Below are 57,671 nucleotides of genomic sequence, written 5' to 3' on the forward strand. Positions count from 1 at the left end.
GAACGGCGTTTCGCGCTTGGCCCGCTCCGGATCGCAGTGGATGAACTGGTGGTCGTCGGTGGCGTCGGCGAACTGGTCGATCATGCGTTGCGTGACCACCCGCCAGGGCGAAACGCCGACCTCCTTGCCGACACTGGCCAGAAGCACATCGAGACTGATTGGTTCCACGCTCATGTCCTCCAGTTCACCTCCGGCTTCTGCGGCCGGAAAATGTCATTCCTTGAACAAGGTCAACCCATGCTGCACCGACTGCCCGCCGTCGATCGGAAGGATGGCGCCGGTGACATAGCTGCCTGCACGGCTGCACAAATAGAGCGTTGCGCCGGCAATGTCATCCGGTGTGCCGATGCGGCCGATCGGGACATGGCCGCCGACATGCCTGGCCTGCTCGTCCGTGCCGGTGGCAAATGCGGTCATACGGCTCTGGAAGGGACCGGGGGCAAAGGCGTTGACGGTGATGCGGCGGCCGGCGAATTCGAGCGCCAGCGTGCGTGTCAGGTGATGAACGGCCGCCTTGGAGGCGGTGTAGGAATAGGCGTCGTCGGCCAGCGGCTGCGTTCCCATCACCGAGCCCAGATTGATTACGCGGGCAGGATCTTCGTCGCTGGCGGCTGCATCGAGCAGCGGCAGCAATTCGCGCGTCAGATGGAAAACCGCGGTGACATTGACGCCGAACACCTTGGCCCATGCCGAATAAGGGAAGCTCTCCAGCGGCGCGCCCCAGGACACGCCGGCATTGTTGATGAGGATATCGAGTTTGCCGGTGCGCGCCTTGACCTCGCCGACCAAGGCGGCAATGCCGGCCTCGCTGGAGACGTCGCCGGCAAAGCCTTCCGCTTGGCCCGGAGCGCCAAGCCCGTTCAACTCACTGGCCACCTTGATGCAGTCCTCGCCCTTGCGCGAGGCGATCATTACGCTGGCGCCGGCCTTGATCAGCGCGGTCGCCGCCATGCGGCCGATGCCGGTCGCGGCTCCCGTCACCAGCGCGGTCTTGCCGGTGACCGAAAACAGCTCGTCCAGATAGCTCATGACAATCCTCCGCACGGCCTGCGGGCAAACAGTTCGCGTTGACAAGGCTATCCGAAGTACGGTCATCCTTGCCACTGACAAAATGCCCGGCCTGCATGAAGGGTTAGCGACCGATGACGGAGATGAATCTCGGCATGACCGAACGGTTGAAGCCGATCCACGCCCGCGTCGCGGCCATGGTGCGCGACGAGATCATGCCGCTCGACAAGGAATTCCTGAGCGAGGTCGGCAAGGCCGGCGACCGTTGGGTCTACAGCAAGCGCCAGGGGGAGATCCTTGAGGGGCTGAAGAAGACCGCACGGGAGCGCGGCCTGTGGAACTTCTGGCTGACCGGCTCGGAGCGCGGCTACGGCCTGTCCACCGTCGAATACGCCTATTTGGCCGAGGAGATGGGCAAGGCGCATCTGGGCGCCGAAACCTTCAACTGCTCGGCACCCGACACCGGCAACATGGAGGTTCTGGAACGCTACGGCTCGGCCGAGCACAAGCGGGAATGGCTCGAGCCGCTGCTGGACGGAAAGATCCGCTCGGCCTATCTCATGACGGAGCCGGACGTCGCCTCCTCCGACGCCACCAACATTTCCATGCGCTGCGAGCGACAGGGCGGCGACTATCTGCTCAACGGCGAGAAATGGTGGGCGTCGGGTGCCGGTGACCCGCGCTGCGCCATTTACATCGTCATGGTGCGGACCGCCGGCGATGAAGAGCCACAGCACCGCCGCCATTCGATGATCCTGGTTCCCTCGGGCGCGAAGGGTGTGACCAAGGTCCGGGCGATGCAGGTCTATGGCGACGATGACGCGCCGCATGGCCACATGCATCTTCGCTTCGACAATGTGCGGATATCGACGTCGAACCTGATCCTCGGCGAGGGCAGGGGCTTCGAAATCGCGCAAGGCCGGCTCGGCCCCGGCCGCATCCATCACTGCATGCGCGCCATCGGCCAGGCCGAGATGGCGCTGGAGATGCTGTGCCAGCGTTCCCTACGCCGCGAGGCCTTCGGCCAGAAGCTGGCGAAACTCGGCGCCAATCTCGACATCATCGCCGAATGCCGCATGGAGATCGAGATGGCCCGGCTGCTCTGCCTCAAGGCGGCATGGATGATCGATCAGGGCGACGCGCGGGCCGCGGCCCCCTGGATCAGCCAGATCAAGGTCATCGCGCCGCGTGTGGCGCTCAAGGTCACCGACGAGGCGGTGCAGATGTTCGGTGCGCAAGGCATCAGCCAGGATACGCCTCTCGCACGCTCGTGGACGCATCTCAGGACGCTGCGCCTCGCCGACGGGCCCGATGCAGTGCATCGGCGGCAGGTGGCACGCATGGAGCTGAAGAAATACACGCATGAAAAGACCTGAGCGCTGCCCGGCAGCGTTGCCGCTGACAAACAAGGAATACCGTCAATGACGATCCCCTCCGAAATGAAGGCGCTGCTCTTGGTCGGTGACGGCTATACGAGGACGCCGAGCGGCAGTGCGCTCGAGGCGATGGAGCCGTATCTCGAGCTGGGCAGCATCGCCGTGCCTGCGCCGGGACCGGGTCAAGTGCTGATCAAGGTCAGCCTCGCTTCGATCAATCCATCGGATGTCGCCTTCATCAAGGGCCAGTACGGCCAGCCGCGCGCCAAGGGCCGTCCGGCCGGCTTCGAGGGTGTCGGCACGGTCGTCGCGATCGGCGAGGCGCCCCATCCCAAGAGCCTTGTCGGCAAGCGCGTCGCTTTCGCCACCGGTCTGAGCAATTGGGGGTCGTGGGCTGAATATGCCGTCGCCGAGGCGGCGGCCTGCATACCGCTTCTCGATACGGTTCGAGACGAGGATGGCGCCGCGATGATCGTCAATCCGCTGACCGCGATCGCCATGTTCGACATCGTCAAACAGGAAGGCGAAAAGGCCTTCGTCATGACCGCCGGTGCGAGCCAGCTGTGCAAGCTGATCATCGGGCTGGCGAGGGAGGAAGGGTTTCGGCCTGTTGTCACGGTGCGCCGTGACGAGCAGATCGCGTTGCTGAAAGAGCTTGGCGCGGCGCATGTCCTCAACGAGAAGGCGCCGGATTTCGAGGCCACGCTGCGCGAGGTGATGAAGGCCGAACAGCCGCGCATCTTCCTCGATGCCGTCACCGGGCCGCTGGCGTCAGCCATCTTCAACGCGATGCCAAAAGGGGCGCGCTGGATCATCTACGGCCGGCTCGATCCCGAGGCAACGATCATCCGCGAGCCTGGCCAGCTGATCTTCCAGCACAAGCACATCGAAGGCTTCTGGCTGAGCGAGTGGATGCGGCAATCCAGGGATCGGCGAGGTCCGGCGGTCCTCGAGGCACAGAAGCGTTTTTCCGACGGACGCTGGTCGACCGACGTGACGGCGATCATTCCGCTGGCCGAGGCAATGGCGCGAATGCCGGCGGAACTGGCCAAGCCCAACGGCAAGGTGTTCATCCGGCCCTGATGCCGTCTTATGCGGCGCCGGAAGGGCGATCGCAGGCTTTCTGGACGCTTTTTCCAGTTCGGTCGACCATCCTTGACAATCCCCGAAATTGATCGCCGCGTCTTTCGGCCCCTATGCCTCGTCGCTTTGTCCGTGATATGTCGCCGCCATCGAATGCCGGGAGGGCGCCAAGGCTGAGGCGTCTTCCCCCATGGCGTGCGGGGTGAATTGATGACGATTTCCAAGCCGGTTTTCGATCGTTTGGGGCTGGGCATGTGGATCGGGGCATTCCTGATCGTTCTCGGCCTGGTGCTATGGTCGCCCGGCACGCGCACGGTGACGCAAGCCTACGGATATGGCAGCGAAGCGTTCCTGAGCGGGCGGCCGCTGTACAACCTTCAATCCGAGATGGGGTACCTGTATGCGCCAGCCTTCGCCGCGCTCTACCTGCCGGTGCTGAAGCTCGGACCCTATCTGGGCGGCGTGGTGTGGCATGTGGTGGGCTTCGCAGCGCTCACCTTCGCGGCGATGCGGCAAGTGCGCAAAATCGGCGGTGAGGAATTGCCATGGCTGCTTTCCTTCGGCCTCTTCCTTGCCCTGCCGATGGCGCTGGGTGCCATCCGCAACGGCCAGGCGACGATCCTTTTGACCGCGGCCTGCTGGCTCCTGACCCTGTCGGCGCTCGAAGGGCGGCGCGCCGAAACCTTCTTCTGGGCTTCGGTCGCCATCATCGCCAAACCGACCGCGATCATCATGCTTTTGCTGGTGGGAGCCCTGCGCCTGCGGCTGGTACCCGTGCTCGTGCTGGCAGTGCTGTTGGTACTGGCCATACCGTACGCGTTCGCGCCTGCCGGCTACCTCAACCAGCAGTACGGTGATTTCGCCCGCATGTTGACCTCCATGGCCGTCGACAAGTCCGGCCACTTTGTCCCTACCGACTTCACGGCGCCTTTCACCTCGGCCGGGCTTCCCATGCCTGAGTTCGCCGCCACGATCGTGCGCATCGTCGGGGCATTGCTTACGCTGTCGACCGTCCTCTGGTTCGACCGCAAGCTCCAGCCTGGAATTGCCGGACTGGCGATCTTCCTGGCGGCAGCCTTCTACATGTGCGTCTTCAATCCGCGTGTCGAGCCAAATACCTATGCCATGATCGCCGTGCCCGCCGGCCTCGCTATCGCCACACTGTGGCGGGAGGAGCGTGGCGGCGTCCTGGCCACGGTGCTGTCGACGGTATTGTTCCTCACAGGTTTGACCAGCGTCGAGCGCCACATGCATGATTTCTTCTACCCTTGGTTCCGGCCGATCGCGGTCACCTTCATCGCCTGTTCGCTGATCTGGTGGTTCTGGGCCAAGGCGCGCGAAAAGATCGTGAGCGTCGGACCCGTTGCACATGGCTGATCCGCGTCAAAAACTCGACATCGTGGCGCCCTTCTTCAACGAGGCGCAATCGGCGCCGGCCTTTGCCGCCCTGCTCGACAGGCTCGAGGAAGCGGTATCAAGCCGTTTCGGCATGGTCGTCCACAAGATCCTGGTCGACGACGGCAGCCTCGACGATGGCGCCAGGCGATTTTCGCAAGCCCTGTCGGGATCGTGGGAGATCGTTCGCCTCAGCCGCAATTTCGGCAAGGAGGTCGCGGTGCTCGCCGGCCTCGACCAGTCGCGTGGCGACATGGTGCTGATCATGGATTCGGATCTGCAGCATTCCATGGATATCAGCTTGAAGATGATCGCCGAGCTGGTGGAAAGCCCCGATATCGACGTCGTGTACGCGCAGAACGACCGCCGCGAGGCGAGCTGGCGGCGCAGCCAGCTGGCGCGACTTTTCTACAGCCTGATCAACAGCAGCCAGCGTTTCGACATTCCGGAGAACGCCGGTGATTTTCGCGTCATGCGCGGTCCCGTGGTGCGTGCGCTGACCAGCCTGCGCGACAAGCGGCGCTTCAACAAGGGCCTGTTCGCCTGGGCCGGTTTCCGTCAGAAAGCCATACCCTATTCGCCGGAAAACCGCCCCATCGGCACGTCGAAATGGAGCCGGCTCAACCTGATCGCCTTTTCACTGGAAGGATTTACATCGTTTTCCGTCATCCCGCTGCGCATCATCAGCTTGAGCGGGATGCTGGCGGCGCTGGCGGGCGTCGTTTACGGCGCCAAAGTGTTCTTCGAGGTGATGTTCTACGGCGTTGCCGTGCCTGGTTACCCCAGCCTGATGGTCGCCGTCGTGCTGCTCGGCGGCCTCAACCTCACCTTGCTCGGCCTGATCGGCGAATATGTCTGGGTCACGCTGTCCGAGAGCAAGGACCGGCCGGTCTATCTGGTGCGCGATGTGGTGCTCAGCGAGACCGCCCCCGACAAGCCGCCGGGCGCGTCCCGCGGATGACGCGGCGCATTCGCCTGATCGCCGACGACTACGGGCTGGCACCAGGGGTTTGCGCCGGCATTCTCGACCTGCTCGACCGCGGACGCCTGACCGGCACCAGCTGCATGACCGGTTTTCCGGAATGGGCCGAGGCGGCGGCGCGCATAAAGCCGCTGCGCGGCCGCGCGGCGATCGGGCTGCACCTGACCCTTACGGACCAGCCAGCGGTCACAGGCAAATCGAGCCTAGCGCCCGAGGGTCGGTTGCCGCCGCTTCGTTCGCTGGCCCTGCCGGTCCTGCGCGGGCGGGTCGACGAGCGCGACGTCCATGCCGAACTCGACGCGCAATATAGCCGTTTCGTCGAGGCGCTGGGCCGCAAGCCCGACTTCATCGACGGTCATCAGCACGTGCATTTCCTGCCTGTCGTGCGCGGCTGGCTGCGGACACGTTTTCCCGACACTGCCGGCAGGCCGGTGCTGCGAGGCGCTCCGGCGCTGAGCGATGCCGCCGCCGCACCGAAAATCGCGGCAATCGCTGCCGTGGCCGCCGGCTTCAACCAATCGATGCAGCGTGCCGGCTTTGCCGTTTTGAAGCCGCTCGCCGGCATCTATGACTGGCGGCAACCCGAAAAGTTCGCCCCCTTGCTGGAGGCTGCCGTCGAAGCGCTGTCGGACCGTGGGCTGTTCATGTGCCACCCCGGCCATGTCGACCAAACGCTGTGCGCGCGTGACCCGATGCAAGGCGTGCGCGAAGTGGAATTCGGCGTTCTGGCTTCGGATGCGTTCGGCGCGAGCCTGGCCCGAGCCGGTGTCGAGATCTTGGACGGCCGGGAATGAATGGCGTTCAGCCACGGCGTTCGACCGGCAGCAAGATCGTCCGTTTTGCGCTGGTCGGACTGGCAAATACGGCCATCGACCTTGCCGGTTTTTTCCTGCTGCTCAAGCTGCACGCCCCGCCGCTGTCCGCCAATGTCATCTCTTGGTCGATTGCCGTCGTCTTCTCTTTCGTGGCGAATGGCTTCTGGTCGTTCGAACGCAATCACGCCATTCGGCTGCATGACGCCTTCCTGCGCTTCGTCTCGGCTGGGGCGTTGATTTCGCTCGGCGTGTCCAGCCTGTCGATCGCACTCTTCGCCGGCATCGGCGGTGTGTGGCCGGCAAAGATCGGCGGGGTCATCGTGGCGGCCGTGCTGAACTTCCTTGCCGCGCGTTGGTCGATCGAGGGCCGGCTGCTGAAATAGGTATCTCTATTCCGCCGGTTCCACATTGGTGTAGGCGGCTTCCTCGAGTTCGCGCTTCAGCCGTGCTTCCTCATGGGTCTTCGGCGTGACGAAGCGGCCAAGCAGGAGATAAGCGACCGGGGTCAGGAACAGTGTCGAGATGGTGGCCAGGCCAAGCCCGCCGACAATGACCCAGCCGAGCGCCACGCGTGCCTCGGCGCCAGCGCCGGCGGCCAGCACGAGCGGCACACCGCCAAGTATGGTGCAGATCATCGTCATCATCACCGGCCGCAGGCGGATGGTGGAAGCCTGCTCGATCGCTTCGCGCACGCCCAGGCCCCGATCTCGCAGCTGGTTGGCGAATTCGACGATCAGGATGCCGTTCTTGGCCATGACGCCGACCAGAAGCACCAGGCCGATCTGGCTGTAGGCGTTGAGGCTGGTGCCTGAAAGCAGCAGCGCGAAAATGGCGCAGGCAAGGCCGAGCGGCACCGTCGCCATGATGATGACGGCGCTGACGAAACTCTCGAACTGGGCGGCCAGCACCAGGAGGATGATGACCAGGGCGAAGCCGAAGATGGTGACCATGGCGCTGTTGGTTTCACCCAAAGTCGCTGCCTCGGCCAGGGGCAGGATGCGGCTTCCAGGCGGCAGGAGCGGCGTGGCGATCTGCTCGGCGCGTGTCAGCGCATCGCCAAGCGCGAAATTGCCTGAGAGGTTGGAGGTGATCGCCACCGATGGCTGCTGCTGTTCGCGCGACAGCGACGGCGGCACGGCGCGCTCGGTCAGCGTGGCGATGGTCGACATCGGCACGAAGCGGCCATCCGCGGTCTTGAGGAAGACATTTTCCAGGTCGGTCGGGTCGTTGATCGGATTGGTCGTCGAGACCAGCTTCACGCCGTAGCTGCGGTCGGCGATGTAGACATCGACGACGTCGTTGCCGTCGAGCATGGCTTGCATGGTGTTGGCGAGCCCCGTGATGTCGATGCCGAGATCGGAGGCGCGCTCACGATCTATAGCTACGGCCAGTTGCGGCTGCGTCGGGTCGATCGACAGGCGCGGCGTCTGAAAGCGCCCATCCTTCTGCATCTCGGCGATGATCTTGACCGCTGCATCGCCAAGCGCCTTGCGGTCGTTGCCAACCAGAGCGAATTGCAGGCCGTTGCCGGCGCCGCGGATACCGAGACTGTTGGGTTGGACCGGGAAGATCCGCACGCTGGGCACCTGCCTGGTCAACTGACTGATCTCGGCCATGATCTCCTGCTGGCTGCGGCTGCGCTCGTCCCACGGCGCCAGCGTCATCACCATGAAGCCAGAATTGTAGGAGCCGTTCTGGCCGGCGTTTTCGAAAGTCGAGCGGATCTCGCCGGAATCGCGCATCGGCTGGATCAGCCGCTCGATCTTCTGCATCTGCTGCGTCGTGTAGTCGAGGCTGACGCCTTGCGGGGCGTTGATGCGCAACAGCACGGCGGCGCGGTCCTCGGTCGGCGTCAGTTCCTGGCGGATGGTGCCGAACAGCGCGAAGGCGACGCCGGCAAACAGCACCGCGACCAGAACCACGATCCAGGGCGCATCGAGGCAAGCGTGCAGCGCGCGCTTGTAGCCGGCATTCAAGACGCCGCCGATGCGAGCGCCGACGCCTTGGCCGCCTTCGTGGTGAAGCGGCGCGCTGGTCAGCATGCGCGAGGCAAGCATCGGGCAAAGCGTCAGCGCGACCACGCAGGACAGAAGCACCGACATCGCAAGCACGAAGCCGAATTCGCGGAACAGGCCGCCGGTCTGGCCGGGCAGGAACGAGATCGGCACGAAGACGGCGACAAGCGTCAGTGTCGTGGCGACGACGGCGAAGAACACTTCCTGCGCGCCGAGCACGGCCGCCGCACGCGGCCCCATGCCTTCGTTGCGGCGTCGCACGATGTTTTCCAAGACGACGATGGCGTCGTCGACGACAAGGCCGGTGGCCAGCACCAAAGCGAGCAGCGTCAGGATGTTGACGGAGAAGCCGGCCAGATAGATGGCGGCGATGGTGCCGATCATGGCGACCGGCATCGACAGGCCGGGGATGAGCGTGGCGCGCCAGTCGAGCAGGAAGATGTAGATGACGATCAGCACCATGGTAACCGACAGCCCAAGCGCGATCTCGACCTCGTGCACCGCACCCTTGACGAAGACAGCGTCGTCGCTGGTGATCTTGATCGACATGCCCTTGGGCAGATTCTCCTGCAGCTTGGCGACGGCGGCCTGGACACCCGTCGAAATGTCCAGCGTGTTCGATTCCGCCTGGCGGATAATGCCGAGGCCGATTCCGGTCTTGCCGTCCGAACGCAGCGTCGTCTGGCCAACATCGGGGCCGAGCGTGACGGTCGCGACATCGCGGATGCGCGTCGTGCCGCCGATGATGATGTTTTCGAATTCCGCGGGCGTCGTCACGTCGGCCGTGGTGCGGACGATCAGGTCTTGGTTGGTCGTTGTGATCGATCCGGCCGGGGAATCGAAGGCGACGGAGGCAAGCGCCGCCCGGAGGTCGGCGACCGTGAAGCCGAGGCTGGCGAGCTTGTTTTGGTCGACATCGATGCGAAAGATCTTGTCGCGGTCGCCATAAACCTGAACGTCGGCGACGCCGGGCACGGCGGCCAGTTCGTCCTCGATCTGGTCCTGGACCACCACCGTCATGTCCTGGATCGACATGGTGTCCGAAGTCACCGCCAGCCGCATCACCGCGTCGGAATTGGCATCGGCCTTGACGATGCGCGGCGGATCGGCGGTATCGGGCATCTGGTTGGCGACCCGGCCGACGGCATCACGCACATCCGAGGCGGCGACGTTAAGGTCGACACCGTCGTTGAACTCGATGGTGACGCGGCTCGAGCCGAAGGAGGAGGAAGATGAGATCGACTTGACGCCGGAGACGCGGGCGACGGCGCCCTCGATCGTGTCGGTCAGTTCGCGGTCGACGGTTTCGGCGGCCGCGCCTTCGAAGGTCGTGGAGACCGTGACGACGGCGCGGTCGACGTCGGGCAATTCGCGGATCTCGACACCGTAGAAGGCAGCGAGGCCGGCAACGGCTATAAGGGTGTTCAGCACGAACGCCATGACCGGCCTGCGGATGAACAGTGCGGCGAAGCCGGTATCGCTGGCGGCGTTGACGGAGCCGGTCATGAGCCTTCCGCGGCGGTGGCGGCGCGCTGCTCCTGGCCCGCGATGCGAACCTCGCCGCCTTCGCTGACACTTTGGGTGCCTTCGGTGACCACCATGTCGCCGCTGTCGATCTCCGCGCCGATCAATACGGTCTCGGTGTTGCGCTGGATGATGCGCACCGGCACGCGCCTGGCCTTGCCGTCCTCGACTTGCCAGACATAGGCGCCGTCCGAACCCCAGAGGATCGCCAGCGGGCTGACGGCCGGATAGGTCTCGCCGGGGAATTTCATGGTGATGGAGAACGACATGCCGGCGCGCAGCGAATCGGCCGGATTGGCGATGGTGGCCTTGACCAGAAGTGTGCGGCTCTTTTCGTCGATATGATTGTCGATCGCCGAAACCGTGCCGGTGTATGCGTTGCTCGGATTGGCGATCGGCGTCGCCGTCAATTGCGCGCCGACCTTGACGGCGGCGGCGAAGCGCTCGGGTACCTGGAAATCGACCAGGATAGAGGACCGGTCGTCAAGCGTGGCGATCGCCGACTGGTTGGTGACGTAATTGCCGGCCGAGATCGGCAGGATGCCGACCGTGCCGGTGATCGGCGCCAAGATCGAGCGGCGCTGCAGTGCAAGCTCGGCATCCTGAAGCGCCAGCTTGGCGCCGGCCAGAACCACTTCGGCATCGGCGACCGCGACCGGTGTCGCCGCGTTGGAGGCACGCAGCGACTTGACGCGGTCGAGCTTGGACTGAGCATCCTGCAAGGCAAGCTTGGCGCGGTCCTGTGCGATGATCTCCGTCTCGGAATCGAGCGTTGCGATGATCTGTCCCTTGTCGACATGAGTGCCGGATTCGACCAGCAACTCGGCAAGACGGCCGGAACTGTAGGGATTGACGGTCACCGAGGCGTTGGCACGGCCGGTGCCGATCGCCTGCAGGCGGTCGTTTATGGTGGCCGTACCGGCAGGCAAGGCGACGACGTTGACCTGCCGGACTCCATTGCGATTGCCAGCCTGTTTCGCGCCGTCCGCACCGCTTCTGGCGGGAGGCGTTGCCGCGTACGCCCAATCCATCCCCCAGCGCGCCAGCACTTCCGGCGCGCCTGGATAGAAGCGTGCCCAGGCGGCCGCGGCGGCGACCACGATCACAAGCGCAACGACAATTTGCTTCCAGGTCCGCATCGACACTCCGGTTTCAGAAATCGTCGGCCATTCCCGAAGGAACGGCACAGTGACGATGCGGGCGGGCGGCAAAAATCCGGCCACGCCACACCCCGATATCAGCGGTTTATGGCAATTATCACGCAATCGTGCACATTAAATCTCGGTAACGTGAAACCGAGACGGCCGCGAAGCCGATGCAATGATCCGGAGGATTCTGCCTATCGCAGGCCTTCCATCTCGCGGATGCGCCGGGCGCCGTCGGCCTCGAGTTGCCTGGTGACGGCGCCGATCAACGTTTCGGCGACGACGAAAAGTGCCGCTGAGGAATCCCATGCGGAAGGCACGGCGGTTCGTCCGGCGATGACATGGCGAGCAAAGCGGGCGATCGGCGACAGCCACTGGTCGGTGAACAGTACGATCTGAACGCCGCGCTGATGCGCCTTCTCGGCGAAGCGGACGAGGCTGTCCTGGTAGCGCCTGATGTCGAAGATCACCAGCACGTCGCGCTTGCCCATGTCAATCAGCCGGTCACGCCACATGCTCTCCTGGCCGGCGAGGTGAAAGACATCGGGCTGGATGACGGCGAGATGGGCGGCCATGTAGCGCGCCAGCGGGTCGGTAAAGCGGCCGCCGATCAGGAATGTCTTGCCACGCCGCTCGGCCAGCCTGGTGGCAATGTCGGCAAGCTGCTTGTCGGACAGGTGCCTGAAGGTCTCGCGCATATTGTCGAGCGTTGCTTCCAGCATGGGCGACACCGTGCCGCCACTAGGCGAGGGCGGGTTGAGCGTTCGTATCGCCGGCGATTGCAATTGCGCCGCCAGTTCATCCTGCAGGCTCGACTGGAACTCGGGGTAATTCTGGAAGCCCAGCCGGGCGACGAAACGCAGGATCGTCGGCGAGGAGACGCCGGCCGCGGATGAGAATTCGGCGACTGTCTTGAGGCCGATCATCGGATAGCTCGCGATCAGCGTCTGCGCTGCGCGCCGTTCGCCGGCGGGCATCGCGCCGATACGGTCGGCAATCAATTCGGCAATGTTGGAAATCATCTTTTCCCCACCCTTGGCCCGCCGACCGTCTTTTCCCCAGATCGCATTTGACAAAGCCAAACAAACTGTATGAAATCATCCACCGGGACGCAATGAAACAAAATACGTAACATACGATACAGCGCTCCCAGGGGACGGCAGGACTATGGAGACAGCGCGGCCCGCCAGCCTTGCATCGTCTGATACCGTGAGGGTGACGAACCCCGGCGGATCGAGCCCCTTCGTGCTGACCTGCGATCACGCTTCCAATTTCCTTCCGGCTGAATTCGGCACGCTCGGCCTTGCCGTCGACGACCTGTCCCGCCATATCGCTTGGGATCCCGGTGCTTTGCCGGTTGCGCTGCGGATGGCGCAGGCGCTCGATGCGACGCTGGTCGAAGCCCGCATTTCGCGTCTCGTCATCGACTGCAACCGGCCGCTCGATGCGCCGGACCTGGTGCCGCCGGTCAGCGAAACCACTGCCATACCGGGCAATACCGGCCTGTCGGAAAAACAGCGCGCGGCGCGGGTCGCCCTGTCATGGCAACCGTTCCATGGCGCCATCGAGCGCATCGTCGAGGACCGGTTGGCGCGCGGCCAGGAGACCCGCCTGGTTTCCGTTCATTCCTTCACGCCGGTCTACAAGGGCCGCAATCGGCCCTGGCATATCGGCATCATCCATGACGAAGATCGCCGGCTGGCGTCGCCGCTGATATCGGCGCTGCAACGGCTCTCAGGCATCACCGTCGGCATCAACGAACCCTATTCGCCGGCCGACCGCGTCTATTTCACGCTGGAACGGCATGCGCGCTCGCGCGGGCTACCCTGCGCGATGATCGAAATCCGCAACGATGAAATCTCCGGCGAAACCGGGCAGCGGAAATGGGCGGATATGCTCACGGGCATTTTTTCGGATCTGGAGCCAGAGGAGGCCAAGGGCTCTCGACGAAGCGCAGTCGGAAAGTCAGTTCAATCGGCCAGCTAAGAACCAACAGGGGAACTCTGACATGACAACACCTGATCACTCTGACAAGTCGGAGGACACAAAAATCCTCCACAGTATGGGCTACGCCCAGGAACTAGCGCGCCGCATGAGCGGCTTCTCCAACTTCGCCATTTCCTTCTCGATCATCTGCATTCTGGCGGGCGGCATTACGTCTTTCCCGCTGGCCATGGCCACCGGCAGCGGTTTCGAGGCGACCATCGGCTGGGTCATCGGCGGCGTCTTTGCGCTCGTGGTCGCGGCTTCTCTCGGCCAGATTGGATCGGCCTATCCGACAGCCGGCGGCCTCTATCACTGGTCCTCGATCCTAGGCGGACGCGGCTGGGGCTGGGCCACGGCCTGGATCAACTTGCTCGGCCTGATCTTCGTCGTCGCTTCGGTGAATGTCGGCGTCTACCTGCTGTTTCAGGGGCTCGTTGCTGGCCCGATCTTCGGCTGGGACACATCGGCCTGGGGCTTTTGGCAACAGACGGCGGCAGTCGTCTTGATTACAGTTACCCAAGGTCTGTTCAATCATCTCGGCATCAAGACGACGACGATGTTGACCGATTTTTCCGGCTACCTCATCCTCGTTGTCGCGGTCGTGCTGACGCTGACCTTCCTGATCTGGGGCGCGCATGGCTTCGACCTCGCGCGGCTGACGACTTTCGTCAACACGACCGGCGATCTCGGTGGTGGCTATGTTCCGACGGCCCGCACCGCACTCGTGGCCTTCCTGATTGGCCTTCTCTACCCGCTTTACACGATCACCGGCTTTGACGCCTCCGCGCATACCGCCGAGGAAACGCACAATGCCCGCGTCGCTGTGCCCAGAGGCATGATCCACGCGGTCCTCTGGTCTCTCGTCTTCGGTTTCGTCATGGCGGTCTCCTTTGTCCTTGCCAGCCCCGATCTCGTGGCGACCGCCAAGGACGGCGGCAATGCCTGGTTCAACCTGTTCAACAATCTGCCGGCGCCAACCTGGCTCAAGGCTCTGCTCGGCATCGCCATCGTGCTGTCGAACTATCTGTGCGCGCTAGCAGGGCTCACTTCGACCTCGCGCATGATCTTTGCCTTTTCGCGTGACGGAGGTCTGCCGGGGTCTTCTTTATGGAAGCAGGTTTCGCCGACCTGGCGCACGCCCGTCCCAGCCATCTGGCTCGGCGTCGTTCTGTCGATCGCCGCCACGCTCTATTCGCCGGCTTTCGCGGCGCTGGCAGCCGGCTGCGCACTCTTCCTCTACGTCTCCTACGCCATGCCGATCGCGGCCGGACTTCTTGCGGAAGGAAAGAGCTGGACCGAGTTCGGGCCATTCCGGCTCGGCATCTGGTCAAAGCCGTTCGCCGTCATCACCGTGCTTGGTGTTCTGGTGTTGATGTATGCCGGCATCCAACCGCCCTTCGACATCTTGATCAACTATGCGATCGGATTGATCGTTCTGCTTGTCGTTTTGTGGTTTGCCGTCGAGAACCGCCGCTTCCAGGGGCCGCCCATCGGCGAGACGGCAATCGCCAAGCGCAGGGCGATCATCGCAGCGGCCGAAAAGGCCGTCGGCGAATCCGCCTAAACAACCAATCAAGCCGTGGCGGGTTCGCTCGCCACGGTTTTTTGTTCTCGTTCAATATGACAAGCCCGAAACGCCAAGCACTGGAGTGCCAAAGGAATGGCCGGAAGTTTCTCGTTCGATCAGTTGAAGAAAGCGGTCTCCAGCGGCGAGATCGACACGGTGCTGGCATGCATTGTCGACATGCAGGGCCGGTTGGCGGGAAAGCGGTTCCTGGCGCAATACTTCGTCGATTCCGCGCATGACGAGACGCATGGCTGCAATTACCTGCTGGCGGCCGACATCGATATGGAGCCGGTGCCGGGCTACAAGGCGGCAAGCTGGTCGAAGGGCTATGGCGACTTCGTCATGAAGCCGGACCTGGCGACGCTGCGGCGCATTCCCTGGCTGGAAAAGACGGCGCTCGTCATTTGCGACGTGCTCGACCACCACACCCATGACGACCTGCCGCATTCGCCGCGCGCCATCCTGAAGAAGCAGGTCAAGCGGCTGAGCGAGCGCGGCTATATCGGCTATTTCGCTTCCGAGCTCGAATTCTATCTGTTTAACGAAACCTACGATTCCGCCCGCAAGAAGCATTGGCAGGGGCTCGATACAGCCTCGCCCTATATTGGCGACTACCAGATCGGCATCACCACCAAGGAAGAAGGCGTCATGCGCCGGCTTCGCAACGAGATGGAAGCCGCCGGTATTCCGATCGAGAATTCCAAGGGCGAGTGGGGTCCGGGCCAGGAAGAGATCAATGTGCGCTACGCCGAGGCGCTCGACATGGCCGACCGCCACGTCATCCTGAAGAACGGCGCCAAGGAGATTGCCGAGTCCGAAGGCAAGGCGATTTCCTTCATGTCCAAGTATAATTACGGTCTCGCCGGCAATTCGAGCCACATCCACAATTCGCTGTGGAGCGCGGACGGCAAGACGCCGCTGTTCTTCGACAGACAAGCCGACTGGACCTTGTCGACGCTCGGCCAGCAATGGGCGGCCGGGCAGCTGAAATACGCCAAGGAATTCACCTGGTTCCTGGCGCCCTACATCAATTCCTACAAGCGCTTCCAGGCCGGCACTTTCGCGCCGACCAAGATCATGTGGAGCGAAGACAACCGCACCGCCGGCTTCCGCCTGTGCGGCGAGGGCACCAAGGGCATCCGCATGGAATGCCGCATCGGCGGCGCCGACCTCAATCCCTATCTCGCCTTCGCGGCGCTGATCGCGGCCGGCCTCGCCGGTATCGACGAGAAGCTGGAATTGCAGAAGCCTTTCGTCGGCGACGCCTATCAGGCTTCTCGTTTGCCGGAAATTCCAAAGACGCTGCGCGACGCGACCGAGACGCTGGCGAAATCGAAGATGCTGAAACAGGCGCTCGGCGAGGATGTGCTCGAGCACTATGTCCACACAGCGAAGTGGGAGCAGTTCGAATACGATCGGCGTATCACGGATTGGGAACTGCACAGAGGGTTCGAGCGATATTAAAGCTTTATGCAGCTTTATTGTTGACAATGTAGTTAATGTAGCTCATATGAAGGCTGCAAGCTGCAATTGTTGGGGAGTTCGCAATGTCCAAATATGCGCCGCTGAAGGAATTTCTGGTCGCCCAGAATGCCGACCGTGTGCCTATGTCGTTCGATGAGATCGAGAGCGTGCTTAGTCTGCCGTTGCCGGCATCGAAGCGATACCCCGCGTGGTGGAGCAACAATCCGAGCAACAATCCCATGACCAGGGAGTGGCTCGAGGCCGGATTCGAGACCGAATCCGTCAACGTAGGCACTGGCAAGCTTGTCTTTCGCCGCGTTCGCAAGATGCCGACCGGTGACGCCGCACCCGCTGTGCGTACGCACCGTCACCCTGGATTTGGTTTCATGAAGGGCTTGATAGCTATCGAGGCCGGGTTTGATGTCACCAAACCGTTCGATGATGAGCCTTGGGATCGGGGTTATCTGGGCGGTGAAACTCAGGCGCAGCATGGCAAACACATGATGCGCAAATGAGTGAAGAGCCGAGCCTGCTGCTGGACACGTGCGCGATGATCTTCATTGCAAACGACAGCAAAATCGACCCTCAGGCAAGCCAGGAGATTTCCGACGCGGCCTATGATGGCCGCCTCTATCTCTCGCCGATGTCAGCATGGGAGATCGGCATCGGTGTGGCCAAGGGCCGGCTCAACTTGCCCATAGCGCCGCTCGATTTCGTAGAGCGATTCATTGAGCGCATGTCCGCGAAACTCAGCGCGATTTCGCCGGCTATTCTGATCGCGTCCTCCAACTTGCCGGGTTCGCCCCATGGCGATCCCATGGATCGAATACTGATTGCCACTGCAAGGGCCTTGGACATGGTTCTTGTGACGCGAGACGAGCCCATCCTTCGCTACAGCCGCAACGGCCATCTGCGTACATTAGCCTGCTAAATGGAGCACCTTTTGGAAACCGTAGAACTCAAATCCCCCATCGACGGCTCGATCTATGCGGAGCGGCCGATCGCTACCGACCAGGCGATCAACGCCGCGGTCGAGCGTGCCAAGGCGGCGCAGGAGAAGTGGGCGCAGACGCCGATCGTCGAGCGCGGCAAGTACATGCTGGCGATGCTGGAAGCACTGGTCGCGATGACCGACGAGATCGTGCCGGAGATCGCCTGGCAGATGGGGCGTCCCGTTCGTTATGGCGGCGAGTTCGGCGGCGTCAAGGAGCGTACCAACTATATGGTCGAGATCGCGGAAGCGGCGCTCAAGTCCGTGCCGGCCGCCAACCCGAAGGACGGCTTCCGGCGCTATGTGAAGAAGGATCCGCTTGGGGTGGTCATGGTGATCGCGCCATGGAACTATCCCTATCTGACAGCGGTCAACACCATCGTGCCGGCGCTGATGGCCGGCAACGCCGTCATCCTGAAACATGCCGCGCAGACGTTGCTGGTCGGCGAGCGCTTTCAACAGGCTTTCGACAAGGCCGGCCTGCCAAAGGGCGTGTTCCAGAATGTCGTGCTCAACCATGCACAGACGGAAAAACTGCTGGGTTCCGGCAAGATCGACCATGTCAATTTCACCGGCTCGGTCGCTGGCGGCCGTGCCATCGAAAAGGCGGCGGCAGGCACCTTCATGACGCTTGGGCTCGAACTCGGTGGCAAGGATCCGGCCTATGTGCTGCCCGACGCCAAGATGGACCATGCCGTGGCCAATCTGGTCGACGGCGCCTTCTTCAATTCCGGCCAGTGCTGCTGCGGCATCGAACGCGTCTATGTGCACGAAAAAGTCTATGACGAGTTCGTCGAAGGCTTCATCGCCGAGACCAGGAATTATGTCGTCGGCAATCCGCTGGAGCAGGCGACGACGATGGGACCGATGGCGCAGGCGCGCTTTGCCGACCTGATCCGCGAGCAGAAGGCCGAAGCGCTGCGCAAGGGTGCCAAGGCGCACATCGACATGAAGGTGGCTAACGACAAGGCCGGCTCGCCTTACCTGGCGCCGGAGGTGTTGACGCAAGTCGACCATCAGATGAGCGTCATGCGTGAGGAAAGCTTTGGCCCGATCGTCGGCATCATGAAGGTGCGCAACGATGAGGAGGCGATAGCTTTGATGAACGACAGCCCCTACGGGCTGACGGCCTCGATCTGGACGCGCGACACCGAGCATGCGGTGGCGATCGGCGACCGCGTCGAGACCGGCACGGTGTTCATGAACCGCTGCGACTATCTCGATCCCGCGCTGGTCTGGACCGGCGTCAAGGACACCGGCAAGGGCGTTGCCCTGTCGGCGCTGGGCTATGACAATCTGACCCGGCCGAAATCCTTCCATCTGCGTGAAGCCATCTAATTTTCGAAAGACAAAAATGTCCAAGCTCATCTCCAAATGGAACTACCCCACCACCGTTCGGTTCGGTGCCGGGCGCATCAAGGAACTGCCGGAGGTGCTCGCGGCCACCGGCATCAAGCGGCCGCTTTTCGTCACCGATCCGGGATTGGCGAAACTGCCGGTCGTCGCCTCGACGCTCAGGATTCTCGACGAGGCCAAGGTGCCCTATGGCGTGTTCTCCGAGGTGAAGCCGAACCCGGTCGAGTCCAACCTCACCGCTGGCATCGCGGTGTTCAAGAAGGGCAAGCATGACGGCGTCATCGCCTTCGGGGGCGGCTCGGCGCTCGACCTGGGCAAGCTGATCGCCTTCCAGGCCGGCCAAGTCAGGCCGGTCTGGGACTTCGAGGATGTCGGCGACTGGTGGACGCGCGCCAACTCCGACGCCATCGCGCCGATCATCGCGGTGCCGACCACCGCCGGCACCGGCTCGGAGGTCGGCCGCGCCGGCGTCATCACCAACGAGGAGACGCATACCAAGAAGGTCATTTTCCATCCGAAGTTGTTGCCGGCGATCGTCATCGCCGATCCGGAGCTTTCGGCCGGCATGCCTTCCTTTATCACCGCCGGCACTGGCATGGACGCGCTTGCCCATTGCCTCGAAGCCTATTGCGCACCGGGCTACCATCCGATGGCCGACGGCATTGCCGTCGAAGGCATACGCCTGGTGTTCGAGAACCTGCCGAAGGCTTATGCCAATGGCAAAGATCTCGTCGCCCGCGCCCACATGATGAGCGCGGCCGCCATGGGCGCCGCGGCCTTCCAGAAGGGGCTGGGTGCCATCCACTCGCTGTCGCATCCGATCGGCGCGCTCTATGACACCCATCATGGCATGACGAATGCCGTGTTCATGCCATATGTGCTGGCCTTCAATCGCGACTCCATCGAGGAGCGTATCGCCCGGCTCGCCGCCTATTGCGGCATCAAGGGCGGTTTCGACGGCTTCGCCAAGGCTGTTATCAAGCTGCGCAAGGAGTTGAAGGTGCCGCACGCGCTGCCGGGCCTGATCAAGGGGCTCGACATGGACAAGAAGCGCAAGGGCCTGATCGCCGACATGGCGGTGGTCGATCCGACGGCCGGCGGCAACCCGGTCAAGCTGACCAAGAAGGCGGCGCTGACACTGCTCGAAAACGCCATCGCCGGGACGGTCTGAGGCCGGTTCCTGGATGCGGAAGTTGATCGGAAACGAGGGGAAAGGAGAGGGGAAGGGGCGATATAGGGGCGGATTAATGATTAGCCGGAAAATTAAGTGATGGCTAATTGCTACAGTCCGTTAAAAAGAGTTAACTTTTCACGCTGCGAGGCGCCGGTTTCACAAAGCTTTCATCTGGCTGTCACACGAAAACGATACCGCATCGCAGACGTCCAACGGCGTCAGTTCAATGGAGAGAACACATGTTCAAATTCACGGGGAAAGTGCTTTCCCTTTCGGCCGCGACCCTGATGGTGTCGTCGGTGATTTCGTCCGCCGCTTCGATGGACGATCTCATCAAGGCCGCCAAGGCCGAAGGCCAGCTCACCACGATCGCCTTGCCGCATGACTGGTGCGGTTACGGCGACGTCATCGCCGGCTTTAAGGCGAAGTATCCGGAAATCACCGTCAACGAACTCAACCCCGACGCCGGCTCCGGCGACGAAGTCGAGGCGATCAAGGCCAACAAGGACAACAAGGGCCCGCAGGCTCCTGATGTCATCGACGTCGGCCTGTCCTTCGGCCCGACCGCCAAGGCCGATGGCCTGTTGATGCCATACAAGGTGTCGACCTGGGACTCGATCCCGGACAGCGCCAAGGATGCCGATGGCGCCTGGTACGGAGACTATTATGGCGTTCTCTCGTTCATGGTGAACAAGGACCTGATCAAGGAGTCGCCGAAGGACTGGGCCGATCTCCTCAAGCCCGAATTCGCCAACGCGGTCGCCGTTGCCGGCGATCCGCGCGCTTCGAACCAGGCCATCCAGGCCGTCTACGCCGCGGGCCTTTCCGGTGGCGCGGCTGCTGGTGAAGCCGCTGGCACCGCCGGCCTCGACTTCTTCAAGAAGCTCAACGCCGCCGGCAATTTCGTGCCGGTCGTCGGCAAGCCGGCAACGCTTGCCCAGGGCCAGACCCCGATCCTGATCAACTGGGACTACAACGCGCTCGCCGGTCGCGACACGCTGAAGGGCAACCCGCCCGTCGACGTCATCGTGCCGAAGACCGGCGTTGTCGCTGGCGTTTACGTGCAGGCGATCAGCGCGTTCGCGCCGCATCCGAATGCAGCCAAGCTGTGGATGGAATATCTCTATTCCGACGAAGGCCAGATCGGCTGGTTGAAGGGCTATTGCCACCCGATCCGCTTCAACGATCTTGCCAAGAACGGCAAGATCCCCGCGGACGTTCTGGCCAAGCTGCCGCCGGCGGAATCCTACGCCTCGGCTGCCTTCCCGACGCTCGACGAGCAGGGCAAGGCGAAGGAGACCATCAGCAAGAACTGGGACGCCGTTGTCGGCGCCAACGTCAAGTAAGGCTTGAAATCCACCGGGCGGCCGCGAGGCCGCCCGGTTTCCCCTCGAAGACGGTAGCCGGCGCATGACCGATCTTACGCTTTCAAATCAGTCCGTCACCACCAAGCCCGCGCCGCCGAACGAGGCGACCACTTTCCGCTTTCCGATGCAGTGGATTGGCGTGGCGCCTTTCTTCATCTTTGTCCTGATGTTCCTGATCCTGCCGACGATCTATCTCGTCCTGGGCGCTTTCCAGAATGGCGACGGTCAGCTGACGCTTGATAATATACTGCAGCTGGTCAGCGATCCCTCGATCAGCGCTTCCTACTGGGTTTCGATCAAGATCAGTTTCTGGTCGGCGGTCATCGGTGCCTTTGCCGGGCTCGCGATTGCCATCGCCATCGTGCGCGGCGGGCTTCCTAACTGGACCCGCTCGGCGACCTTGACTTTTTCGGGCGTCGCCTCGAATTTCGCCGGCTTGCCACTGGCCTTCGCCTTCCTGGCGACCCTCGGCCGCGTCGGCATCGTCACGACGCTTCTGCGTGACGTTCTCAATGTCAACATCTACGCGATGGGTTTCAATTTCCTCACGACATCGGGTCTGATCGCGGTCTATCTGTTCTTCCAGATTCCGCTGATGGTGGTCATCATCGTGCCGGCCATCGACGGCTTGAAGAAGGAATGGGGCGAGGCCGCCGCCACACTCGGGGCCACCCAGTCGCAGTATTGGCGCATGGTGGTCATCCCGGTCTTGTGGCCGAGCTTCCTCGGCACCGTTATCCTGTTGTTCGCCAATTCCTTCGGCGCCATCGCCACGGCTTATGCGTTTGCCGGCCCGGCACTCAACATCGTTCCTATCAAGCTCTATTCGCAGATCAACGGCGACGTGCTGCACAACCCGCAGCTCGGCTATGCCATCGCCTTCGGCATGATCGTCATCACGGGCTTGGCTAACGTCTTCTACATCTGGTTCCGGACCCGGTCCGAAAGGTGGCTCAAATGAAGTCGGGCAAATTCTGGGCCTGGGTCGTCTTCATTGTCGGCGCGGCCTATTTCTTCATTCCGCTGATGGCGACTGTCGAGTTCTCGTTGCGCATGCGCCGCGGCGTCCATTCCTTCGATGCCTACCAGATCGTGCTGGGCGACGCTCGCTTCCAGTCGACCTTCCTGTATTCGGTGGTAGCGGCCGTCTTCACCATCATCCTCGGCGTGCTGATCGTGGTGCCGGCGGCATACTGGATCCGGCTGCGCCTGCCGCAGCTCAGGCCGATCGTCGAATTCATCACGCTGTTGCCGCTGGTCATTCCGGCCATCGTCATCGTGTTCGGCTATATCAGGATGTACGGCTCGAATTCCCCGCTGCCGTTCCTGGGCAGCAATATGGGCGCCAATGCGCTGCTGGTGATCGGCTATGCGACGCTGGCTCTGCCCTACATGTATCGCGCCGTCGATACGGGGCTGCGCACCATCGATGTGCGGACATTGACCGAAGCAGCGCAGATCCTGGGCGCCGGCTGGGGCACGATCATTGGCCGGGTGATCCTGCCCAATGTCCTGATCGCCGTGCTGTCGGGCGCCTTCCTGACCTTCGCCATCGTCATCGGCGAGTTCACCATGGCGAGCCTTCTCAACCGTCCGGCCTTTGGCCCGTATCTGCAAAACGTCGGCGCCAACCGCGCCTATGAACCGGCAGCCCTTGCCATCATCGCCTTCGCCATTACCTGGGGCTGCATGTCGCTCATCCAGATCCTGTCTCGCTTCGCGCCGAAATCGGCGAACCGCCCGAATTGATCGAAAAGCACTGACCTGAGAGAAAAAGCCATGGCCGAGCCATTCCTGTCCATCCAGCATGTGCGAAAGTCCTACGGGTCCAACACCGTGGTGCAGGATTTCAGCCTCGACGTCGAGCCGGGCGAGTTCGTCTCGTTCCTGGGGCCATCCGGATGCGGCAAGACGACGGTGCTGCGCATGGTCGCCGGCTTCGAGGAGCCGTCGGCCGGCAAGATCGTCGTCGCCGGCAAGGACATCACGCGGCTGAAGCCCAACCAGCGCAACGTCGGCATGGTGTTCCAGGCCTATGCGCTATTCCCGAACCTGACGGTGGCGCAGAACATCGCTTTCGGGTTGAAGGTTGCCGGCATGCCGAAGGCCGACGCGGACAAGCGCGTCGCCGAGATGCTCGACATGATCAGGCTGCCGCAGATGGCGGACCGCTATCCCTACCAGCTCTCCGGAGGCCAGCAGCAGCGCATCGCGCTGGCGCGTGCTATCGCGCCGAAACCAAAGCTCCTGCTGCTCGACGAGCCGCTGTCGGCGCTGGACGCCAAGGTGCGCGTGTCGCTGCGCGAAGAAATCCGCTCGATCCAGAAGAAGCTCGGCATCACCACCATCTTCGTGACCCATGACCAGGAAGAGGCGCTGTCGATCTCCGACCGCATCGCCGTCATGTATGGCGGCAAGGCCGAGCAGGTCGCGACGCCGTTCGAGATCTACAACCGGCCAGCGACCAAGTTCGTCGCCAATTTCGTCGGCACGCTGAACGTGCTCGAAGGCAAGGTCACCGACGCCGCCTCCGGCAAGGTGCAGGTCAACACGCAGGAAGTCTCGCTCAAGGGCAAGCTCAACGGCTCGAAGTCCGGCGACACGCTGTCTCTGGCGCTGCGACCCGAGGCGATTTCGCTCGGCCGCCAGCCCGGCCGCGACTCCAGCCTGACCGGAGAGATTTCCGAAGTGCACTTCCTCGGCTCGGTTATCCGGGTCCGTGTCGGCATCGGCGGCAACACGGTCTCGCTCGACACGTTCAACAACTCCGCCACCCCGCCGCCCGCAGTCGGGGAGAAGGCCGAGATTTCGTTCTCGTCGAGCGATATGCTGGTGCTGCACTAGGTAGTCCGCTGTCGGAAGGCGCTCCCAAACGGGCGCTCCAGCCGTCGGGATTTCTCATGCTGTCGGCGGACGACACGGCCCGTGCCAGAGGTGTCCCTGTTGTTTCACGACCATGACTTTGGCACTGCCAATCGCCTCGTTCGGCGGCTACGATAGAGCATGGCTCTTTTCGAACTGACGCTTATCCTTCTGTTGATTGCAGTCGCGCTGACGGCGCTGTCGCGGCGGCTGCAAGTTCCTTATCCGTCGCTGCTGGCGCTGGCGGGCGCGGGCATCGCCTTCCTGCCCGGCATGCCCACCATCGAAATCGACCCGGAACTGGCGCTGGCCCTGTTCATCGCGCCGGTGCTGCTCGACGCCGCCTATGACACCTCGTTGCGCGATCTCAATCGCAACCGGCTGCCGCTCGCCCTGCTGGCCTTGGGGGCGGTCGTTTTCACCACCGCAGTGGTTGCGCTGCTCGGCTGGAAGATGGCAGGCCTGCCGATCGCCGCGGCCGTCGCCCTTGGCGCCATCGTAGCGCCGCCCGATGCCGTCGCGGCGTCGGCCGTGCTCGGACAATTCAAGGTGCCGCACCGCATCACCACCATCCTGCAAGGCGAGAGCCTGCTCAACGATGCAACCGCGCTGCTGATCTACCGTATCGCTGTCGCCGCCGCACTCGGTCCGTTCCTGTTGAGCAGCGCCGCGCCCATGGTCGTCTTGTCGACCGTTGGTAGCCTGGTGGCCGGCTATGTACTCGGTCGGCTGTCGCTTGCCACGCTGAGCCGCATCGAGGACGCGGCCAGCGGTACCGTGGTGCAGTTCGCCGGCACGTTCGGTGTCTGGATCCTGGCGGACAGGTTGGGTCTCTCGGCGATCATCACCATCGTCGTCTACGCCATGACCATCGCGCGGACCGCGCCACGCCGAATGTCGGCGAGAAAGCGTGTCAGTTCCTATTCGGTCTGGGAGACGGCGGTGTTCGTGCTCAACGTGCTGGCCTTCGTGCTGATGGGTCTGCAGGCGCGGTCGATCGTCGGACGGCTCGCCGGTACGGGAGAGCTCGACGCATTCGTCTTTGCCGCGGCTGTGCTGGCGGTCGTCATCGTTTCGCGCCTGATCTGGGTGCTGGGCTGCGGTGCAGTCATCAGGTGGTTTGCCCGCTTTGGCGGCGCCGAGCATCAGCCGGATACGCCGTCCTTTCGCGGCGGCGTGCTCATCGGCTGGTGCGGCATGCGGGGACTGGTAACCCTTGCCGCGGCATTCGCCTTGCCGGTCGAATTTCCTGCTCGCGACCCGATCGTGCTCGCCGCCTTCACGGTCGTGCTCGGCACCCTGGTGCTGCAAGGAATGAGCCTGAAGCCGCTGCTGCGCGTCCTGAAGCTGGATCCCGACGAAACGGTCGACCGGGAGGTAGCGAAGGCGCGCGTCGTGGTCATGCAGGCCGCGCTTGATGTATTGAGCGGCAAGACCTCGAGCGCCGCAGCCGCGGTGCGCGAGCAATATGCCGCCCAGCGCAAGATCGCCAAAAATCCCGAGGATGCCCAGGCCGCGACCGAATATGACAGGCTGCGTCTCTATGCCATCAAAAGCCAGCGCGATGCCCTGGAGGAGCTGCGCCGCAACGGCACCATCGGTGACGAAGCCTATCACCGTCTGGAGGAAGAGATCGACTGGACGGAACTTGCGGCATCGCCGGCAGGCCGGTTCCAGCCGCTGACCACCGACTAGCAGATACCGCGTCTCGGCCGCTGCCCTGCTGGCCCAAGCCCCGTCCGTCCTCCTGCACATTGCAAGCGATCGGCCGAACCGTTACTGCCAACGTCGAAAAGTGAGCCGGATAAGCAATGAAGCTGGTCAGCTACAACATCCAGTACGGATTCGGCAGCGACGGGCGCTACGATCTTTCGCGTGCGGCACGCCTTGTCGCCGGCGCCGACATCATCGCCTTGCAGGAGGTCGAGCGGCACTGGCAACGCAGCGATTTCGACGACCAGCCGGAGCGGCTTTCGCAATTGCTGCCTGGGTATCACTGGGTCTACGGCCCAGCCTTCGACATGGATGCCAGCGAGCTGCGCGACGGCCGTCTGGTCAATCGCCGCCGGCAGTTCGGCACCATGGTTATGTCGAAGCTGCCGATCGTCTGGTCGCGACTGCACGCGCTGCCGATGCGCCGCACGCTGCGGCCGCTCAACACCCGCAACGCCGCCCTCGAATGCATGATCCGCACGCCGGCCGGGCCGGTCAGGGTGCTGTCGCTGCATCTCGCGCACATCGCGGCGGAAGAGCGGCTGGAGCAGATCGATTATCTCATGGCCGAGCACCGCCGGGTACCATCGGAAGGCGGACCGTGGAGCGGCGCGGACGACGAACCTTCGCGTAACTGGACACATGGGGAAGTCGAGCCGGAAAATCCGCTGGCGACGATCTGGATGGGCGATTTCAACATGGAACCCGGCAGCGCCGAATATCGCCGCATTGTCGGCAGCACGCCCTATCATCGGGGCGCTGCCTATCTCGACGGCTTCGTCGATGCCGCTTCTGTCGCCAGCGAGCCGGTAGCGGATTTCCATACGCATGAGAAGATCATCGACGGCAGACTGGCAAAGCGCCGGCTTGACCATTGCTTCGTCGGCGGCATGTTAGCCGGGCGTGTGCGTTCGGTTGGATCAGACATGGGCGAGGTGGCTTCCGACCACTTCCCGGTCCGGGTCGACATCGATCTCGAGACGCCCTTCGGCTTGGGAGGTCGATGAGCTCCCCATGACGCTTTTCGTCTTCTTCGCGGTGCTTGCCGCGGCCGCCATGCACGCGATCTGGAACGCACTGGTCAAGGTGCATCTCGACCGTTTTCTGTCGATCACGCTGATGACGCTCGGCATGGGCACTGCTGCCATCGTCGTGCTGCCATTCGTCGAGATGCCGAAGGCGGAGGTCTGGCCCTACATCATCGCTTCGGTGATCTTCCACATGGGCTATCGCACCTTCCTGATCGGCGCCTACCAGGCCGGCGATTTCGCCCAGACCTACCCGCTGGCGCGTGGCACGGCACCCCTGCTGGCCGCGATTGGCGGCATGTTCGTCGTCGCCGAAGTGCCGGCGCCGCTTGCCATCCTTGGCATCCTGCTGTTGTCGGCCGGCACGCTGGTGATGTCGTTTCGCGGTGGCGCGCATCTGGAGAAGCTGAATCTGCGCGCGGTCGGCTATGCGCTGGGCACGTCGATCTTCATCGCCAGCTACACGCTGTCCGACGGCAGCGGCGCGCGGCTGGCGGCAACGGCGCAGAGCTATGCCGCCTGGCTGTTCATCTGCGATGCATTTGGGGCGCTGGTGCTGTGCCTCGTTTTCCGAGGGCCCAAGGCGCTGCCCGTTCTGGCGCGCGACTGGAAAACGGGACTGTTCACCGGTGTGCTTTCCGGCGCCGCCTACTGGATCGTCATGTGGGCGATGACCAAGGCGCCGATCGCCTCGGTGGCGTCGCTGCGCGAGACCTCGATCCTGTTTGCCATGATGATCTCGGTCTACGCCCTCGGCGAGAAGATGACAGGCTGGCGCGGCGCTGCCGCGCTCAGCATTGTTGCGGGCGTCATCGCGTTGAGGATGGGTTGACCTCTCAGCCGAGCACCGTCATTACCTGGCCGCGCCGCTCCGGACTGAAGCGGATGACGACGATGATGCAGACGGCGACCACACCGGCAAAAAGCGCCAGCGCATAGCCATAGCTGCCGCCGGGGGCTTCGGCGATCCCGGCCTGATATGGACCGCCATAGGAAGCGGCGAGATTGCCGGCCTGGTAGATGAAGCCGGGCAAGGTGGCGCGCACCGCACCCGGCGAAAGCTCGTTGAGGTGGACCGGGATGACGCCCCAGGCGCCCTGGACCGCGACCTGCATGACGAAGGCGCCGATGGCCAGCATGAACGGCGTTGAACTGTAGGCCCATAGCGGGATCGCCGGCAAGGCGATGATGCAGGCGAGTGTAATGGCGTTGACGCGGCCGATCTTCTCCGACAGCGCACCGAATGCCAGGCCGCCGACGATGGCGCCGATGTTGGCAACGATGGTGATCCAACTCACCGTATGTGGATCGAAGCCGTGCTGCTTCTTCAGGAAGGTCGGATAGAGATCCTGCGTGCCATGGCTGAAGAAGTTGAAGAACATCATCAGCACGACGGCATAGAGCGCGACGCCCCAGTGCTTCTGCAAAGTCTCCAGCATCCCCGGTCGAGCGGTTTTCTGTGCCTCGACGAAGGCAGGAGATTCCGGCACATGCGAGCGGATGAACAGGACGACCAGCGCCGGGACGAAGGAGAGCAGGAACATGGCGCGCCAGCCGATCGTGTAGCCGCCGATCGTCTGCTGGTAGAGCAGGCCATAGACCACCGCCGCCAGCAGGTAGCCGGCCGGATAGCCGCATTGCAGGATGCCCGAGACGATGCCGCGGGCGCTCGGCGGGACGGATTCCATGGCGAGTGAACTGCCGAGGCCCCATTCGCCGCCCATGGCGATGCCGAACAGCGCGCGCAGCGCCAGGAAGATGCCGAGATTGGGCGAGAAGGCGGCGAGCGCCCCGATCACCGAATAGCTGACGATATTGAGCATGAGAATGGGCTTGCGCCCGTATTTGTCGGCTAGCATGCCAAAGAAGAACGCGCCGATGAAGCGCGTGGCCAAGGTCAGGAACAGTGCCTTTGAGACTGCCGGGACATCCGTCTGGAATTCAGTCGCAATATCGGTGAGCAGGAATGTCAGAAGGAAGAAATCGAAAGCATCGAGCGTCCAGCCCAGGAATGAGGCCAGGACGGTTTTCTTCTGCTCGGTAGTGAGGTTCAAGGCGTCCTCCTTTTGCATCCCCAAAGGAACGATATGTCGCCCTGTCGGCAAAAGAGAACAGCGATCAGCCGGCTTTCGAAAGGCGGGCGGTCACTTTTTCGTAAGATCGAGATCGAAGACCATCAATCCGTCCGTGCCGCCTTCGAGAGCCGCGACCAGGCGAGCGCCGGCACGCTGATGCGCCTCATGCACGAGATAGGCGTCGCGCGCCGCGGCATCGCGGAAATCGATGGTGAAGCCATGGGTGAACCCGCGCGCGAAAGGCTCTGGGCTGACATTGGTGCTGAACTGGACGGTGTCCATGCCTTCGACCACCTGTCGCAACGCCTCGAGGCCGGCGTGGATGGCCGTGCGCTCGGTCGACGACACATCGCTACGAAATCTGGCGAAAACGCAGTGCCTGATCATTTTACCACTCCCTAAGCAGCACGATTGCCGGAAAACACCGCCGGCGGCAGCGGCTCGCGGCCGAGGATCAGGTCGGCACCCTTTTCGCCGACCATGATCGTCGGCGCATTGGTGTTGGAGGAAGGCACGCGCGGCATCACAGACGCATCGCAGACGCGCAGCCCCTCGATGCCGCGCAGTCTCAGGTCCGGCGTCACCACCGCCATCTCATCATGGCCCATGCGGCAGGTGCCGACAGGATGGTGATCGGTCTTGGAGGTGCGGCAGGCATAGTCGATCAGCTCATCGTCGCTGGCGAGCGACGGGCCGGGCAGCACCTCGCGCAGCACGTAAGGGGCAAGCGCCTTCTGCCGCATGATCTCGCGCGCCAGCCGCAGCCCTCTCAGCGACATGTCGCGGTCATAAGGATCGGACCAGTAGTTGGGGTCGATCAGCGGGTGGTCGGCGGGATCAGCGCTTTTCAGCCGCACCGTGCCGCGTGAGCGCGGGCGCAGGAAGGCCGAGTTCAAGGTGACGCCTGGGTTTTTCAGCTTCTCGACGCCAGCCTCGATGCCGGAGCCAAGACCCAGATGGAACTGGATATCGGGCGAGGCGGCGGTCGGGTCGGCGTACCAGAAGCCGCCGGTCTCGAACAGGCTGGACGCCACCGGCCCCTTCTTCAACAGCAGATATTGCAGGCCAGCCCAGGCCGTGCGGTGCAGCTTGGCATAATTGTCATAGGTGTGGTCGCCGGTGCATTCGGCGATGACGAACAGGTCGAGATGGTCCTGCATGTTGGAGCCGACGCCGGGCAGGTCATGCACCGGCGTGACGCCGACCGATTTCAGATGGTCGGCCGGGCCGATGCCCGACTGCATCAAAAGCTTAGGCGAACCGATGGCGCCGGACGAGACGATCACCTCGCGGTCGGAGCGCAGGATTTTTGTTTCGCCGCCCGGCCTGTCGACCACCTCGACGCCGATGGCGCGACCGTTCTCGACGACGATGCGGGTGACCAGTACGTCGGTCCTGACGGTGAGGTTCTTGCGAGCGCGGATCGGCCTGAGATAGGCGACCGAGGCGGAGGAGCGCCGGGCATCCTTCTGGGTCAGCTGGTAATAGCCGACGCCTTCTTGGGCAGCGCCGTTGAAATCCGGATTGAAGGGAATGCCCATCTCCTGGCCGGCGCGGAAATAGGCTTCGCAGATCGGCAGCGGCGCAATCGGGTTCGAGACGCCGAGCGGGCCCTGGTCGCCGTGGAAATCGTTGGCGTAGCGCTGGTTGTTTTCGGCCCGTTTGAAATAGGGCAGCACGTCGCGGTAGCCCCAGCCGGCCAGCCCTTCCTCCTTCTCCCAGGCGTCGTAGTCGCGCGCATTACCGCGCGTGTAGATCTGGGCGTTGATTGAGGAGCCGCCGCCGACCACCTTGGCCTGCGTGTACCAGAAGACGCGGTCGTTCATGTTTCTCTGCGGCACCGTCGACCAGCCCCAGGACGCAATGCCCTTGGTCATCTTGGCAAAGCCCGCCGGCATGTGGATATAGGGATGCCAATCCTTGCCACCGGCTTCGAGCAGCAGCACGGAATTGGAGGGATCCTCGCTCAGCCGGTTGGCCAGCACGCAGCCGGCAGGGCCGGCGCCCACGATGATGTAGTCGGTCATTGTCTCATCCGTTCATAGCCGAGGCACGGAAAGCGCGCCGTCGACATTGATGATCGAGCCGGTCGAAAAGCCCAGTCTCCCGGCAGCGAGCGCGGCCACCATGGCGCCGATGTCGGACGCTTCGCCCCAGCGTTTCGCCGGCACCAGGCCGCTGTCTATCAAAGCGTCGTATTTGGCGGTCACGCCCGCCGTCATGTCGGTGCGGATAATGCCCGGCCGCAGCTCGAACACGCCGATTTTTTCCGGGGCGAGCCTGAGCGCCAGATTCTTCACCCACATCGAAAGCCCTGCCTTCGACATGCAATATTCGGAGCGTTCCGGCGAGGCCATCTCGGCGCTGACCGATGTGATGGTGATGATCGATTTCGCATCATCGCTGGGCTGGCGGAGCATCGCCTTGGCGACCGCCTGGCTGAGGAAGACGGTGCCCCGCAGGTTGACGCCGAGCGCGCGGTCGAAATTGTCGGGTTTGAGGTCCAGCAGGTCGCCCCGCACCACGGCGCCGACGCCGGCATTGTTGACCAGGCAATCGATGCGGCCGAACGCGCGCATGGCAGAGTCGACGAGGGCGGCGTGGGCGGAAAGATCGGCGATGTCGCAGCCGAAATAGCCGAACTTCGCGCCGCGCGCGGTTATGTCAGCGGCGAGCTCGCCTGCGGCTGTTTGGGCAAGGTCAGCGACGAGAATGTCGAAGCCGGCGTCGGCCAGCGCTTCGGCGCAGGCAAGGCCGATGCCGCGCGCGCCGCCTGTGACGATGGCCGCCGGGCGGGTCATGCGGCGAGGTCCGTCTTGCGGATGTGTTCGGCGACACGCAGCGCCTGAGCGGCGATCGACAGCGCCGGGTTCACGGCGGCCGAGTTCGGCAGAAAACCGGCGTCGACGACGAACAGGTTCCGGTGATCGAAGGCACGGCACAACGGATCGAGCGGCGACGTCGCCGGATCTTCTCCGATTTTCACCGTGCCGCACTGGTGCGAGGGCGTGCGTTTGTCGAAAGGGCGCGACAGCACCAGGGGATAGCCGCAGGCGCGAAAATTCTCGCGCATCACCTTGGTCAGCCCGTCGAGCGACTGCATGTTGGAGCGCCGCCATTGCATGACGATGTCCTTGCCGTCGGCCATGATGCGGCTTTCGGGATCTGGCAGGTCCTCGCACATCAGGTACCAGTCGACCGCATGGCCGGCCATGAAATCGAGCGCGAATTTCGGCACTCGTTTCACATTGGCCTTGAGCATGTTGCCGTCGATCTTGCCGAGAAGCTGGACATTGCCGAGCGGTTTGCCGCCCTTGCCGTCGGAGAGGTAATAATCGTTGAGCATCAGCGTCTTCTGGTAGACGGCATCGTTCCGGCGGCGCGGATCGATCGCCAGCATGGCGCTCGAATTGTGGTTCATGAAGTTGCGGCCGACCTGGTCGGAGCGGTTGGCCAGGCCCTTGCCGCCCCCCTTGCCATTGCTGGGTGAGGGCGAGCGCAGCAGGATGACCGCTGAATTGACCGCGCCTGCCGACAGGATGACCAGTTTTGGCGACAGCTTTTTCAGCTCGCCGCTCTGGCGGTAATGAACCGCTGATATGGTTTTTCCGTCCGGAGCAGTCTCGAGATATTCGACATGGGCGCCGGTTTCGAGCTTGATGTTCGGATCGTTCAGTGCCGCCGCCAGCGGTGCGGTCTGGGCGTCCATCTTTCCCTGGCCAGTGTTCGGAAAAGCGTCCCAGCCGGTCCTGCCTTCCCTGAGCCAGGTGTCGATATCGACGCCGAGCGGCAGCGAGGCCGGATGCAGGCCCAGCCCCTTGAGCTCGGCGCGGGCACGGGCGATCGGCGCCTCGTCCGGCACAGGCTTATAGGCATAGGGGATCGAGTGGAACGGCTCGGTCGGGTCCTCGCCAAGCGTGCCGCGCACGCGGAACAGCTGCTCTGCCCTGGAATACCAAGGCTCGAATTCGTCATAGGAAAACGGCCAGGCCGGCGAGACGCCGCCGAAGTGCTCCATGGCGGAGAAATCCTCTTTGCGGTAGCGGATCAGCACCGCGCCGAAGAATTTCGAATTGCCGCCGACATAGTAGTAATTGCCCGGGTTGAATGCGGCGCCACCGGCCTCACGCCACATCTCCTTCGGCCGGTAGTGGCCATCAACGAAAATCGAGCGCGTGTCGCGTGCATGCGGCGTTGCCGGCAGCGGCTCGCCGCGTTCCAGTATCAGGATCGAGGCGCCGCTGCCGGCCAGGCCGGAGGCGATCGTGGCGCCGCCGATGCCGGAGCCGATGATGACGATATCCGGGTTTGTCATGGCCTAAAGCGCGCCGCTTTTGAATGGACACATGCGACGCGCTTTAGGTCTATTGTCTTGATGCATGTCGTTGCCCCAAAACCGAACCCACTTTTGGGCGACGCGCATTAGCGAATACGGCTCTCGGTCGCCGGATCGAAGAACACCGCCTTGGTCAGGTTGAAGGCGAGCGGCGTGTTGGTGCCGGGCTGGATGTTGGCATCTGCGCGCAGCCGCGCCACCACGCCTTTGCCGCCGAGGTTGGTGACGGCGAAGGTATCGGAACCGGCCGGCTCCACCACCTCGATATGGCAATCGGCGGTGGCGATTTGCGAGGCGTTGCGCTCCGCGCCTTCCGGATCGGTGAGCGCCTCGGGGCGAACGCCGAAGATGACCGGCTTGCCCTTGAACGCCGACAATCCGGCCGGGGCGTTGGCCATCGGCAGAGTGATCGGCTGGCGTGCCTCGCGATCGAGCACGACGGCCAGGTCGCTGCCATTGCCGTCGATGGTCGCCGGGATCAGGTTCATCGCCGGCGAACCCATGAAGTCGGCGACGAAGACATTGCTGGGGTTGTTGTAGATCTCGGCCGGCGTGCCGAATTGCTGCACCTCGCCATCGCGCATGACGGCGATTTTGGTCGCCAGCGTCATCGCCTCGATCTGGTCGTGGGTGACATAGACGATGGTTGTGCCGGTGGTGGCATGGAGGCGCTTGATCTCGATGCGCATGTCGACGCGCAGCTTGGCGTCGAGATTGGACAGCGGCTCGTCGAACAGGAACAGCTTGGGGTCGCGCACCAGCGCCCGGCCCATGGCGACGCGCTGGCGTTGGCCGCCCGAAAGCTGGCTCGGCTTGCGGTTCAGCAGATGGCCAATCTGCAGCACCTTGGCCACCTTGTCGATCGCCTTCTGGCGTTCGTCGGTCGGCACGCCGCGCATCTCCATGCCGAAGGAGATGTTCCCGGCGACCGTCATGTTGGGGTAGAGCGCGTAGCTCTGGAATACCATGGCGATGTCGCGCTTGGACGGGTGCAGATCTGTGATGGTGCGGCCATCGACGCGGATATCGCCGGAGGTGATGGTCTCCAGTCCGGCGATGGTGTTGAGCAAGGTGGATTTGCCGCAGCCGGAAGGGCCGACCAGCACCAGGAAGCCGCCCTTTTCCAGTTCGAGATTGATCCCCTTCAGGATCTCGACCTGGCCGAAACGCTTCCTCAGACCATCAATTTCCAGAAAAGCCATTGGGTTATCCTTTGACCGCGCCCGCCATCAGGCCACGCACGAAGTAGCGGCCGGCGAGCACGTAGACGAGAAGGGTGGGCAGTGCCGCGATCATCGCGGCCGCCATGTTGACGTTGTATTCGACGACGCCTGTCGAGGTGTTGACGACGTTGTTGAGCGCCACCGTCATCGGCATGGCGTCGCCGGTGCCGGCATAGGCGGAGGCGAACAGGAAGTCGTTCCAGATGTTCGTGAACTGATAGATGACGGTGACGACGAAGATCGGCATCGAATTCGGCAGCATGATGCGCCGAAAGATCTGGAAGAAAGAGGCGCCGTCGACCTGCGCGGCCTTGACCAGTTCGGTCGGGAACGCCTCGTAATAGTTGCGGAAGAACAGCGTGGTGAAGCCGATGCCGTAGACGACGTGGACGAACACCAGGTTCACCGTCGGGTTGCCGAGGCCGAAGCTGGTTCCGACCGTGTTCTGCAGCGACACGCCAAACCGTCCGAGGCTGCCCAGGATCGTCGCCATCGGCAACAGTACCGACTGGAACGGGATGAAGCAGGCAAACAGCATCAGCCCGAACACCAGGGTCGCGCCGCGAAAACGCCATTTGGTCAGCACGTAGCCATTGAGCGCGCCGAGCATGGTCGAGATCAGCACGGCCGGAACCACCATCTTTATGGAGTTCCAGAAATAGCCCTTGATGCCGGCGCAGGTGAGGCCTACGCAGGTCTCACCCCAGGCCTTCAGCCAGGGGTCGAAGGTCGGCGCCTTTGGCAGCGCCAGCATGTTGCCGTTCTGGATCTCGTCCATGGTCTTGAACGAGGTCACCAGCATGACGAACAGCGGCATCAGGTAGAACAGTGCGAACAGCGCCAGAAGCCCGTAGATGACGATGCGGTTGACAATCTTGACGTTGACGCCGCCGCTGGCCCGGCGGGCGGGAGTGGTCACGGCGCTCATCGCGATTTCTCCCTAAGTTCGGAATAGAGATAGGGCACGATGATGGCGACGATGGTCATCAGCATGATCACGGCGCTGGCCGAGCCGACGGCCATTTCGTTGCGCTTGAAGGTGTATTCATACATGAAGTTGGACGGCAACCAGGCCGAGCCGCCGGGGCCGCCGCTGGTCAGTGCCACGACCAGGTCGTAGGATTTGATGGCTAGGTGCGCGAGCACGATGAAGGCCGACAGGAAGATCGGCCGCAAGAGCGGAATGACGATGCGGCGATAGAGCTGGAAGGTGGTGGCGCCGTCGATCTGCGCCGCCTTCATGATCTCGCCGTCAATACCGCGCAGGCCGGCCAGGAACATCGCCATGATGAAGCCGGAGGCCTGCCAGACGCCGGCGATGACCACGGTGTAGATGACGAAATCCTTGTTCTTGATCCAGTCGAAATGGAAGCTCGTCCAGCCCCATTGATGCAGCGTCTGTTCGAGACCTAGGCCGGGGTCGAGGAACCATTTCCAGGCAACGCCGGTGACGATGAAGGAGAGCGCCATCGGATAGAGGTAGATGGGGCGCAAAACGCCTTCGCCGCGAATCTTCTGATCGAGCAGGATGGCCAGGAACAGGCCGAGCGCCAGGCAGATCAAGATGTAGAGAAAGCCGAAAATGCCCATATTGGTGATCGACGTGTACCAGCTCGATGGCGGGTCGGTGTCGAAGGTCCAGCCCCACAATCGCTGATAGGCGCGTGCGCCTGTTATGGCATAGGACGGGAAGGTCTTGGAGTTGGTGAAGGACAGATAGATCGTCCACAGGATGAAGCCGTAGACGAAGGCGATGGTGATGGCGAAGCTCGGCGCCAGCACGATCTTGGGCAAGGCATCCTGCAGGCGCGAGCGCACCGAGGTGCGCGACCGCTCCGGCGTCAGCTTGATCTGGGTTGTCGCTACACTGCTCATGGGGTTCCTCCCGTCGGCATCCGGCCGATCGGCCTCACGGACCGGAAACCTTCCCCGCCGGAGCGGGGAAGGTGTTTGTGGCCGGCGCTTACTTGGCGTCGTCGATCGCCTTGACCAGTTCGGTCACGGCTTCGTCCGAGGTCTTGATCTGACCGTGGACAAACTTCGAGATGACGTCCTTGTAGGCATTGGCGACAGCCGGAGGCGCGCCATAGCCCTGGGCCAGCGAGCCGAACAGCGTGCCGCCTTCATTGGCCTTCTTCAGGTCGGCGATACCCTTCTTGCCGCAAGCGTCGAAGTCGGTGTCAGGCACGTCGGTGCGGGCCGGAACCGAACCCTTGACGACGTTGAAGGCCGACTGGAAGCTCTTCGACAAGGTGGCGGTGGCCAGAGCGATCTGGGCGGCCTTGCGGTCGTCCGGAACGTTGAACATGCCGAACATGTCGGAGTTGTAGATCACCGAGCCGTCGGTGCCCGGGAAGCGATAGCAGAGGAAGTCCGTACCCGGTGTCTTGTTGGCGGCGTGGAACTCGCCCTTGGCCCAGTCGCCCATGACCTGCACCAGCGCATCGCCCTTGATGACCATCGCGGTGGCCAAGTTCCAGTCGCGGCCAGAGAAGTTCGGGTCGACATAGGTGACGAGCTTGGCCAGATTGTCGAACGACTTCTTCATCGTGTCGGACTTGAGCGACGCGTCGTCGAGGTCGTTCATCGCCTTCTTGTAGAACTCAGGTCCGCCGGTCGACAGCACGACGGAATCGAACATGGTCGCTTCCTGCCAGTTCTGGCCACCAAGCGCGAGCGGGGTGACCCCAGCCGCCTTGGCCTTGTCGAGCAGGGCGATGAAATCGTCGAAGGTCTTAGGCTCGGTGCCGCCGATCTTGTCCATCACCGCCTTGTTGATCCACAGCCAGTTGACGGAGTGGACGTTGACCGGAGCGGCAACCCACTTGCCGTCATAGACGGAGAACTTCTGCAGCGCGGCCGGAACCGACTTGTCCCAGCCTTCCTTCTTCGCCGTCTCTGTGAGGTCGCCCATCACGCCGGCAGCGGCATAGTCGAGCACGGTGTAGCCGAGCATCTGCGAGGCGGTCGGATAGTTGCCGGCCGCGACCATCGCCTTCAGCGCGGTCATGGCGGCATCGCCGCCGCCGCCGGCCACGGGAACGTCCTTCCAGGCATAGCCTTCCTTGGCCAGATCGCCCTTGAGCACGTTGAGAGCAGCCGCTTCGCCGCCCGACGTCCACCAATGCAGCATCTGCACTTCCTTGACGTCCTCGGCATGGGCCGCGAAAGCCAGGCCCGAAGCGAGCGCCGTTCCGATAAGCAGTTTGCGCAACATGTACTTCCTCCCTTGTTGCATTACACGACCGGTGGCAGCCCACCGGGTTCTTCCCAACTCAGCCGACCCACCAACCGGTGCGCTGGCCGCGATGAAACTGGATTGTCTTTTCCTCGGTATAGTCCTCAACAGCGCGCTTGCCGAGTTCGCGGCCCAAGCCCGACTGCTTGTAGCCGCCGAACGGCAGTTCTGGATAACCTTCCATGAACGTGTTCACCCAGACAGTCCCCGAACGCACGCCCCGCGCCACCGACATGCAGGTGTCGATGCTGGCGCTCCACACACCCGCCGACAGACCATAGGGCGTGTTGTTGGCGATGCGCAACGCCTTTTCAATCGATTCAAAAGTCAGCACCGAGAGCACCGGCCCGAACACTTCCTCGCGCGCGACCGTCATGTTTTCGGTGACGTTGCGTAAGATCGTCGGATCGAGATATTGGCCGGCATTGGAAGGGCGTTGCCCGCCGCCGCTGTAGATACTGCCGCCTTCACTCGCGGCAGCCGCGACGTAACCCGTCACCTTGGCCAGATGGTCTGACGAAATCATCGCGCCGACCTTGGTTAGGTCGTCGAGCGGATCGCCCACGGTTACCCTGGCGGTCAATGCCTTCACGGCGCCCAGGAAGTCGTCGGCGATCGCCTCATGCACGATCAGCCGGCTGCCGGCATTGCAGCACTCGCCGGCGTTGAAGAAGCCGCCGAATACCGCGGCATCGGCAGCGGCTTTAAGATCGGCATCGGGGAAGACGATCTGGCCGTTCTTGCCGCCGAGTTCCATCGAAACTCTCTTAAGGGAATTCGAGGCCGCAGCCATGGTCATCTTGCCGACGCGGGTGGAACCGGTAAACGAAACCATCTCGACCAGCGGATGGCTGACCATCGGCGCGCCGACATCGGCGCCGAGACCTGCGAGGATGTTGACGACTCCAGCGGGAACGCCGGCTTCCAACAGGATATCGCCAAGCACGAAAGTCGAGGCCGACGTCATTTCGCTTGGCTTGACCACGGCCGTGCAGCCGGCGGCGAGCGCGAAAGGCAGTTTCTGGCTGACGATGAGGAATGGGAAATTCCACGGCGTGATGATCGAGACGACGCCGATCGGCTCACGCAGGACGACGCCCAGCATGGCATCGCCAAGATTGGCGTAGCTTTCGCCGTGCAACGTTCGGGCCAGTGAGGCGGCATAGCGCCAGATGTCGACGGCGCCGCCGATTTCGGCGCGCGCCTGGGCGATCGGCTTGCCGGATTCCAGCGCATCGAGCCGGGCGATGTCTTCCAGCCGGATCTCGATCAGGTCGGCGGCCTTAAGCAGGATCGCGGCGCGTTCGGACGCTTGCATGCGCGGCCAGGGGCCGGTCTCGAAGGCCCTGTGCGCCGCCTGCACCGCGGCTTCCACTTCGGCGGCACCCGCCTGAGCATAGTGTGAAACCATGAAGCCGTGGCCGGGGCTCTTGCGTTCCAGCATGCGGCCATCGCGGGCATCGACATGCTTGCCGTCGATCAGAAGCTTGTATGCCTTGGGGGCCACGGAGGCCTCGGCAGGCATGGAAATCTTCAGAGGTGCATTCATGTGATTTCCACTCTGTCCTACGAACGCGAAAACACGGGCTTCTGCTTGGTCTTGAAGGAGCCGACGCCGGCCTTGAGATCGCCGGTGAGCGCCATGAAGCCGCTGGCCAAGGCTTCTGTCGCAGCGGCACTTTCCTCGCCTTCCGCCACCGCAATCATCAGCTTGGCGGCTTCGGTGGCCAGTGGTCCGCGTTCGGCGATTTTTTCAGCCCAGATCCTGGCTTCATCCGACGCCTTGCCGGTTTCGACGACGCGATCGACGACGCCTAGCGCAAGCGCTTCCGGCGCCAGAAAAATCTCGCCACCGACAGCCATGCGACGCACCGTCTGGGCGCCGAAGCGACGCACCGCGCGCTGCGTGCCGGACCAGCCGGGGACAACGCCGATCGAGGTCTCGGGGAAGCCGAGCTTCACCTGCGTTTCCGCGACGCGGAAATCACAAGCCACGGCCAGTTCCAGCCCGCCGCCGAGCGCATGACCGGACAGAACGGCGATGGTCGGTTGCCGCAGCCGCGCCAGCCGGTCGAAGACACGGTGGCCGTAGCGCACCCATTGCACCTGGAAATCGGCGGCACTCATGCTCCCCCAGGCCTCGACGTCGCCGCCGGCGCAAAATCCCTTGCCTTGGCCGCATATGAGGACGACGCGGACATGCTGAGCGCTTTCCGCCTCGTCCAGCGCCGCTTCCAGCGCGCGCAGCATCGGGATATCGAGCGCATTGAACTTTTCCGGACGGCGCAAGGTGACAATGCCGATCGCGCCATCCTGCTCGAAGGTGACGAGGCGCTCAGCCATGCGCGCCTCCGAGCGAGGCGCCGCCATTCAGCGACAGGCCGATCGGCCGATCCTGGTAGAGTGCCGCCGGCGTCACCTTGAGGTCGTTGGCTACGTTGAGCGGGATCTCGGCCTGCGCCAGCACATCGCGCTCGAGGTCGATGCCCGGCGCCAGTTCCATCACCATCAGCCCATCGGGCGTCAGCTTCATGACGCAGCGCTCGGTGACATAGGTGATGTCCTGTCCCTGCGCGACGGCGCGCTTGCCGGAGAAGGAGATGTGCTCGACCTCCTCGACGACTTTCTTGACCTTGCCTTCCGCGTCGATGCGGATGCCGCCATTGGCGAGCGACAGCTTTGCCCCGGCATTGAAGAAGCCGGAAAAAACGATCTTCTTCGCCCGTGACGTGATGTCGACGAAGCCGCCGGCGCCGGCGGTGACATGCGGCCGCGCCGAAAGCCTGGACACGTTGACCGAGCCGTGGCGGTCGATCTGCAGGAAGGAGAGCAGCGAAGCGTCGAAGCCGCCGGCCTGGAAATAGGTGAACTGGTGCGGCGAGGGCATGATCGCCTCGGCGTTGGAGGCGCAGCCGAACTTGAAGTCGAGCAACGGCACGCCGCCGACCGCGCCCTGTTCGATCAGCCAGGTGACCTTGCCGTGCTGGCCTTCTTCCAGAAGAATACGCGGCACGTTGGCCGAAATGCCGAAGCCGATGTTGACGGCCATGCCGTCGCGAAGCTCCATGGCGACCCGGCGCGCGATCACCTTTTGGACATTCATCTCGGCATTGCGGAAGCTCGACAGCGGCCGGAAGATCTCGCCGGAGATTGCGGGATCGTAGGGCGTCAGCGTCGTCTGCAACTGATCCGGCGCAATGACGATATGGTCGACCAGCACGCCCGGCACGCGCACATCATGCGGCTTCAACGTGCCGTTCTCGACGACGCGTTTGACCTGCGCGATGACGATGCCGCCATTGTTGCGGGCGGCGAGCGCCTGCTCCAGCCCGCCGAGATAGGCCCCCTCATGCTCGTAGGTAAGGTTGCCGCGCTCGTCAGCCGTGGTGGCACGGATGATCGAGACCTGCGGCACGATGGCGCGGAAGTAGAGCCATTCTTCGCCGTCGAATTGCTGCACCGACACGATCGGCTCGGCGGCGGCGGCGTTCATGGCGCAGCCCTGGTGGCGCGGGTCGGCGAAAGTGTCGAGGCCGACCTTGGTCAGCACGCCCGGTCGCTTGGCGGCGGCCTCTCGGTGCATGTCGAACAGGATGCCGGACGGCACGTTATAGGCGGCAACCGCATTGTCGCCGATCATCTTCCAGATTTGCGGCGGCTCGGCGGAGGAGGGACCTGACGGATAGGAGCCGCACAGCGTACGCTTCAAGAGGCCGGGCTTCGCCAGATGATCGATGCCCTTGATGCCATACATGTCGCCGGCGGCGATCGGGTGCAGCGTGGTGATATCCTTCGGATGGCCCTCGCCATCGAAGCGTTCGCCGATCGCGGCGAGCACGGCGTCTGGACAGCCGAGGCCGCTCGACGAGGACACCGAGACGACCATGCCGTCCTTGATCAGGCTGGCGGCCTGCGCCGATGAGACGACCTTGCTCAATTCATGCTCCCGAGTTTCGGGTCGATCTTGACGGTCTTGCCGGAAGCCGCCGATTGCAATGCCGCCTCGGCCGCGGCGAGCGACCAGATGCCGTCTTCTCCGGTGGCGGAAGGCTGACCCTCGCCACGGACCGCGGCATGGAACCCGCGTACCGACCTGGCGTAGAGATTCTCGCGGTCGAAGCTCAACCGTTCTTCGCCGCTGGCGGTGCGCAGGAGGACCGAGCCTGCCGGCTGCTGCGTCATCACATTGCGGGCGATGAGCGAGCCCTGCGAGCCGTGCACCTCGAAGCCGGTGTCGGCAAACCTGGTGGTGAACCCCTCATGCGATTGCGCGATAAGGCCCGATTTGAAGCGCCAGACGCACATGGCGCCATCTTCCAGCCCGCTCCCGGCCATGCCGGCGGATTGCGTGAAAGCGGAAACCTCGACCGGATCGTCGCCAAGCACGAAGCGCAGCGTGTCTGCATCGTGCACGGTGATGTCGAGCACCACCCCGCCGCCTGCCTCGGGCCTGGCGATGCGCCAGCCCTGCAGGTTTTCGGGCAGGTAGACGGAATGGAAGACACGCGCGGCAATGGGGTTGCCGATGCGGCCCGCGGCAACGGCGTCGCGCATGGCACGGTGCGCGCCGGCATTGCGCAGATGATGATTGGTACCGAGCACGATGCCAGCCTCCTTGGCCGAAGCGACCATCTTGCGCGCGTCATCGCTGGTCAGCGCCAGCGGCTTCTCGCACAGCACATGCTTTCCCGCCTTGGCGGCGGCCAGCGCCTGTTCGAAATGCAGTTCATTGGTGGTGGAGATGTAGACGGCGTCGATGTCCGATCCGAGCAAGGCGTCGAGATTCGATACGGCGGCTGGAATGCCATTTTCCCTTGCATAGGCCGTGGCGCGTTCCGCGCTGGAACTCATGACAGCCGCGATCTCGCCATCGGGTTGAGCGCGAATGGCATCGATCATGAATTGCCGGGCGATCGTGCTGGCGCCGATCAGCCCCCATTTGACGCTCATGTCGCGGTTCCCGCTGCCACGGGCCTTTTTCGCGTGCGGCGATCCGGGCCGCAGCTTTCCCTGACCACGAGATTGACGGCGCCGACATGATCCTCGGCCCGCGTGGTGCGCGACTGGATCATCTTGATCATGACGTGGGCCGCGCGTTCGCCGAGACCGGCGGAGTCCACCGCTACGCTGGTCAGCGGCGGCATATAATGTTCGGCCTCGACCACATCGTCGAAGCCGACGACAGCGAAATCCGCGCCCGGCTCAAGTCCGCGCTTGCGCAGCGCCAGCATGACGCCAAAGGCAACGGCATCGTTGAAGCACAGCGCCGCGGTCGGCGGCTCGGCCATTGCCAGCGACGTTTCCAGACAGGCCATGCCGCCCTTGCGGTTGGTTTCGCCCTCGATGATAAGCGCATCGCGGGCGTCGATGCCGAGCGTCTCGCAGGCCTCGCGAAAGCCGCCCAGGCGCTCATGATAAACGACGAGGTCGGACGAACCGCCGAAGAAGGCCAGGCGGCGATGCCCCTTGCCGACGAGATGCGAAGTCGCGAGATAGGCGCCCCGATGATTGTCGGGAGCAATCACCGGAATGCGGCTTTCAGGCAGCCGGCGCATGGCGAAGGCAATCGGCAGACCGGCTATTTCCAGCCGCCGGAACGCCCCTGGCGTCGTGCCGCGCGCCGGGGAAACGATGAGCCCGGCGACGCCCTGTTCCATCAGAGACTTCAGCACTTCTTCCTGGCGCACCGGATTTTCGGCAGTGTTGGCGATGAAGGGCACGATGCCGGCCGACTGGAAGACCCGCTCCATGCCGACCGCCATCTCGGCGAAGAACGGATTGGTGAGGTCGTTGATGACCATGCCGATGACGTTGGAGTGGGCCTTGCGCAGATTGGCGGCGCCGCGGTTATAGACATAGCCGACATCCTCGATCGCCTTGCGCACCTTGACCGCGGTTTCGGGGCGGATCAGGCCGCTGCCCTGGAGCACGAGCGACACCGTCGATTTGGACACGCCTGCTTCGCGGGCGATGTCGAAGATCGTCGCCTTCGGCCGGCTGGCCATCCAGATATCCTCCCCGGTTTTTTCAATCGAATTTATTGGAACGTTCTAATCCTTGCTCCGAGGATGAGTCAATCAGGATTTTTCTCTAGCAAGAGCAGCAGGTCATATGTGGTCAAACGATATGCTACCCAAGGGGTCGTTGTGTTGCAACGCAGCATCGCTGGCCGTCCATCTCAAACCTTAAAGGTTCTTGATTTATTGGAACGTTCCATTTAGGAGACACGAAAGGGAGAGATCCATGGACATTGCCTTGCCTGGCGAGGGTGGCCGCAGCACAGCCTACGCGCTTGTCGGACAGCCGGTCCAGCCGGTGACCGGCGCGCGGTTTTCGCGCATCGCCTATGCCGCCGCGCATGTCGTCGCCGATCCGCTGGGAATGACAGATCCATGGTCGCGGCCCGTTGTCGATTGGGACAGGACGATGGCGTTTCGTCATCATCTATGGCGGCTCGGCTTCCGCATCGCCGAGGCAATGGACACGTCGCAGCGCGGCATGGGTTTCGATTGGACGAATGCGCAGGAATTGATCCGCCGTTCAATCGCGGAGGCGCGGACCGTCGCTGGCGCCGATCTCGCCTCGGGTGCGGGCACCGACCATCTGGCACCGTCGAAGGCCCGGACGGTCGACGACGTGGTCGCCGCCTATGAGGAGCAGTTCGCTTTCATCGAAGGCCAGGGCGGCAAGGCGATCATGATGGCCAGCCGCGCGCTGGCGGCCGTGGCGAAGGGGCCAGACGATTACGCCCTGGTTTACGACCGCATATTGGGCCAGGCCTCCGGCAAGGTCATCCTGCACTGGCTGGGCGACATGTTCGATCCGATCTTGAAAGGCTATTGGGGCAGTGACGATTTCGAGACCACGCTCGATACGGTGATCGCCATCATGGAGCGCAATGCCGGCAAGGTCGAAGGCATCAAGATATCGCTGCTCGACGCCGGCAAGGAAGTGGCGCTCAGGAACCGGCTGCCGGACGGCGTCATGATGTTCACCGGCGACGACTTCAATTATCCCGAGCTGATCGCCGGAGACGGCAAGCGGCACTCGCATGCGCTGCTCGGCATTTTCGACGCGATCGCACCGGCCGCCAATGCCGCGCTGTGGAAGCTGGCTGCCGGCGATCGTACCGGCTACGACGCGCTGATGGCGCCGACCGTGCCGCTGTCACGAAAAATCTTCGAGGCGCCGACTGAATATTACAAGGCCGGCATTGTCTTCATGGCCTGGCTCAATGGCCACCAGGACCATTTCTCGATGGTCGGCGGCATGCAGTCGGCGCGCGGCATCCGCCATTATGCCGACGTCTTTCGCCTCGCCGACCAGGCAGGATTGCTGGCCGACCCCGACCTTGCCATTTCGCGGATGAAAAGCCTGTGTGCTGTCGCGGGGGCCTAAAACGCGTTTCGCGATCGGATCACCCGTCGTCCATTCCGGTGAGCGCCAAGACGCTCGCGTATTGATGCAAGGTCCGAATATCTGGGTTGGATGGTGGGCGTGACAGGGATTGAACCTGTGACCCCTGCAATGTCAATGCAGTGCTCTCCCGCTGAGCTACACGCCCATCCGAAGCCGCGCATACACCATTTTTGGTCAGGCGCGTCAATAGCAGGAAAAGAGGAAAAACACGTCGTCCCGCCGCGGCTGTGGACCGACGCCGGCGGCTTGCGAAAGGCGGTTCAAGCCGCCTGCAGCATCTTCTCGACCTCGTTGACCAGATCGCGCAGGTGGAAGGGCTTGGACAGCACCTTGGCGTCTTTCGGCGCCTTGGAATCCGGGTTCAGCGCGACGGCGGCAAAACCGGTGATGAACATGACCTTGAGATCGGGATCGATCTCGGTGGCGCGACGCGCCAGTTCGATGCCGTCCATCTCCGGCATGACGATGTCGGTCAGAAGCAGCGAGAACGGTTCCTCACGCAGCCGCTCATAGGCGCTGGCGCCGTTGTCGAAATCGCTGACCTGATAGCCGGCGCGCTCCAGCGCCTTGACGAGGAACCGACGCATATCGTCGTCGTCTTCCGCCAGAAGAATGCGTGCCATGTTATCCCGTCCGAATCACCCGCCGGAGACTGCCGTGGGGCAGGCCCGTTAACCATCCTGTATATGAGGAGGTGAGAGTAAACATCAAGTGAACGCGGACGCGCCTGACCCACATTTGCCCAGCGGCACGACCGCCGAAATGCTGGACATGCGGCCAGCAAGGTGGCAGTTTCATGCCATGATGCACTGGTGTTTTCGGGTTCGTTCAAATTGAAGACGGCAGCCGAGGATTTTTCGGTCTTTCCACCCTTCGAAATCCGGTCGGGCGCCGAGCAGCGCGTCCCCTTCCTTTTCAACTCGCCGCATAGCGGCCGCTACTATCCCGAACGCTTTCTTGCCATGGCAAGGCTCGATCGCAATGCCATCCGCCGCTCGGAGGATTGCTATGTCGACGAGTTGTTCGGCGGCGCCGTGGCGCTCGGCGCGCCGCTGCTGGCGGCGAATTTCCCGCGCGCCTATCTCGACGTCAACCGCGAGCCCTGGGAACTCGACCCGCGCATGTTCGCCGAGCCGGTGCCGTCCTTCTGCAACATCCGCTCCGCGCGCGTGGCCGGCGGGCTCGGCACCGTGCCGAAGCTGGTGGGCGAGGGGCTCGACATCTATTCGGGCCGCTTGCCGCTCGCCGAGGCGGTTGCCCGCATCGAGGCCGTCTACAAGCCCTATCACGAAACGCTGAAGCGGCTTTTGACCAGGACCCACGCCCGGTTCGGCTTTGCCGTGCTGATCGATTGCCATTCGATGCCGGCGAGCATCCGTGTCGGGGACAACGGGCTGCGGCCGGATTTCATCATCGGCGACCGTTTCGGCATCTCGGCCACCGCGGCCCTGACCGAAACCGCGATCGGCCTGTTGACCGCGATGGGCTATACGGTTGCCCACAACAAGCCTTACGCCGGCGGGTTCATCACCGAGCATTACGGCCGTCCGGCGCGTCATTTGCACGCGCTGCAGATCGAGGTCAATCGCGGGCTCTACATGAATGAGCGGACATTCGAGAAAGCCGCCGGCTTCGACGCGCTGGCCGACGACCTGACGCGGTTTTCAGCCGACCTGATGGCGATGCCGGACCATCATTTCATCGATCTGCCGCTGGCCGCGGAGTGAAGACCACGCCTTGTCTCATGCGTGCCACCGCCCAAGATTTTTGTGTGCTTCTTTGGACGGCCCGCTCCAGGAGCGGCCGTGAAAAAAAGACCGCATCGTTTGCACGATACGGTCGAAGTCTAGGGAGGAAACGCCCAAGGAGGGCATGGACAGGAAACCCTGTCCGAGATTGAGGGTATTGTGCAGCGCACAAATGTCAAGCGACGTTTAGGCTTTTTTAATTCAGAGTGATGTGGAAATTGCGTTTCGATGACGTTGGAGTGACATTCCGGCAACAATTGTCGCGGCGGATAAATCGATAGACAAGCTTGTCTTGGCGGGGAAGTCGCGGCAAGCCCCGGCTCGGGCGCGCTGCAAAGCGGGAGAATCAGTTGGACATCAGCATCGATTTCATGCGCCGTATCGCGCAAGCGGCAGCGGCGGAGACCTTGCCGCGCTTCCGCGCCCAGGGCGCGGTCGCCAACAAGGAAAAAGGCAGTTTCGATCCGGTCACGCAGGCCGACCGCGAGGCCGAGCGCGCTATCCGGGCGCTGATATCGGCTGAGTATCCCGACCACGGCATCCTGGGCGAAGAGCACGGCAGCGAGAACATCTCCAGCCGGCATGTCTGGGTGATCGATCCGATCGACGGCACCCGTGCCTTCATCTCCGGCCTGCCGGTGTGGGGGACGCTGGTCGGGCTGACGGTCGATGGTGACGCGGTCGCCGGCATGATGGCGCAGCCCTTCACCGGCGAGCTGTTCTACGCCAACGCCTCCGGATCACATTATGAGGGGCCGGGAGGGCCCCGCAAGCTGACGACCCGCAAGACGACGAAGCTGGCCGAGGCCACGTTGTTCACCACAACGCCGGCCCTGTTCAAGGGCGAGGCACGCAATCGCTATGACGCGTTCGAGCGGCAAATCCAGCTCGCCCGTTATGGCGCCGATTGCTATGCCTTCGCCATGATCGCCTCGGGGAGCGTCGACATCGTCGCCGATCCTGGATTGAAGCCCTACGACATCGTGGCGCTGATCCCGATCATCGAGAAGGCAGGCGGGGTCGTCACCACCTTCGACGGTGGGCCCGCGGAGAATGGCGGCGATGTTCTAGCGGCCGCGACACCGGAGCTTCATGCCGCCGCCATGGCTGCCCTGCGCGGCTGACATCGCCTCCGGTCGGCGGCTCTCGACCGCTGGAATGCCGCCGGCGTACGCCCATAGGTCTGCCTGAACGCCGCCAGCGCCTCCTTCCTGAAAAAGGGAGTGTCAGCTACGCCCTCTCGCGGAAGAGCCGCGGCCCGTCAGGCTGTCGGGTCATCTGAGCCGGGGACGAAGGCGTCGAAGGCGGCGAGGAATTGTTCGCGGTAGAGATCGGCTTCCTGCAGGATTTCGTGCTTGGCACCGTCGATCATCAACAGCGAACCCAGCCGTAGATTTCTCGCATATGCCTCCACCGCCCGGGTCGAGACGACCTGGTCGGCGCCGGCGGCGATGATCAGCAGCGGCACCTGAATGCGGGCCATGAAGTCGGGGTCGCTGACGGCTGCCGACGCCTTCGCCGCCGCCTGCAGCCAGCGGATCGTCGGGCCGCCGAGCGCCATTTGCGGATATTCTTCATAAATGCGCGTGTTACGGCGATAGCGTTGCGGATCCGAGGTCACCTTGTTGGCTTCGAAGGGCAGCGTATGTCTCGGCCTTGGACCCCAGGCGGCATAGAGCCAGCCGAGCCCCAGGGCGCAGAAAACCGAACAGATCCGGCGCACCGTCCCTATCGAGACCGGCAGGTCGGGCAATGTCAGGAACGGCGCGATCAGCACCATGCGCCGCACGCGGTTTACCATCGACGGCGCGGCAAGCAGCGCGATCACAGCGCCGGCCGAATGGGCGAGGATATAGTACGGTCCGCGGCAGTCCGGCAGCACGATCTCTTCGAAGAACTGCTCCAGGTCAGCCGTATAGTCGCGGAACGACCTGACATAGCCACGCTGGCGATCGCGGATCAGCCTGTCCGAACCGCCCTGACCGCGCCAGTCCAGGATGGCGACACCAAAGCCACGCGCGGCAAGGTCACGGATGGTCTCGAAATATTTCTCAATGCACTCGTTGCGGCCGCCGAGCAGCACCACGGTGCCCCGCATCGGCCGCGCAACCGCCGCGAACAGGCCATAACGTATTTTCTTGCCGTCGCGCGTGGTGAAAAAGCCGCCGGTGGCGTTTTCCGGTCGCGGATTGCCCTCGGTTTCGTGGAAGAGCGGAGTGTCGTAGAAAAGATCCGTCATTCGGCGCTTTGTGCTCGGCGTCCTTGCGCGCCAGCTGGTCGCGGCTGGCCTCGTCACGGTGATAGACGCCAACACATCAAAAGCAAAGCAAATCCGGGTTATTGAGGGCTGAGACGGGTCAGGCCGGAAGCGGCTTTGAGCGCGCTTCCGGCCCCTGTCGATCCGGGAGGAAGGGACGTTAACACCCGGTTCGGCCTCGTTGCGGCACCTTCGCAGATCCGGCGCCGCCAATCCTTGATCTTGAAAGCCACTTTAGCGCGGGCTGTCTGAACGGGCGCCGAAGCACCGGTTCATCTGCCGTTCATCAAAGGTTGGCCGCCTCGTTCTTTTTTGCCGTCAAACGAAACTTGAAATGCTTTCGAGCGCTCCCCAGATGTGGGTTGCGGTCGCCAATCGGGGCCGCTGGTCCTCCCGAAACGCCGCTCGCGGGTTTCGCACCGACCATACGCAAACCATGTTGCTCAACAGGAGAACACCTCATGCGTCACGTTGATTTTTCCCCGCTTTACCGTTCGACCGTCGGCTTCGACCGTCTCTTCACCATGTTGGATTCGCTTGCGCAGCCCGACGGCGCGCAGACCTACCCGCCCTATAACATCGAGCGCACCGGCGAGGATTCCTACCGGATTTCGATGGCCGTCGCCGGCTTCTCGGACGAGGAAATCTCGATCGAAGCTCACCGTAACGTGCTGACCGTGAAGGGCGAGCGCAAGGACGAGGGCACCGGCGAGGGTTCCGAACTGCTCTATCGCGGCATTGCCTCCAGGGCCTTCGAGCGCCGCTTCCAGCTTGCCGATCACGTTGAAGTCGTCGGCGCCGCGCTGAAGAACGGCCTGCTCTTCGTCGACCTCAAGCGCAACATTCCCGAAGAGCTGAAGCCGCGCAAGATCGCGATCACCTCGGCTCCGGCCAAGGCCAAGCAGATCGAGGCCAAGACGGCAGCCTGACGACCGCATAAAATCTAAAGTCTCCTCCCGAGACGGAAGCGGCGCCGCGAGGCGCCGCTTTTTTGTCCGAAGATTGACTGTTATCCGGCGATCAGCTGGCCAAAGCGGTCGACTTCCTCAGTCGTCGTGGCAAAGCTGGTGACGAAGCGATAGAGCAGTTCGTCCTCGCCGATATGGCCGTCAAAACCATGCGGCCTGTGCCAGTCATAGAAGGCCGCGCCTGCCGCCTGCAGCCTGTCTGCTTCGGTTTTCTCGATCACCGCGAACACCTCATTAGCCTGCGGCAACCAAGCGAGCTTTGCCGTGGCCGAATCCTCGATCGCCGCCGCCAGGCGCGCGGCCATGGCATTGGCATGCCTGGCGGTGTCGAGCCACAGCCCGTCCTTGAAATAGGCTTCGAACTGCGCCGCGACGAAACGCGACTTCGAAAGCAGCTGTGCGGCACGCTTGCGCAGGAAGGCCAATTCCTTGGCACGGTCGAGGTCGAACAGCACGATCGCCTCGGCACACCAGCAACCGTTCTTGGTACCGCCGAAGGACAGGACATCGACCCCGCGTTTCCAGGTCATTTCGGCCGGCGTGGTGTCAAGCGCGGCCAGCGCATTGGCAAAGCGGGCGCCATCCATGTGCAGTGGCACGGAATGCTGTTTGGCGATGGCCGAGATCGCGTCAATGTCGTCGAGACCATAGACGGTGCCGACCTCGGTCGACTGGGTGATCGAGACCGCCATCGGCCGGCCCCAATGAACGACCTCGCTTGCGAAACGGCCGATCGCCCTGCCCAGATTGGGCGGGTCGATCTTGCCTAGGGGACCGTCGACGGCGTGCAGCCGCGAGCCGCCGGAAAAATACTCCGGCGCGCCACATTCATCCTCGATGACATGCGATTCTCGGTGAGCGAAGGAAATGCCGCCCGGCTTGTTGAAAGCGGTCAACGACAGCGAATTGGCGGCGGTGCCGGTTGCCACGAAGAACACCGCGACCTCGCGTTCGAAAATTTCACTGAAGCGCTGATAAACCGCCTCGTCGAGGGCGCTGTCACCATAGGCGGTGGCAAAGCCGCCGGCCGCGGCCGACAGGCCGGCAACGATATTGGGATGGGCGCCTGCCCAATTGTCGGAAGCGAAGAACATGTATCTGCCTGTGTTGGGGAAATCAGCCGGAGTTGACCGGTTTAACGCGCCGACCGCAAGGGCCAGGCGCCGAAAAACCGTTGAAGCCAGCCAACGTGGCGGCAAGCGTCGGCGACTTAAGCTTACGTTTTTCTCCAACTCCGTGTAATTTTATGTCGCGGAAGCTCCAGGTTTTTTGTGAATCGGTCTTGTGCGCGTTTCGGAATTCTGCCATAAAAATTTAGGACAGTAGTGCTGTCTTATTTTGTCGCACAAAACAGGGCCGGATTGGCGTAACATATTGGCCTCTCCGGCTGTTGCCGCGAGCGACAGGTGGACGGCCGGACGCTGGCCTGTACGATACCAGATGCGAAGCATGCGAAAAGCCGCATGGTTCGAAAAGGATTTCGCAAGACGTGCCGCAAGGATCAGGGTGAGCCAAGCGCTTGCCGAGGCAAACCAGCGCCTGAAGGGCTGGAATGGAGGACAGGACAATGACGGAATTGACGCTCTCTGCGACGAACGGCCAGGCCGCGCAGACGAAAGCGGCCGCCGTCAAAAATACCTCCGCCAAAAATCGCGCGACTGCCGGCGGCTTGACCGCCCAGGGCCTCTACGATCCGCGCAACGAGCATGACGCCTGCGGCGTCGGCTTCATCGTCAACATGAAGGGCGTGAAGTCGCATCAGATCGTCAAGGACGGGCTTGCCGTGCTCGAGAACCTGACGCATCGCGGCGCAGTCGGCGCCGATCCGCTGGTCGGCGATGGCGCCGGCGTGCTGGTACAGCTTCCGGATCTTTTCTTCCGTGAGGAGATGGCGGCCCAAGGTATCGAACTGCCACCGGTAGGCCAGTACGGCGTCGGACACTGGTTCATGCCGCAGGATGCTGCCCTTCGTGCACATATCGAAGAGATCATCGCCGAATCGGCGCAGTCCGAGGGGCTGCCACTGCTCGGTTTCCGTGACGTGCCGGTCGACAATTCGTCGCTATCGAAGGCGCCTGACATCGTCGCGTCCGAGCCGTTCCACCGCCAGGTCTTCATCGGCCGCACGGCCGACATTACCGACGACGAGGAATACGAGGCCAGGCTCTACCTGCTGCGCAAGGTCATATCGGGCCGCATCTACGCCGAGAACGACAACAAGGACATCGGTGCCTACTGCGTGTCGCTGTCGGCGCGCACCATCGTCTACAAGGGCATGTTCCTGGCTTATCAGGTCGGGGCCTACTACAAGGACCTCAAGGACCCGCGTTTTGAGACCGCGCTGATCCTCGTCCACCAGCGCTTCTCGACCAACACCTTCCCGTCGTGGAAGCTGGCGCATCCCTACCGCATGGTCGCGCATAATGGCGAGATCAACACGGTGCGCGGCAACAACAACTGGATGGCGGCGCGCCAGGCGTCAGTCGATTCCGAACTGTTCGGCAACAACATCTCGAAGCTCTGGCCGATCTCCTATGACGGCCAGTCCGATACCGCCTGCTTCGACAATGCGCTCGAGTTTCTGTTCCAGGGCGGCTACAGCCTCAGCCACGCCATGATGATGCTGATCCCGGAAGCCTGGGCCGGCAACAAGCTCATGGATGCCGATCGCAAGGCCTTCTACGAATACCACGCCGCGTTGATGGAGCCTTGGGACGGGCCGGCGGCGGTCGCCTTCACCGACGGACGCCAGATCGGCGCCACGCTGGACCGCAACGGCTTGCGCCCGGCACGCTATATCGTCACTGACGACGACCGCGTCATCATGGCTTCCGAGGCCGGCGTGCTGCCGGTGCCGGAAGAGAAGATCGTCCAGAAGTGGCGGCTGCAGCCCGGCCGCATGCTTCTGATCGACCTTGGCAAGGGCCGCATCGTCCCCGACGAGGAAATCAAGTCGGAGATCGCGACCAAACACCCCTACAAGACCTGGCTTGCCAATACGCAGCTCATCCTGGAAGATTTAAAGCCGGTCGAGCCGCGCGCGCTGCGCAAGGATGTCAGCCTGCTCGATCGCCAGCAGGCGTTCGGCTACACCCAGGAAGACACCAAACTATTGATGTCGCCGATGGCGACCACCGGCCAGGAAGCCGTGGGCTCGATGGGCACCGACACGCCGATCTCGGCGATGTCGGACAAGTCGAAGCTGCTCTACACCTACTTCAAGCAGAATTTTGCCCAGGTCACCAACCCGCCGATCGACCCGATCCGCGAGGAACTGGTGATGAGCCTGGTGTCGTTCATCGGACCGCGGCCGAACATCTTCGACCTGGTCGGCAATTCGCGCCGCAAGCGGCTCGAAGTGCGCCAGCCGATCCTGACCAATGGCGATCTCGAGAAGATCCGCTCGATTGGCCACACCGAGGACCGTTTCGACACCAAGACGATCGACATCACCTATGGGTCGAGCGAGGGTGCTGCCGGCATGCAGGGAGCCATCGACCGGCTGTGCGAGCGGGCGGAAGCGGCAGTCGCCGGCGGCTACAACATCATCATCCTGTCCGATCGCCAGCTCGGACCGGACCGCATCGCCATTCCGGCGTTGCTGGCCACGGCCGCCGTGCACCACCATCTGATCCGCAAGGGGCTGCGCACCGCGGTCGGCCTGGTCGTCGAATCGGGCGAGCCGCGCGAGGTGCATCATTTCTGCTGCCTTGCAGGCTACGGCGCGGAAGCGATCAATCCCTATCTCGCCTTCGACACGTTGCTCGACATGCACAAGCGCGGCGAACTGCCCGAGGAGGTCGACGCCTACGAAGTGGTGTCGCGCTACATCAAGTCGATCGGCAAGGGCATCCTCAAGGTGATGTCCAAAATGGGCATCTCGACCTATCAGTCCTATTGCGGCGCGCAGATCTTCGATGCCATCGGGCTGAAGACCGATTTCGTGCAGCAATACTTCACCGGTACCGCGACACTGATCGAAGGCGTCGGACTGGATGAGGTCGCAGGTGAAACCGTCAGCCGTCACACGGACGGTTTCGGCAGCGATCCGGTGCTGCGCAACAGCCTCGAGGTCGGTGGCGAATACCTGTTCCGCATGCGCGGCGAGGCGCATATGTGGTCGCCCGACGCGGTCGCCACCTTGCAGCACGCCGTGCGCCAGGGATCGTGGGAGACGTTCAAGGACTATTCGGCGCAGATCGACAGCGAGACGGCCCGCGCCCAGACCATACGCGGCTTGTTCAAGATCAAGCTGGCGGATGAGACCGGCCGCACGAAGGTCGCCCTCGACGATGTCATGCCGGCGGCCGACATCGTCAAGCGCTTCTCGACCGGGGCGATGTCGTTCGGCTCGATTTCCAGGGAAGCGCACACCACGCTGGCGCGTGCCATGAACCAGATCGGCGGCAAGTCGAACACCGGCGAGGGTGGCGAAGAGGCCGATCGCTATCTGCCGCTGCCAGGTGGCGGCAAGAACCCCGAACGTTCGGCGATCAAGCAGGTCGCGTCGGGGCGTTTCGGCGTGACGGCGGAATATCTCGTCAACTCCGACATGATGCAGATCAAGGTGGCGCAGGGGGCCAAGCCCGGCGAGGGCGGCCAGTTGCCCGGCCATAAGGTCGACGCAACCATCGCCAAGGTTCGGCATTCGACGCCGGGCGTCGGCCTGATCTCGCCGCCGCCGCACCACGACATCTATTCAATCGAGGATCTGGCGCAGCTGATCTACGATCTGAAGAACGTCAATCCGGCGGCCGACGTCTCGGTCAAGCTGGTGTCGGAGGTTGGTGTAGGCACGGTCGCGGCCGGCGTTGCAAAGGCGCGCGCCGACCACATCACCATCTCTGGCTATGATGGCGGCACCGGTGCGTCGCCGCTGACCTCGCTCAAGCATGCCGGCAGCCCGTGGGAAATGGGTCTTGCCGAAACGCACCAGACGCTGGTGCTGAACGGCCTGCGCTCGCGCGTGGCGCTGCAGGTCGACGGCGGCCTGCGCACCGGGCGCGACGTCATCATCGGCGCGCTGCTCGGCGCCGACGAGTTCGGCTTCTCGACCGCGCCTTTGATCGCGGCCGGCTGCATCATGATGCGCAAATGCCATCTCAACACCTGCCCGGTCGGCGTCGCGACGCAGGATCCGGTGCTGCGCAAGCGCTTCAAGGGTACGCCCGAGCACGTCATCAACTTCTTCTTCTACGTGGCGGAAGAGGTGCGGGCGCTGCTCGCCGAAATGGGCTTCACCCATATCGACCAGATCATCGGTGACGCCGACCTTCTGGAAAAGCGTGACGTGATCCAGCACTGGAAGGCGCGCGGGCTCGATTTCTCGAAGATGTTCTACAAGCCCGATGCGCCGCATGAAGCGGTGCACTGGACCGAGCGGCAGAAGCATCCGATCGACGATGTGCTCGACCGCAAGCTGATCGAACTGGCCAAACCCGCGCTGGAGGCCAAGCAACCGGTCAAGATCGAGGTCGACATCCGCAATGTCGACCGTTCGACGGGCGCCATGCTGTCGGGCGAGGTCGCCAAGCGCTTCAAGCACAAGGGCCTGCGCGAGGACACGATCCAGGTAAAACTCACCGGCACGGCCGGCCAGTCCTTCGCCGCCTTCCTGGCACGTGGCATCTCGTTCGAGCTCGTCGGCGCCGCCAATGACTATGTCGGCAAGGGCCTGTCGGGCGGGCGCATCGTCATCCGGCCACCGGAAGAGGCAAGGATCGTCGCGGCCGACTCCATCATCGTCGGCAATACGGTGCTCTATGGCGCGACCGAGGGCGAGGCCTATTTCGCCGGCGTCGCTGGCGAGCGCTTCGCGGTGCGCAATTCGGGCGTCGCCGCGGTCGTCGAGGGCGTCGGCGACCATGGCTGCGAATACATGACCGGCGGCGTCGTCGTCGTCATCGGCAAAACCGGCCGCAACTTTGCCGCCGGCATGTCGGGCGGTGTCGCCTATGTGCTGGACGAAGCAGGTGATTTCGCCGAGCGCTGCAACATGGCCATGGTCGAGCTGGAGCCGGTCCCAGAAGAAGACGATCTGATGGAAAGGCTGCTGCACCATGGCGGCGACCTCGACCACAAGGGCCGCGTCGACGTGTCCGGCGACATGACCAGTCATGACGAAGAACGGCTTTACCAGCTGATCTCGAACCACGTGCACTATACGGGTTCGGTGCGCGGCCGCGAGATACTCGACGACTGGGCTATTTTCCGGCCGAAATTCCGCAAGATCATGCCGGTCGAATACCGCCGCGCGCTGATCGAGATGGAACGCATGCGCATGGGCGTCGCGGCCGAATAGATTTGAGAATTGCCGGGGGGCCCAGGCTTCCCGGCCCCTTCATCGACAGTTTGACCTCGGGCTCAAGGTTGCCACGGCTGCCTCAAGAGGTTAACGGGTGCGGCGAAAACCGCACCATCTGGACAGCAGGAACTGGACTATGGGCAAGGTAACAGGCTTTCTCGAAATCGACCGGCAGGTGCACAAGTACCAGCCGGCCTCCGACCGCATCCGGCATTTCCGCGAATTCACGCTGCCGATGTCGGACAAGGAAGTCGAGAAACAGGCCGCGCGCTGCATGGATTGCGGCATTCCGTTCTGCCATGGGCCAACGGGCTGTCCGATCCACAACCAGATCCCCGACTGGAACGACCTCGTCTACAACAGAGACTGGGACAACGCGATCCGCAACCTGCACTCGACCAACAATTTCCCGGAGTTCACCGGCCGCATCTGCCCCGCGCCTTGCGAGGAAGCCTGCACGCTGAACCTCGAAGACATTCCGGTCGCCATCAAGACGGTGGAGCAGGCGATCGCGGACAAGGCTTACGAGACCGGCCACATCAGGCCCTATCCGCCGGAGAAGAAGACCGGCAAGCGGGTCGCCATCATCGGCTCCGGCCCAGCCGGCATGGCGGCCGCCCAGCAGCTTGGCCGCGCCGGTCACGACGTGCATGTCTATGAGCGCGAGAGCCGCCCCGGCGGGCTGATGCGCTACGGCATCCCCGACTTCAAGATCGAGAAGCATTATATCGACCGGCGCATCGAACAGATGCAGGGCGAGGGCGTCACCTTCCATTGCGGCGTCAATGTCGGCATCGACAAGCCGGTGGCTGAACTCCTCGCCGAACATGACGCCGTGCTCTATTGCGGTGGTTCGGAAACGCCGCGCGCTGCCGGTATTCCCGGCGACGATCTCGGCGGCGTGCATGACGCGATGCCCTATCTGGTGCAGCAGAACCGCCGCGTCGGCGGCGAACCGATCCAGTCGGTGGCATGGCCGTCGCATCCAATCATCGCCGGTGGCCAGCACGTCGTCGTCGTCGGCGGCGGCGACACCGCGTCCGACTGCGTCGGCACCGCCTTCCGCCAGGGTGCGGTGCGCGTCACCCAGCTCGACATCCGTCCGCAGCCGCCCGAGAAGGAAGACAAGCTCTCCGTCTGGCCCTACTGGGCGACCAAGATGCGCACCTCGTCCTCGCAGGCCGAGGGCGCCGAACGCGAATTCCAGGTGGCGACGCTCGAATTCATCGGCGAGGAAGGCCAGCTTACAGGC

General features: G+C 63.2%; 48 protein-coding genes and 1 tRNA gene (2 of these 49 cut by a window edge). 26 read left to right on the forward strand and 23 right to left on the reverse strand.

The window, feature by feature from the left end:
• Together LB554_RS04205 and LB554_RS04210 are read right to left on the reverse strand one after the other, a co-directional pair.
• Positions 1-174: the 5' end (the start) of a MaoC family dehydratase gene (locus LB554_RS04205; RefSeq protein ID WP_023770549.1), read on the reverse strand. Its footprint begins 312 nt before the window's first position; 174 of the gene's 486 nt are visible here — the first part of the coding sequence; it begins with the start codon at positions 172-174; its stop codon lies beyond the left edge, outside the window.
• Between the two features lie 39 nt (positions 175-213).
• Positions 214-1,029, reverse strand: a complete 816-nt coding sequence (locus tag LB554_RS04210) for an SDR family oxidoreductase (protein WP_224583257.1) — start codon at positions 1,027-1,029, stop codon at positions 214-216.
• Between the two features lie 113 nt (positions 1,030-1,142).
• Between LB554_RS04210 and LB554_RS04215 the strand changes: the two genes are divergently transcribed.
• The 6 genes from LB554_RS04215 to LB554_RS04240 all read left to right on the forward strand — a co-directional run bounded on the left by LB554_RS04215 (position 1,143) and on the right by LB554_RS04240 (position 7,042).
• Positions 1,143-2,384 carry an acyl-CoA dehydrogenase family protein gene (locus tag LB554_RS04215; RefSeq protein ID WP_140618762.1) on the forward strand — a complete coding sequence of 414 codons (1,242 nt, stop codon included), beginning with the start codon at positions 1,143-1,145 and terminating at the stop codon, positions 2,382-2,384.
• A gap of 45 nt (positions 2,385-2,429) precedes the next feature.
• The gene (locus tag LB554_RS04220; RefSeq protein WP_224583259.1) at positions 2,430-3,467 is read left to right on the forward strand and encodes a zinc-binding dehydrogenase; all 1,038 of its coding nucleotides are present in this window, start codon (positions 2,430-2,432) and stop codon (positions 3,465-3,467) included.
• 210 nt (positions 3,468-3,677) lie between these two features.
• Positions 3,678-4,844: a glycosyltransferase 87 family protein gene (locus LB554_RS04225; RefSeq protein ID WP_224583260.1), complete on the forward strand. Its 1,167-nt coding sequence runs from the start codon at positions 3,678-3,680 to the stop codon at positions 4,842-4,844.
• Positions 4,837-5,823, forward strand: a complete 987-nt coding sequence (locus LB554_RS04230) for a glycosyltransferase family 2 protein (protein WP_224583262.1) — start codon at positions 4,837-4,839, stop codon at positions 5,821-5,823. The genes LB554_RS04225 and LB554_RS04230 overlap by 8 nt, the downstream gene beginning before the upstream one ends.
• Complete coding sequence (locus LB554_RS04235) at positions 5,820-6,638, forward strand: ChbG/HpnK family deacetylase (RefSeq protein WP_140713354.1); 819 nt, start codon at positions 5,820-5,822, stop codon at positions 6,636-6,638. The genes LB554_RS04230 and LB554_RS04235 overlap by 4 nt, the downstream gene beginning before the upstream one ends.
• Complete coding sequence (locus LB554_RS04240) at positions 6,635-7,042, forward strand: GtrA family protein (RefSeq protein WP_140661756.1); 408 nt, start codon at positions 6,635-6,637, stop codon at positions 7,040-7,042. The genes LB554_RS04235 and LB554_RS04240 overlap by 4 nt, the downstream gene beginning before the upstream one ends.
• A 6-nt stretch (positions 7,043-7,048) precedes the next feature.
• Here the strand turns inward: LB554_RS04240 and LB554_RS04245 are convergent, their stop codons facing one another.
• The 3 genes from LB554_RS04245 to LB554_RS04255 form a co-directional block, all read right to left on the reverse strand.
• Positions 7,049-10,180, reverse strand: a complete 3,132-nt coding sequence (locus tag LB554_RS04245; protein ID WP_224583264.1) for an efflux RND transporter permease subunit — start codon at positions 10,178-10,180, stop codon at positions 7,049-7,051.
• Positions 10,177-11,337, reverse strand: coding sequence for an efflux RND transporter periplasmic adaptor subunit (locus LB554_RS04250; protein ID WP_224583266.1), 1,161 nt, complete (start codon positions 11,335-11,337; stop codon positions 10,177-10,179). The genes LB554_RS04245 and LB554_RS04250 overlap by 4 nt, the downstream gene beginning before the upstream one ends.
• A gap of 200 nt (positions 11,338-11,537) precedes the next feature.
• On the reverse strand, positions 11,538-12,365 hold the full coding sequence (locus LB554_RS04255; RefSeq protein ID WP_015315801.1) for a MurR/RpiR family transcriptional regulator: 828 nt from the start codon (positions 12,363-12,365) through the stop codon (positions 11,538-11,540).
• Between the two features lie 145 nt (positions 12,366-12,510).
• Here LB554_RS04255 and LB554_RS04260 point away from each other — a divergent pair, with 145 nt between their 5' ends.
• The 14 genes from LB554_RS04260 to LB554_RS04325 all read left to right on the forward strand — a co-directional run bounded on the left by LB554_RS04260 (position 12,511) and on the right by LB554_RS04325 (position 27,683).
• Positions 12,511-13,329: an N-formylglutamate amidohydrolase gene (locus tag LB554_RS04260; protein WP_224583268.1), complete on the forward strand. Its 819-nt coding sequence runs from the start codon at positions 12,511-12,513 to the stop codon at positions 13,327-13,329.
• A 22-nt stretch (positions 13,330-13,351) separates the two neighbouring features.
• Positions 13,352-14,893, forward strand: a complete 1,542-nt coding sequence (locus LB554_RS04265; RefSeq protein WP_015315803.1) for an amino acid permease — start codon at positions 13,352-13,354, stop codon at positions 14,891-14,893.
• A 96-nt stretch (positions 14,894-14,989) separates the two neighbouring features.
• A complete protein-coding gene (locus LB554_RS04270; protein ID WP_015315804.1) occupies positions 14,990-16,360 on the forward strand; it encodes a glutamine synthetase family protein in 1,371 nt (456 codons plus the stop codon).
• Between the two features lie 83 nt (positions 16,361-16,443).
• Positions 16,444-16,875, forward strand: a complete 432-nt coding sequence (locus LB554_RS04275) for a hypothetical protein (RefSeq protein ID WP_015315805.1) — start codon at positions 16,444-16,446, stop codon at positions 16,873-16,875.
• Positions 16,872-17,291 (forward strand): type II toxin-antitoxin system VapC family toxin, encoded by a 420-nt coding sequence (locus tag LB554_RS04280; protein WP_015315806.1) that lies wholly within the window; start codon positions 16,872-16,874, stop codon positions 17,289-17,291. The genes LB554_RS04275 and LB554_RS04280 overlap by 4 nt, the downstream gene beginning before the upstream one ends.
• Positions 17,292-18,689, forward strand: a complete 1,398-nt coding sequence (locus tag LB554_RS04285) for an aldehyde dehydrogenase family protein (RefSeq protein WP_224528778.1) — start codon at positions 17,292-17,294, stop codon at positions 18,687-18,689.
• A 16-nt stretch (positions 18,690-18,705) separates the two neighbouring features.
• The gene (locus tag LB554_RS04290; RefSeq protein ID WP_224583270.1) at positions 18,706-19,878 is read left to right on the forward strand and encodes an iron-containing alcohol dehydrogenase; all 1,173 of its coding nucleotides are present in this window, start codon (positions 18,706-18,708) and stop codon (positions 19,876-19,878) included.
• 242 nt (positions 19,879-20,120) lie between these two features.
• A complete protein-coding gene (locus LB554_RS04295; protein ID WP_015315809.1) occupies positions 20,121-21,227 on the forward strand; it encodes an ABC transporter substrate-binding protein in 1,107 nt (368 codons plus the stop codon).
• Positions 21,228-21,291: 64 nt separating this feature from the next.
• On the forward strand, positions 21,292-22,209 hold the full coding sequence (locus tag LB554_RS04300) for an ABC transporter permease (protein WP_140619323.1): 918 nt from the start codon (positions 21,292-21,294) through the stop codon (positions 22,207-22,209).
• A complete protein-coding gene (locus LB554_RS04305; RefSeq protein WP_015315811.1) occupies positions 22,206-22,997 on the forward strand; it encodes an ABC transporter permease in 792 nt (263 codons plus the stop codon). The genes LB554_RS04300 and LB554_RS04305 overlap by 4 nt, the downstream gene beginning before the upstream one ends.
• A gap of 30 nt (positions 22,998-23,027) precedes the next feature.
• A complete protein-coding gene (locus tag LB554_RS04310) occupies positions 23,028-24,092 on the forward strand; it encodes an ABC transporter ATP-binding protein (protein ID WP_015315812.1) in 1,065 nt (354 codons plus the stop codon).
• A gap of 159 nt (positions 24,093-24,251) precedes the next feature.
• Positions 24,252-25,805, forward strand: a complete 1,554-nt coding sequence (locus tag LB554_RS04315; protein ID WP_224583273.1) for a cation:proton antiporter — start codon at positions 24,252-24,254, stop codon at positions 25,803-25,805.
• A gap of 116 nt (positions 25,806-25,921) precedes the next feature.
• Complete coding sequence (locus tag LB554_RS04320) at positions 25,922-26,830, forward strand: endonuclease/exonuclease/phosphatase family protein (protein ID WP_224583274.1); 909 nt, start codon at positions 25,922-25,924, stop codon at positions 26,828-26,830.
• Positions 26,831-26,837: 7 nt separating this feature from the next.
• Positions 26,838-27,683, forward strand: coding sequence for an EamA family transporter (locus LB554_RS04325; RefSeq protein WP_015315815.1), 846 nt, complete (start codon positions 26,838-26,840; stop codon positions 27,681-27,683).
• A 4-nt stretch (positions 27,684-27,687) separates the two neighbouring features.
• Here LB554_RS04325 and LB554_RS04330 read toward each other — a convergent pair whose 3' ends face one another.
• The 14 genes from LB554_RS04330 to LB554_RS04395 all read right to left on the reverse strand — a co-directional run bounded on the left by LB554_RS04330 (position 27,688) and on the right by LB554_RS04395 (position 43,728).
• On the reverse strand, positions 27,688-28,923 hold the full coding sequence (locus LB554_RS04330) for an MFS transporter (RefSeq protein WP_140823105.1): 1,236 nt from the start codon (positions 28,921-28,923) through the stop codon (positions 27,688-27,690).
• Between the two features lie 72 nt (positions 28,924-28,995).
• Positions 28,996-29,313: a Dabb family protein gene (locus LB554_RS04335; protein WP_140793310.1), complete on the reverse strand. Its 318-nt coding sequence runs from the start codon at positions 29,311-29,313 to the stop codon at positions 28,996-28,998.
• Positions 29,314-29,324: 11 nt separating this feature from the next.
• The gene (locus tag LB554_RS04340; protein WP_224583276.1) at positions 29,325-30,953 is read right to left on the reverse strand and encodes a GMC family oxidoreductase; all 1,629 of its coding nucleotides are present in this window, start codon (positions 30,951-30,953) and stop codon (positions 29,325-29,327) included.
• Between the two features lie 12 nt (positions 30,954-30,965).
• A complete protein-coding gene (locus LB554_RS04345) occupies positions 30,966-31,727 on the reverse strand; it encodes a 3-ketoacyl-ACP reductase (RefSeq protein WP_224583278.1) in 762 nt (253 codons plus the stop codon).
• The gene (locus LB554_RS04350) at positions 31,724-33,241 is read right to left on the reverse strand and encodes an FAD-dependent oxidoreductase (protein WP_224583281.1); all 1,518 of its coding nucleotides are present in this window, start codon (positions 33,239-33,241) and stop codon (positions 31,724-31,726) included. The genes LB554_RS04345 and LB554_RS04350 overlap by 4 nt, the downstream gene beginning before the upstream one ends.
• A gap of 107 nt (positions 33,242-33,348) precedes the next feature.
• Positions 33,349-34,464 (reverse strand): ABC transporter ATP-binding protein, encoded by a 1,116-nt coding sequence (locus LB554_RS04355; protein WP_140721325.1) that lies wholly within the window; start codon positions 34,462-34,464, stop codon positions 33,349-33,351.
• Between the two features lie 4 nt (positions 34,465-34,468).
• Positions 34,469-35,413, reverse strand: coding sequence for a carbohydrate ABC transporter permease (locus LB554_RS04360; RefSeq protein WP_140713381.1), 945 nt, complete (start codon positions 35,411-35,413; stop codon positions 34,469-34,471).
• Positions 35,410-36,360 (reverse strand): carbohydrate ABC transporter permease, encoded by a 951-nt coding sequence (locus LB554_RS04365; RefSeq protein ID WP_224583283.1) that lies wholly within the window; start codon positions 36,358-36,360, stop codon positions 35,410-35,412. Before LB554_RS04365 ends, LB554_RS04360 begins: the two co-directional genes overlap by 4 nt.
• Positions 36,361-36,448: 88 nt before the next feature.
• A complete protein-coding gene (locus LB554_RS04370; RefSeq protein ID WP_140789006.1) occupies positions 36,449-37,702 on the reverse strand; it encodes an ABC transporter substrate-binding protein in 1,254 nt (417 codons plus the stop codon).
• A gap of 58 nt (positions 37,703-37,760) precedes the next feature.
• Positions 37,761-39,272, reverse strand: coding sequence for an aldehyde dehydrogenase family protein (locus LB554_RS04375; RefSeq protein ID WP_224583285.1), 1,512 nt, complete (start codon positions 39,270-39,272; stop codon positions 37,761-37,763).
• A gap of 17 nt (positions 39,273-39,289) precedes the next feature.
• A complete protein-coding gene (locus tag LB554_RS04380; RefSeq protein WP_140875191.1) occupies positions 39,290-40,066 on the reverse strand; it encodes an enoyl-CoA hydratase/isomerase family protein in 777 nt (258 codons plus the stop codon).
• Entirely contained in the window at positions 40,059-41,660 is a 1,602-nt protein-coding gene (locus LB554_RS04385; RefSeq protein WP_140875193.1) for an acyl CoA:acetate/3-ketoacid CoA transferase, read from the reverse strand. Before LB554_RS04385 ends, LB554_RS04380 begins: the two co-directional genes overlap by 8 nt.
• Positions 41,657-42,673, reverse strand: coding sequence for a Gfo/Idh/MocA family protein (locus LB554_RS04390; protein ID WP_224583287.1), 1,017 nt, complete (start codon positions 42,671-42,673; stop codon positions 41,657-41,659). Before LB554_RS04390 ends, LB554_RS04385 begins: the two co-directional genes overlap by 4 nt.
• The gene (locus tag LB554_RS04395) at positions 42,670-43,728 is read right to left on the reverse strand and encodes a LacI family DNA-binding transcriptional regulator (RefSeq protein WP_140875197.1); all 1,059 of its coding nucleotides are present in this window, start codon (positions 43,726-43,728) and stop codon (positions 42,670-42,672) included. The genes LB554_RS04390 and LB554_RS04395 overlap by 4 nt, the downstream gene beginning before the upstream one ends.
• A gap of 238 nt (positions 43,729-43,966) precedes the next feature.
• On the opposite strand from LB554_RS04395, the gene LB554_RS04400 reads away from it, so the two are divergent.
• Entirely contained in the window at positions 43,967-45,121 is a 1,155-nt protein-coding gene (locus tag LB554_RS04400; RefSeq protein WP_224583290.1) for a dihydrodipicolinate synthase family protein, read from the forward strand.
• Positions 45,122-45,212: 91 nt separating this feature from the next.
• On the opposite strand, the gene LB554_RS04405 is transcribed toward LB554_RS04400, so the two are convergent.
• Positions 45,213-45,287 (reverse strand) — tRNA-Val (locus LB554_RS04405).
• A gap of 115 nt (positions 45,288-45,402) precedes the next feature.
• Entirely contained in the window at positions 45,403-45,765 is a 363-nt protein-coding gene (gene cpdR / locus LB554_RS04410) for a cell cycle two-component system response regulator CpdR (RefSeq protein WP_006199474.1), read from the reverse strand.
• A 162-nt stretch (positions 45,766-45,927) separates the two neighbouring features.
• Between cpdR and LB554_RS04415 the strand changes: the two genes are divergently transcribed.
• Positions 45,928-46,869 carry an N-formylglutamate amidohydrolase gene (locus LB554_RS04415; protein WP_140721345.1) on the forward strand — a complete coding sequence of 314 codons (942 nt, stop codon included), beginning with the start codon at positions 45,928-45,930 and terminating at the stop codon, positions 46,867-46,869.
• Positions 46,870-47,240: 371 nt separating this feature from the next.
• Positions 47,241-48,014, forward strand: a complete 774-nt coding sequence (gene hisN, locus LB554_RS04420; RefSeq protein WP_224583292.1) for a histidinol-phosphatase — start codon at positions 47,241-47,243, stop codon at positions 48,012-48,014.
• 137 nt (positions 48,015-48,151) lie between these two features.
• Here the strand turns inward: hisN and LB554_RS04425 are convergent, their stop codons facing one another.
• Positions 48,152-49,129, reverse strand: coding sequence for an alpha/beta fold hydrolase (locus LB554_RS04425; RefSeq protein ID WP_224583294.1), 978 nt, complete (start codon positions 49,127-49,129; stop codon positions 48,152-48,154).
• 479 nt (positions 49,130-49,608) lie between these two features.
• Between LB554_RS04425 and LB554_RS04430 the strand changes: the two genes are divergently transcribed.
• On the forward strand, positions 49,609-50,076 hold the full coding sequence (locus LB554_RS04430; protein WP_013893124.1) for an Hsp20 family protein: 468 nt from the start codon (positions 49,609-49,611) through the stop codon (positions 50,074-50,076).
• Between the two features lie 80 nt (positions 50,077-50,156).
• On the opposite strand, the gene LB554_RS04435 is transcribed toward LB554_RS04430, so the two are convergent.
• Entirely contained in the window at positions 50,157-51,209 is a 1,053-nt protein-coding gene (locus LB554_RS04435) for a threonine aldolase family protein (RefSeq protein WP_224583296.1), read from the reverse strand.
• Positions 51,210-51,682: 473 nt separating this feature from the next.
• Here LB554_RS04435 and gltB point away from each other — a divergent pair, with 473 nt between their 5' ends.
• On the forward strand, positions 51,683-56,416 hold the full coding sequence (gene gltB / locus LB554_RS04440) for a glutamate synthase large subunit (protein WP_224583298.1): 4,734 nt from the start codon (positions 51,683-51,685) through the stop codon (positions 56,414-56,416).
• Positions 56,417-56,555: 139 nt separating this feature from the next.
• Positions 56,556-57,671 carry the 5' portion of a glutamate synthase subunit beta gene (locus LB554_RS04445; RefSeq protein WP_015315836.1) on the forward strand. The gene runs 339 nt beyond the window's last position, so the window shows 1,116 of its 1,455 coding nt (coding positions 1-1,116); the start codon lies at positions 56,556-56,558; the stop codon falls past the right edge of the window.

Origin of the sequence: Mesorhizobium sp. CO1-1-11, from assembly GCF_020164995.1 — a bacterium.
GTDB lineage: Bacteria > Pseudomonadota > Alphaproteobacteria > Rhizobiales > Rhizobiaceae > Mesorhizobium > Mesorhizobium australicum.

Coding starts and splice junctions, on each gene's coding strand:
- LB554_RS04210 (WP_224583257.1), bottom strand. CDS start 1,029: ATGAGCTATCTGGACGAGCTGTTTTCGGTCACCGGCAAGACCGCGCTG.
- LB554_RS04215 (WP_140618762.1), top strand. CDS start 1,143: ATGACGGAGATGAATCTCGGCATGACCGAACGGTTGAAGCCGATCCAC.
- LB554_RS04220 (WP_224583259.1), top strand. CDS start 2,430: ATGACGATCCCCTCCGAAATGAAGGCGCTGCTCTTGGTCGGTGACGGC.
- LB554_RS04225 (WP_224583260.1), top strand. CDS start 3,678: ATGACGATTTCCAAGCCGGTTTTCGATCGTTTGGGGCTGGGCATGTGG.
- LB554_RS04230 (WP_224583262.1), top strand. CDS start 4,837: ATGGCTGATCCGCGTCAAAAACTCGACATCGTGGCGCCCTTCTTCAAC.
- LB554_RS04235 (WP_140713354.1), top strand. CDS start 5,820: ATGACGCGGCGCATTCGCCTGATCGCCGACGACTACGGGCTGGCACCA.
- LB554_RS04240 (WP_140661756.1), top strand. CDS start 6,635: ATGAATGGCGTTCAGCCACGGCGTTCGACCGGCAGCAAGATCGTCCGT.
- LB554_RS04245 (WP_224583264.1), bottom strand. CDS start 10,180: ATGACCGGCTCCGTCAACGCCGCCAGCGATACCGGCTTCGCCGCACTG.
- LB554_RS04250 (WP_224583266.1), bottom strand. CDS start 11,337: ATGCGGACCTGGAAGCAAATTGTCGTTGCGCTTGTGATCGTGGTCGCC.
- LB554_RS04255 (WP_015315801.1), bottom strand. CDS start 12,365: ATGATTTCCAACATTGCCGAATTGATTGCCGACCGTATCGGCGCGATG.
- LB554_RS04260 (WP_224583268.1), top strand. CDS start 12,511: ATGGAGACAGCGCGGCCCGCCAGCCTTGCATCGTCTGATACCGTGAGG.
- LB554_RS04265 (WP_015315803.1), top strand. CDS start 13,352: ATGACAACACCTGATCACTCTGACAAGTCGGAGGACACAAAAATCCTC.
- LB554_RS04270 (WP_015315804.1), top strand. CDS start 14,990: ATGGCCGGAAGTTTCTCGTTCGATCAGTTGAAGAAAGCGGTCTCCAGC.
- LB554_RS04275 (WP_015315805.1), top strand. CDS start 16,444: ATGTCCAAATATGCGCCGCTGAAGGAATTTCTGGTCGCCCAGAATGCC.
- LB554_RS04280 (WP_015315806.1), top strand. CDS start 16,872: ATGAGTGAAGAGCCGAGCCTGCTGCTGGACACGTGCGCGATGATCTTC.
- LB554_RS04285 (WP_224528778.1), top strand. CDS start 17,292: ATGGAGCACCTTTTGGAAACCGTAGAACTCAAATCCCCCATCGACGGC.
- LB554_RS04290 (WP_224583270.1), top strand. CDS start 18,706: ATGTCCAAGCTCATCTCCAAATGGAACTACCCCACCACCGTTCGGTTC.
- LB554_RS04295 (WP_015315809.1), top strand. CDS start 20,121: ATGTTCAAATTCACGGGGAAAGTGCTTTCCCTTTCGGCCGCGACCCTG.
- LB554_RS04300 (WP_140619323.1), top strand. CDS start 21,292: ATGACCGATCTTACGCTTTCAAATCAGTCCGTCACCACCAAGCCCGCG.
- LB554_RS04305 (WP_015315811.1), top strand. CDS start 22,206: ATGAAGTCGGGCAAATTCTGGGCCTGGGTCGTCTTCATTGTCGGCGCG.
- LB554_RS04310 (WP_015315812.1), top strand. CDS start 23,028: ATGGCCGAGCCATTCCTGTCCATCCAGCATGTGCGAAAGTCCTACGGG.
- LB554_RS04315 (WP_224583273.1), top strand. CDS start 24,252: ATGGCTCTTTTCGAACTGACGCTTATCCTTCTGTTGATTGCAGTCGCG.
- LB554_RS04320 (WP_224583274.1), top strand. CDS start 25,922: ATGAAGCTGGTCAGCTACAACATCCAGTACGGATTCGGCAGCGACGGG.
- LB554_RS04325 (WP_015315815.1), top strand. CDS start 26,838: ATGACGCTTTTCGTCTTCTTCGCGGTGCTTGCCGCGGCCGCCATGCAC.
- LB554_RS04330 (WP_140823105.1), bottom strand. CDS start 28,923: ATGCAAAAGGAGGACGCCTTGAACCTCACTACCGAGCAGAAGAAAACC.
- LB554_RS04335 (WP_140793310.1), bottom strand. CDS start 29,313: ATGATCAGGCACTGCGTTTTCGCCAGATTTCGTAGCGATGTGTCGTCG.
- LB554_RS04340 (WP_224583276.1), bottom strand. CDS start 30,953: ATGACCGACTACATCATCGTGGGCGCCGGCCCTGCCGGCTGCGTGCTG.
- LB554_RS04345 (WP_224583278.1), bottom strand. CDS start 31,727: ATGACCCGCCCGGCGGCCATCGTCACAGGCGGCGCGCGCGGCATCGGC.
- LB554_RS04350 (WP_224583281.1), bottom strand. CDS start 33,241: ATGACAAACCCGGATATCGTCATCATCGGCTCCGGCATCGGCGGCGCC.
- LB554_RS04355 (WP_140721325.1), bottom strand. CDS start 34,464: ATGGCTTTTCTGGAAATTGATGGTCTGAGGAAGCGTTTCGGCCAGGTC.
- LB554_RS04360 (WP_140713381.1), bottom strand. CDS start 35,413: ATGAGCGCCGTGACCACTCCCGCCCGCCGGGCCAGCGGCGGCGTCAAC.
- LB554_RS04365 (WP_224583283.1), bottom strand. CDS start 36,360: ATGAGCAGTGTAGCGACAACCCAGATCAAGCTGACGCCGGAGCGGTCG.
- LB554_RS04370 (WP_140789006.1), bottom strand. CDS start 37,702: ATGTTGCGCAAACTGCTTATCGGAACGGCGCTCGCTTCGGGCCTGGCT.
- LB554_RS04375 (WP_224583285.1), bottom strand. CDS start 39,272: ATGAATGCACCTCTGAAGATTTCCATGCCTGCCGAGGCCTCCGTGGCC.
- LB554_RS04380 (WP_140875191.1), bottom strand. CDS start 40,066: ATGGCTGAGCGCCTCGTCACCTTCGAGCAGGATGGCGCGATCGGCATT.
- LB554_RS04390 (WP_224583287.1), bottom strand. CDS start 42,673: ATGAGCGTCAAATGGGGGCTGATCGGCGCCAGCACGATCGCCCGGCAA.
- LB554_RS04395 (WP_140875197.1), bottom strand. CDS start 43,728: ATGGCCAGCCGGCCGAAGGCGACGATCTTCGACATCGCCCGCGAAGCA.
- LB554_RS04400 (WP_224583290.1), top strand. CDS start 43,967: ATGGACATTGCCTTGCCTGGCGAGGGTGGCCGCAGCACAGCCTACGCG.
- cpdR (WP_006199474.1), bottom strand. CDS start 45,765: ATGGCACGCATTCTTCTGGCGGAAGACGACGACGATATGCGTCGGTTC.
- LB554_RS04425 (WP_224583294.1), bottom strand. CDS start 49,129: ATGACGGATCTTTTCTACGACACTCCGCTCTTCCACGAAACCGAGGGC.
- LB554_RS04430 (WP_013893124.1), top strand. CDS start 49,609: ATGCGTCACGTTGATTTTTCCCCGCTTTACCGTTCGACCGTCGGCTTC.
- LB554_RS04435 (WP_224583296.1), bottom strand. CDS start 51,209: ATGTTCTTCGCTTCCGACAATTGGGCAGGCGCCCATCCCAATATCGTT.
- gltB (WP_224583298.1), top strand. CDS start 51,683: ATGACGGAATTGACGCTCTCTGCGACGAACGGCCAGGCCGCGCAGACG.